At 58.6% G+C, this 57,671-nt stretch carries 51 protein-coding genes and 1 riboswitch (1 of these 52 running past the window's edge); of the genes, 24 read left to right on the top strand and 27 right to left on the bottom strand.

Translation table 11 applies throughout. From position 1 onward, the window contains the following. From CYR52_RS17260 to gpmM, 3 genes are all read right to left on the bottom strand, one after another. Positions 1–284 carry the start of a divergent polysaccharide deacetylase family protein gene (locus CYR52_RS17260; protein WP_079205290.1) on the bottom strand. 808 nt of this gene lie to the left of the window's left edge, so 284 of the gene's 1,092 nt are visible here — the first part of the coding sequence; its start codon is at positions 282–284; the stop codon falls past the left edge of the window. A gap of 3 nt (positions 285–287) precedes the next feature. Beyond that, a complete protein-coding gene (envC, locus tag CYR52_RS17255) occupies positions 288–1,565 on the bottom strand; it encodes a murein hydrolase activator EnvC (RefSeq protein ID WP_079205292.1) in 1,278 nt (425 codons plus the stop codon). A 313-nt stretch (positions 1,566–1,878) separates the two neighbouring features. Then, on the bottom strand, positions 1,879–3,423 hold the full coding sequence (gpmM, locus tag CYR52_RS17250; protein ID WP_101829037.1) for a 2,3-bisphosphoglycerate-independent phosphoglycerate mutase: 1,545 nt from the start codon (positions 3,421–3,423) through the stop codon (positions 1,879–1,881). 283 nt (positions 3,424–3,706) lie between these two features. On the opposite strand from gpmM, the gene CYR52_RS17245 reads away from it, so the two are divergent. The 5 genes from CYR52_RS17245 to cysE all read left to right on the top strand — a co-directional run bounded on the left by CYR52_RS17245 (position 3,707) and on the right by cysE (position 6,857). Next, a complete protein-coding gene (locus CYR52_RS17245; RefSeq protein ID WP_072931555.1) occupies positions 3,707–4,138 on the top strand; it encodes a rhodanese-like domain-containing protein in 432 nt (143 codons plus the stop codon). A 28-nt stretch (positions 4,139–4,166) separates the two neighbouring features. Further along, entirely contained in the window at positions 4,167–4,415 is a 249-nt protein-coding gene (gene grxC, locus CYR52_RS17240) for a glutaredoxin 3 (protein ID WP_072931557.1), read from the top strand. A 59-nt stretch (positions 4,416–4,474) separates the two neighbouring features. After that, positions 4,475–4,945 carry a protein-export chaperone SecB gene (secB, locus tag CYR52_RS17235; RefSeq protein ID WP_072931559.1) on the top strand — a complete coding sequence of 157 codons (471 nt, stop codon included), beginning with the start codon at positions 4,475–4,477 and terminating at the stop codon, positions 4,943–4,945. Continuing rightward, on the top strand, positions 4,945–5,964 hold the full coding sequence (gene gpsA / locus CYR52_RS17230) for an NAD(P)H-dependent glycerol-3-phosphate dehydrogenase (RefSeq protein ID WP_072931561.1): 1,020 nt from the start codon (positions 4,945–4,947) through the stop codon (positions 5,962–5,964). The genes secB and gpsA overlap by 1 nt, the downstream gene beginning before the upstream one ends. A gap of 77 nt (positions 5,965–6,041) precedes the next feature. Next, positions 6,042–6,857, top strand: coding sequence for a serine O-acetyltransferase (gene cysE, locus CYR52_RS17225; protein WP_072931563.1), 816 nt, complete (start codon positions 6,042–6,044; stop codon positions 6,855–6,857). A 68-nt stretch (positions 6,858–6,925) separates the two neighbouring features. On the opposite strand, the gene trmL is transcribed toward cysE, so the two are convergent. Genes trmL through cpxR form a run of 3 tightly spaced genes read right to left on the bottom strand, consistent with a single transcriptional unit; the run spans position 6,926 to position 9,503 of the window. Then, positions 6,926–7,399 (bottom strand): tRNA (uridine(34)/cytosine(34)/5-carboxymethylaminomethyluridine(34)-2'-O)-methyltransferase TrmL, encoded by a 474-nt coding sequence (gene trmL / locus CYR52_RS17220; RefSeq protein ID WP_072931565.1) that lies wholly within the window; start codon positions 7,397–7,399, stop codon positions 6,926–6,928. Between the two features lie 38 nt (positions 7,400–7,437). Further along, on the bottom strand, positions 7,438–8,808 hold the full coding sequence (cpxA, locus tag CYR52_RS17215; RefSeq protein ID WP_072931567.1) for an envelope stress sensor histidine kinase CpxA: 1,371 nt from the start codon (positions 8,806–8,808) through the stop codon (positions 7,438–7,440). After that, entirely contained in the window at positions 8,805–9,503 is a 699-nt protein-coding gene (gene cpxR / locus CYR52_RS17210) for an envelope stress response regulator transcription factor CpxR (RefSeq protein ID WP_072931569.1), read from the bottom strand. The genes cpxA and cpxR overlap by 4 nt, the downstream gene beginning before the upstream one ends. Before the next feature lie 150 nt (positions 9,504–9,653). On the opposite strand from cpxR, the gene cpxP reads away from it, so the two are divergent. The 3 genes from cpxP to CYR52_RS17195 all read left to right on the top strand — a co-directional run bounded on the left by cpxP (position 9,654) and on the right by CYR52_RS17195 (position 12,904). Beyond that, positions 9,654–10,184, top strand: coding sequence for a cell-envelope stress modulator CpxP (gene cpxP, locus CYR52_RS17205; RefSeq protein ID WP_072931571.1), 531 nt, complete (start codon positions 9,654–9,656; stop codon positions 10,182–10,184). A 599-nt stretch (positions 10,185–10,783) separates the two neighbouring features. Further along, positions 10,784–11,746 (top strand): 6-phosphofructokinase, encoded by a 963-nt coding sequence (gene pfkA, locus CYR52_RS17200; protein ID WP_072931573.1) that lies wholly within the window; start codon positions 10,784–10,786, stop codon positions 11,744–11,746. 168 nt (positions 11,747–11,914) lie between these two features. After that, positions 11,915–12,904 (top strand): sulfate ABC transporter substrate-binding protein, encoded by a 990-nt coding sequence (locus tag CYR52_RS17195; protein ID WP_072931575.1) that lies wholly within the window; start codon positions 11,915–11,917, stop codon positions 12,902–12,904. Positions 12,905–13,007: 103 nt separating this feature from the next. Here CYR52_RS17195 and tpiA read toward each other — a convergent pair whose 3' ends face one another. Further along, on the bottom strand, positions 13,008–13,775 hold the full coding sequence (tpiA, locus tag CYR52_RS17190; RefSeq protein ID WP_072931577.1) for a triose-phosphate isomerase: 768 nt from the start codon (positions 13,773–13,775) through the stop codon (positions 13,008–13,010). Between the two features lie 127 nt (positions 13,776–13,902). After that, on the bottom strand, positions 13,903–14,508 hold the full coding sequence (locus CYR52_RS17185; RefSeq protein WP_165698481.1) for a DUF1454 family protein: 606 nt from the start codon (positions 14,506–14,508) through the stop codon (positions 13,903–13,905). Positions 14,509–14,645: 137 nt separating this feature from the next. Here CYR52_RS17185 and CYR52_RS17180 point away from each other — a divergent pair, with 137 nt between their 5' ends. Beyond that, entirely contained in the window at positions 14,646–15,068 is a 423-nt protein-coding gene (locus tag CYR52_RS17180) for a DUF805 domain-containing protein (RefSeq protein ID WP_101829035.1), read from the top strand. Between the two features lie 18 nt (positions 15,069–15,086). Here CYR52_RS17180 and fpr read toward each other — a convergent pair whose 3' ends face one another. Beyond that, positions 15,087–15,833, bottom strand: a complete 747-nt coding sequence (fpr, locus tag CYR52_RS17175; protein ID WP_101829034.1) for a ferredoxin--NADP(+) reductase — start codon at positions 15,831–15,833, stop codon at positions 15,087–15,089. Between the two features lie 292 nt (positions 15,834–16,125). Here fpr and emrD point away from each other — a divergent pair, with 292 nt between their 5' ends. Then, positions 16,126–17,310: a multidrug efflux MFS transporter EmrD gene (emrD, locus tag CYR52_RS17170; RefSeq protein ID WP_072931583.1), complete on the top strand. Its 1,185-nt coding sequence runs from the start codon at positions 16,126–16,128 to the stop codon at positions 17,308–17,310. 29 nt (positions 17,311–17,339) lie between these two features. Here the strand turns inward: emrD and glpX are convergent, their stop codons facing one another. From glpX to CYR52_RS17155, 3 genes are all read right to left on the bottom strand, one after another. Continuing rightward, positions 17,340–18,350: a class II fructose-bisphosphatase gene (gene glpX / locus CYR52_RS17165; RefSeq protein WP_101829033.1), complete on the bottom strand. Its 1,011-nt coding sequence runs from the start codon at positions 18,348–18,350 to the stop codon at positions 17,340–17,342. A 113-nt stretch (positions 18,351–18,463) separates the two neighbouring features. Beyond that, positions 18,464–19,978, bottom strand: a complete 1,515-nt coding sequence (glpK, locus tag CYR52_RS17160; protein ID WP_101829032.1) for a glycerol kinase GlpK — start codon at positions 19,976–19,978, stop codon at positions 18,464–18,466. Between the two features lie 39 nt (positions 19,979–20,017). Then, positions 20,018–20,869, bottom strand: a complete 852-nt coding sequence (locus CYR52_RS17155) for an MIP/aquaporin family protein (protein ID WP_072931589.1) — start codon at positions 20,867–20,869, stop codon at positions 20,018–20,020. 546 nt (positions 20,870–21,415) lie between these two features. On the opposite strand from CYR52_RS17155, the gene zapB reads away from it, so the two are divergent. Next, the gene (gene zapB, locus CYR52_RS17150) at positions 21,416–21,655 is read left to right on the top strand and encodes a septal ring assembly protein ZapB (protein ID WP_072931591.1); all 240 of its coding nucleotides are present in this window, start codon (positions 21,416–21,418) and stop codon (positions 21,653–21,655) included. A gap of 103 nt (positions 21,656–21,758) precedes the next feature. Here zapB and rraA read toward each other — a convergent pair whose 3' ends face one another. From rraA to priA, 7 genes are all read right to left on the bottom strand, one after another. Beyond that, positions 21,759–22,244, bottom strand: a complete 486-nt coding sequence (rraA, locus tag CYR52_RS17145; protein ID WP_072931593.1) for a ribonuclease E activity regulator RraA — start codon at positions 22,242–22,244, stop codon at positions 21,759–21,761. 100 nt (positions 22,245–22,344) lie between these two features. Beyond that, positions 22,345–23,268 carry a 1,4-dihydroxy-2-naphthoate polyprenyltransferase gene (locus CYR52_RS17140; RefSeq protein WP_072931595.1) on the bottom strand — a complete coding sequence of 308 codons (924 nt, stop codon included), beginning with the start codon at positions 23,266–23,268 and terminating at the stop codon, positions 22,345–22,347. A gap of 85 nt (positions 23,269–23,353) precedes the next feature. Continuing rightward, the gene (gene hslU / locus CYR52_RS17135) at positions 23,354–24,697 is read right to left on the bottom strand and encodes an HslU--HslV peptidase ATPase subunit (RefSeq protein ID WP_072931597.1); all 1,344 of its coding nucleotides are present in this window, start codon (positions 24,695–24,697) and stop codon (positions 23,354–23,356) included. Between the two features lie 24 nt (positions 24,698–24,721). Further along, positions 24,722–25,252 (bottom strand): ATP-dependent protease subunit HslV, encoded by a 531-nt coding sequence (gene hslV, locus CYR52_RS17130; RefSeq protein ID WP_072931598.1) that lies wholly within the window; start codon positions 25,250–25,252, stop codon positions 24,722–24,724. Positions 25,253–25,351: 99 nt separating this feature from the next. Next, positions 25,352–26,203: a cell division protein FtsN gene (gene ftsN / locus CYR52_RS17125; protein WP_101829031.1), complete on the bottom strand. Its 852-nt coding sequence runs from the start codon at positions 26,201–26,203 to the stop codon at positions 25,352–25,354. A gap of 65 nt (positions 26,204–26,268) precedes the next feature. Next, complete coding sequence (cytR, locus tag CYR52_RS17120) at positions 26,269–27,297, bottom strand: DNA-binding transcriptional regulator CytR (RefSeq protein ID WP_072931602.1); 1,029 nt, start codon at positions 27,295–27,297, stop codon at positions 26,269–26,271. A 288-nt stretch (positions 27,298–27,585) separates the two neighbouring features. Next, positions 27,586–29,784 carry a primosomal protein N' gene (priA, locus tag CYR52_RS17115; protein ID WP_101829030.1) on the bottom strand — a complete coding sequence of 733 codons (2,199 nt, stop codon included), beginning with the start codon at positions 29,782–29,784 and terminating at the stop codon, positions 27,586–27,588. Between the two features lie 207 nt (positions 29,785–29,991). Here priA and rpmE point away from each other — a divergent pair, with 207 nt between their 5' ends. Then, entirely contained in the window at positions 29,992–30,207 is a 216-nt protein-coding gene (gene rpmE, locus CYR52_RS17110) for a 50S ribosomal protein L31 (RefSeq protein WP_072931606.1), read from the top strand. Between the two features lie 126 nt (positions 30,208–30,333). Here rpmE and metJ read toward each other — a convergent pair whose 3' ends face one another. After that, a complete protein-coding gene (metJ, locus tag CYR52_RS17105; protein ID WP_072931608.1) occupies positions 30,334–30,651 on the bottom strand; it encodes a met regulon transcriptional regulator MetJ in 318 nt (105 codons plus the stop codon). 347 nt (positions 30,652–30,998) lie between these two features. Between metJ and metB the strand changes: the two genes are divergently transcribed. From metB to metF, 3 genes are all read left to right on the top strand, one after another. Beyond that, a complete protein-coding gene (gene metB, locus CYR52_RS17100) occupies positions 30,999–32,159 on the top strand; it encodes a cystathionine gamma-synthase (protein WP_101829029.1) in 1,161 nt (386 codons plus the stop codon). Between the two features lie 2 nt (positions 32,160–32,161). Then, entirely contained in the window at positions 32,162–34,597 is a 2,436-nt protein-coding gene (locus CYR52_RS17095) for a bifunctional aspartate kinase/homoserine dehydrogenase II (protein WP_072931612.1), read from the top strand. A gap of 249 nt (positions 34,598–34,846) precedes the next feature. Next, positions 34,847–35,755 (top strand): methylenetetrahydrofolate reductase, encoded by a 909-nt coding sequence (metF, locus tag CYR52_RS17090; protein WP_072931614.1) that lies wholly within the window; start codon positions 34,847–34,849, stop codon positions 35,753–35,755. 113 nt (positions 35,756–35,868) lie between these two features. Here metF and ppc read toward each other — a convergent pair whose 3' ends face one another. Both ppc and argE read right to left on the bottom strand, forming a co-directional pair. Then, complete coding sequence (gene ppc, locus CYR52_RS17085) at positions 35,869–38,505, bottom strand: phosphoenolpyruvate carboxylase (RefSeq protein ID WP_072931616.1); 2,637 nt, start codon at positions 38,503–38,505, stop codon at positions 35,869–35,871. Between the two features lie 226 nt (positions 38,506–38,731). Further along, positions 38,732–39,883, bottom strand: a complete 1,152-nt coding sequence (gene argE, locus CYR52_RS17080; protein ID WP_072931618.1) for an acetylornithine deacetylase — start codon at positions 39,881–39,883, stop codon at positions 38,732–38,734. Between the two features lie 214 nt (positions 39,884–40,097). Between argE and argC the strand changes: the two genes are divergently transcribed. The 4 genes from argC (at position 40,098) to argH (ending at position 44,683) form a co-directional block, all read left to right on the top strand. Then, a complete protein-coding gene (argC, locus tag CYR52_RS17075; RefSeq protein ID WP_072931620.1) occupies positions 40,098–41,102 on the top strand; it encodes an N-acetyl-gamma-glutamyl-phosphate reductase in 1,005 nt (334 codons plus the stop codon). A 72-nt stretch (positions 41,103–41,174) separates the two neighbouring features. Next, a complete protein-coding gene (argB, locus tag CYR52_RS17070; protein ID WP_072931653.1) occupies positions 41,175–41,948 on the top strand; it encodes an acetylglutamate kinase in 774 nt (257 codons plus the stop codon). A 47-nt stretch (positions 41,949–41,995) separates the two neighbouring features. After that, entirely contained in the window at positions 41,996–43,210 is a 1,215-nt protein-coding gene (locus CYR52_RS17065; RefSeq protein ID WP_101829028.1) for an argininosuccinate synthase, read from the top strand. A gap of 99 nt (positions 43,211–43,309) precedes the next feature. Further along, positions 43,310–44,683, top strand: a complete 1,374-nt coding sequence (argH, locus tag CYR52_RS17060; protein WP_072931624.1) for an argininosuccinate lyase — start codon at positions 43,310–43,312, stop codon at positions 44,681–44,683. A gap of 83 nt (positions 44,684–44,766) precedes the next feature. Here argH and CYR52_RS17055 read toward each other — a convergent pair whose 3' ends face one another. The 3 genes from CYR52_RS17055 to CYR52_RS17045 form a co-directional block, all read right to left on the bottom strand. Continuing rightward, positions 44,767–46,959, bottom strand: a complete 2,193-nt coding sequence (locus tag CYR52_RS17055) for a glycosyl hydrolase family 18 protein (RefSeq protein ID WP_101829027.1) — start codon at positions 46,957–46,959, stop codon at positions 44,767–44,769. A 259-nt stretch (positions 46,960–47,218) separates the two neighbouring features. Continuing rightward, complete coding sequence (locus CYR52_RS17050; protein WP_101829026.1) at positions 47,219–48,667, bottom strand: dihydrolipoyl dehydrogenase; 1,449 nt, start codon at positions 48,665–48,667, stop codon at positions 47,219–47,221. Positions 48,668–48,797: 130 nt separating this feature from the next. Further along, the gene (locus tag CYR52_RS17045; RefSeq protein WP_101829025.1) at positions 48,798–49,529 is read right to left on the bottom strand and encodes a glutathione peroxidase; all 732 of its coding nucleotides are present in this window, start codon (positions 49,527–49,529) and stop codon (positions 48,798–48,800) included. A gap of 149 nt (positions 49,530–49,678) precedes the next feature. Between CYR52_RS17045 and oxyR the strand changes: the two genes are divergently transcribed. After that, positions 49,679–50,596 carry a DNA-binding transcriptional regulator OxyR gene (gene oxyR / locus CYR52_RS17040; protein WP_072931630.1) on the top strand — a complete coding sequence of 306 codons (918 nt, stop codon included), beginning with the start codon at positions 49,679–49,681 and terminating at the stop codon, positions 50,594–50,596. On the opposite strand, the gene sthA is transcribed toward oxyR, so the two are convergent. Continuing rightward, a complete protein-coding gene (sthA, locus tag CYR52_RS17035) occupies positions 50,579–51,982 on the bottom strand; it encodes a Si-specific NAD(P)(+) transhydrogenase (RefSeq protein WP_072931632.1) in 1,404 nt (467 codons plus the stop codon). The genes oxyR and sthA overlap by 18 nt on opposite strands. 214 nt (positions 51,983–52,196) lie before the next feature. Between sthA and fabR the strand changes: the two genes are divergently transcribed. Together fabR and CYR52_RS17025 are read left to right on the top strand one after the other, a co-directional pair. Next, positions 52,197–52,829 (top strand): HTH-type transcriptional repressor FabR, encoded by a 633-nt coding sequence (gene fabR, locus CYR52_RS17030; RefSeq protein WP_072931633.1) that lies wholly within the window; start codon positions 52,197–52,199, stop codon positions 52,827–52,829. 80 nt (positions 52,830–52,909) lie between these two features. Beyond that, positions 52,910–53,278: a YijD family membrane protein gene (locus CYR52_RS17025; RefSeq protein WP_072931635.1), complete on the top strand. Its 369-nt coding sequence runs from the start codon at positions 52,910–52,912 to the stop codon at positions 53,276–53,278. 55 nt (positions 53,279–53,333) lie between these two features. On the opposite strand, the gene trmA is transcribed toward CYR52_RS17025, so the two are convergent. Further along, complete coding sequence (gene trmA / locus CYR52_RS17020) at positions 53,334–54,440, bottom strand: tRNA (uridine(54)-C5)-methyltransferase TrmA (RefSeq protein ID WP_101829023.1); 1,107 nt, start codon at positions 54,438–54,440, stop codon at positions 53,334–53,336. Between the two features lie 130 nt (positions 54,441–54,570). Then, positions 54,571–54,773: riboswitch (cobalamin riboswitch) on the top strand. A gap of 73 nt (positions 54,774–54,846) precedes the next feature. Between trmA and btuB the strand changes: the two genes are divergently transcribed. After that, positions 54,847–56,727 (top strand): TonB-dependent vitamin B12 receptor BtuB, encoded by a 1,881-nt coding sequence (gene btuB / locus CYR52_RS17015; protein ID WP_101829022.1) that lies wholly within the window; start codon positions 54,847–54,849, stop codon positions 56,725–56,727. Further along, positions 56,672–57,535 (top strand): glutamate racemase, encoded by an 864-nt coding sequence (gene murI / locus CYR52_RS17010; RefSeq protein ID WP_101829021.1) that lies wholly within the window; start codon positions 56,672–56,674, stop codon positions 57,533–57,535. The genes btuB and murI overlap by 56 nt, the downstream gene beginning before the upstream one ends. Positions 57,536–57,671: the final 136 nt, after the last annotated feature.

The raw sequence follows: 57,671 nt of genomic DNA, 5'->3' as shown, positions 1-57,671 counted from the left end.
CGCTCCAGCGGCTGTTTGCTCAGCGGTGCCATCGGCATATGGATCAGGATTTCACGCCCCTGATTATGTGCTTTGACGGCCATTTCATGGGAGTGCGGGGCGTTAGGCAGAATCGCCACCGTGACCGGCAGCGGCATCTGCAACACCTGGTTTTCATTATGCAGCCGGTAGCCCACATCATCGATGACGATGGAGAGCTTACCGGCCTGTGCGGAGAATGCCAGCAGCAGGGTACTGAACGCTGCGGCGAGGTGAGAGTGCTTCTTCCATACTCGTTGTAACACGACTTATCTTCCCAACCACGGCTGTGGGTTAACGGCCTGTCCCTGGCGACGAATTTCAAAATAGAGTGAAGGCTGGCCCTGTCCTCCACTGGTCCCGACCAGTGCAACCGGCTGCCCGGCTTTTACCTGCTGGCCCACATTGACCAGCGCGCTCTGGTTATAGCCATAAAGGCTCATGTCACCTTTACCATGCTCGACCACCACCACCAGCCCATAGCCCTGCAGCCAGTCGGCCAGCAGGACGCGGCCGTCCGCAATCGCTTTGACTTCGCTGCCTTCTGCGGCGGTGATGACCATGCCTTTCCAGCGCAACTCCCCCTGCAACGGCTCGCCGAAACGGTGGATCGTCCGGCCGCGTACCGGCCAGATCGCCTGGCCACCCGGCCGCCCCAGCCCGCCGGTGCGTGACATCAGCGAGCGTTCGCTTTCGGTCGGTTTGTAGCTCGACCCGCGTTTCTTCGCCTGCTGCTCTTTGGCGCGTACTTTTTCCGCCTCGCGCGCCTCACGCTCGGCACGGGCACGCGCTTCACGTTCCGCTTTGGCGATCTGGTCACGCAGGCGCGTTTCGTTCTGCCGCAGCTCCACCAGCCGCGCCTGATCTTTTTCCAGCGAGGCTTCCAGGCTGGTCAGGGTTTTCTGGCGGTTTACCCGGGCCTGTTCGAGCGTCTTTTGTTGCGCCTGCTGCTGGGTGAGCAACTGCGCCTGTTGCTCCTGCTTGGCTTTCAGCGTTTTACGCTGGGCGGCCAAATCCGTACGGGTTTCGGCCAGCGTATTGATGGTTTTCTGCCGCGCCTCGTTCAGGTAGCCGAAATAGGCCAGAATCCGTTCGCTGCGCTGGCTCTCTTCCCCGCTCAGCACCAGTTGCAGGCCGCTGTGCTGCCCAAGGCGGAACGCGGCATCCAACTGTTTAGCCAGAATGGTTTGTTGGGCGGACTGCTGCTTCTGCAATTTCTGGATCGACGCCGTCAGCGCGCCTGTCTCTTTCTCCAGCGACGCCAGCCCGCTCTGGGTATCACGCAGTTCGCGGCTGGCCTGGGCGATGATCTTCTCCTGCGCTTTCAGCTGGTCAAGCAAGGCGCTGCGCTGCGCTTTCTGTAACTGGACGCTTTTCTCTTTTTCGGCGATGTCCTGTTGCAGGGATTTCAGCTGCTGTTTGTTGTCCTCCGCGTGGGCGGGCGGGCTGAGCAGCGCACCGGCCCACAGCGTGGCCGCCAGCAGGCAACCGGCCGGGCGGGCCAGCAGGGTAAGGGCATCGGGCGGGCAGGAAATCGTGCTCTGCATCAGGCAAAGGCGCGGGAGAATAGGCTGGCTGGAGCGGGGAGATTTACGCAAACTGTCGTCCATTGTGTGAAAACTGATTCGTCCTGGCAGGGCAAATCCCGGAGGTTATCCTAGCACTGATCGCGCGCCGGATGCACAGCCAAAAGGCAGGCACCCGCCGCAGGCTGCCCCTTTAGTATTTCTTTTTTAGCCGGAATTGCCACTGCTGAAGTGTTAACGTTTTTGCTGTTTCCAGCAGGAAGGCCGGGGAAACGGCGCCGCGTCATGCTGCGGCGCAGAGGGCGTGGCCGGCTGTGCACCGGCCTGTGGCAGGTCAGAGAGGCGTAAACAGCGGTTTGCCGGTCATCTCCGGCGGAATCGGCAGGTTCATCAGGCTGAGCAGTGTCGGGGCGATGTCAGAGAGTTTGCCGCCCTCAATGGCCCTGGCCGGCCCGCCGACATAAATCAGCGGCACCGGCAGGCTGGTGTGTGCCGTATGGGCCTGCCCGGTGGTGAGGTCCTGCATCTGCTCGGCGTTGCCGTGATCGGCGGTGATCAGTAACTGGCCGCCTGCCGCTTTCACGGCACCGGCCACCTGGGCGATGCAGCCATCCAGGGCTTCCACCGCTTTCACCGCCGCCTCGTACACGCCGGTATGGCCGACCATATCACCGTTCGGGTAGTTACAGATGATCAGGTCATAACGGCCGCTGCCGATGGCGGAAAGCAGTTTATCCGTGAGTTCCGGCGCGCTCATCTCCGGTTGCAGGTCATACGTCGCGACGTTCGGCGAGTTGACCAGAATGCGATCCTCCCCGGTGAACGGGGTTTCTACGCCGCCGTTAAAGAAGAACGTCACGTGGGCATATTTCTCAGTCTCCGAAATACGGAGCTGGGTTTTGCCCTGCTTCATCAACCATTCACCCAGTGTATTGTCAAGCGACGCAGGCGGGTAGGCGCAGGCCGCCGTGATGTCTGCCGCGTATTCGGTCAGCATGACGAATTCGCCGAACGCTACCCCCTTTTCACGCACGAAGCCGTCAAAATCCGGCTCCACAAAAGCGCGGGTAATCTGGCGCGCGCGGTCAGCCCGGAAATTCATAAAGATCAGGGTGTCACCCTGTTCCATCGTGACGGCTTCCTCACCCTCCGCCCGGATGACGGTAGGCTGTACGAACTCGTCATTCTCATCACGCGCGTAGGCGGCATCCAGCGCCGCCGTGGCCGTGGCCGCGCTGAAGCTGCCGTTGGCCGCGGTCAGCAGGTCATACGCCCGCTGCACGCGATCCCAGCGGTTGTCGCGGTCCATCGCATAATAACGGCCGACCACGGACGCAATGCGGCCGCAACCCAGGGTGCGGAACGTTTCAGCGGCACGGGCCAGCGAGGCGTGTGCGCTGCGCGGCGGGGTGTCACGGCCGTCCAGGAAGGCGTGCAGGTAGACCGCTTTTGCGCCACGCCGGGCCGCCAGTTCGATCATCGCCAGAATATGGTCTTCATGGCTGTGGACGCCGCCGGCCGACAGCAGGCCCATGATATGCACCGCTTTCCCGGCCTGCGCCGCTTTGTCGACTGCCGCTGTCAGCGTGGGGTTATGGTAGAAATCGCCGTCGCTTATCGCCTTGTCCAGCCGGGTCAGATCCTGGTAGACAATGCGCCCGGCGCCGAGGTTGACGTGGCCGACTTCGGAGTTGCCCATCTGCCCGTCCGGCAGGCCGACGTCCAGCCCGGACGCGCCGATAAGCGTATGCGGGCAGCTCTGCCACAGGCTATCCATTACCGGGGTATGGGCGTTGAGGATGGCGTTATCCGGGGCGCTGCCGCGGTGGCCGTAGCCGTCCAGAATGACCAGCACAGTAGGTTTCTTATTGCTCGACATGGCGTGTTTACTCACCTGAAAAGAGGAAAATCGCAGGGCATAACGGCGTGGTGCCCGGCCCTGAGGAGCAGCGGATTTTATCGTACTGAAAAAACGCCATAGCGCAGGAAGATCAAAGATGCGTCGCAATAAGAGTTAACTTTTGCCGGGCAACAATGCTAATTTTCGTGCTGCGCCGCAGTTTCTTCACTCATGCCGGCTTACCGGCTGTATTTGAGGCAACGCGCAGGTATACTCTGAAGCCTTATTTTTATCCCCTAACTGACGGGAGTTGCTACACCCCATGCAAGACATTATGGAATTCGTTAGAGATCATCTCGTACTGAGCCTGGCCTGGGTTGCATTACTGATTGCAGTGATCGTAACGACCTTCAAGAGCCGTTTTTCCAAGGTTCGTGAAATTACCCGTGGTGAAGCCACACGCCTGATTAATAAAGAAGATGCCGTGGTGGTGGATACCCGCCCGCGTGATGATTTCCGCAAAGGCCATATCGCGAATTCAATCAACGTCATTGCCGCCGATATCAAAAACAACAACATTGGCGAGCTGGCGAAACACAAAGCGCAACCGGTTATCGTGGTATGCGCCAACGGCACCAGCGCCCGTGCCTCCGCGGAAGCACTGAGCGCCGCCGGGTTTGAGCACGTGTCTGTCATGAAAGAAGGCATTGCGGGCTGGAGCGGCGACAACCTGCCGCTGGCACGCGGCAAATAATCCCATTTACGGAAACCGGAGGCTAGTCATGGCTAAGATCGAGATGTACACCAAAGCAACCTGTCCTTTTTGCCATCGCGCAAAGGCGCTGCTGAATGCGAAAGGTGCCGCGTTTTCTGAAGTCGCGATTGATGCGCACCCGGAAAAGCGTGAAGAGATGATCACCCGCAGTGGCCGCACGACGGTTCCCCAGATTTTCATCGACGGCCGGCACATCGGCGGTTGTGATGATTTACATGCGCTTGAGGCGCGCGGTGGCCTGGACCCATTACTCTAAGGCCGGGCGCGGTTCGCCGCGGGTGCAATAAGGACGTTTAACTAAAAGGTATGACTAACATGTCAGAGCAAAACAACACAGAAATGGGTTTCCAGATCCAACGTATCTACACTAAAGATATCTCTTTCGAAGCGCCGAACGCTCCGCAGGTTTTCCAGCAGGAGTGGCAGCCGGAAGTTAAACTGGATCTTGATACCGCCTCCAGCCAACTGGCTGACGACGTGTATGAAGTGGTATTGCGTGTCACCGTGACCGCCTCCCTGGGCGAAGAAACCGCATTCCTGTGTGAAGTACAACAGGGCGGGATTTTCTCTATCGCCGGTATCGAAGGGACGCAACTGGCGCATTGCCTGGGTGCATACTGCCCGAACATCCTGTTCCCGTATGCGCGTGAGTGCATCACCAGCCTGGTGTCACGCGGTACTTTCCCGCAACTGAACCTGGCCCCTGTCAATTTTGATGCGCTGTTCATGAACTACCTGCAACAGCAGTCTGAAGGCGAAGGTGCTGCTCCACATCAGGATGCCTGATGGATAGTGTCAATGCGTCAATGACAGTGATCGGTGCCGGCTCGTACGGCACCGCTCTGGCCATTACCCTCGCGCGTAATGGCCACCACGTCGTGTTGTGGGGCCACAACCCACACCATATCAATGCCATGCAGCAAGCCCGCTGCAACCAGGCTTTTCTGCCCGATGTGCCTTTCCCTGATTCCCTGTTGCTGGAAACCGACCTTGCCCGTGCGCTGGCGGCCAGCCGCGATGTGCTGGTGGTGGTGCCGAGCCATGTGTTCGGGGATGTCTTGCGCCAGCTGAAACCGCATTTGCGTGCGGATGCCAGAATTGTCTGGGCGACGAAAGGGCTGGAAGCAGAAACCGGCCGCCTGTTGCAGGATGTGGCGCGTGAGGCACTGGGTGATGCCATGCCGCTCGCGGTGCTCTCCGGCCCGACGTTTGCCAAAGAGCTGGCGGCCGGTTTGCCGACGGCTATCGCGCTCGCCTCCACTGACGCGCAATTCGCGGATGACCTGCAAGTGCTGTTGCACTGCGGCAAAAGCTTCCGCGTTTACAGCAACCCCGATTTTATCGGTGTGCAGCTGGGCGGTGCGGTGAAGAACGTGATCGCGATTGGTGCCGGCATGTCAGACGGCATCGGGTTTGGGGCCAACGCCCGTACCGCGCTGATTACCCGCGGTCTGGCAGAGATGAGCCGCCTTGGCTCGGCGCTGGGCGCGGACCCGACCACCTTTATGGGGATGGCCGGCCTGGGCGATCTGGTGCTGACCTGCACAGATAACCAATCCCGTAACCGGCGTTTCGGTATTATGCTGGGGCAGGGGAAAACGGTTCAGCAGGCGCAGGATGAGATAGGCCAGGTGGTAGAAGGCTATCGCAATACCAAAGAGGTATTGGCGCTGGCGCAACGCCATCAGGTTGAAATGCCGATTACTGAACAGATATATCAGGTGTTGTATTGCAATAAAGATGCACGGGAAGCCGCCACAACGTTACTGGGTCGCACCAGAAAAGACGAAAAACAGAGCGCCTGACCGGTGATTTTATCCAGCCACGCGGCCGCTAAAGCCGGTCGCGTGGCTTCTTTACGTAAGGCAGAGGGGAAAAGGCAATGTCGTCTGAAGAGTTAGAACAGGTCTGGAATTACATCAAATCAGAAGCACGGGCGCTGGCTGATTGTGAACCGATGCTGGCCAGTTTCTTCCATGCAACATTGCTTAAACATGAAAACCTCGGCGGCGCCCTCAGTTACATTCTGGCCAACAAGCTGGGCAGCCCGATTATGCCGGCCATCGCCATCCGTGAAGTGGTGGAAGAGGCGTACCGCTCTGATGCGCAGATGACCCTCTCCGCCGCCAGGGACATTCTGGCCGTCCGGCTGCGCGACCCGGCGGTAGACAAGTACTCCACGCCGCTGCTTTACCTGAAAGGTTTCCATGCGCTTCAGGCGTACCGCATCGGCAACTGGCTGTGGAAGCAGAACCGCCAGGCGCTGGCGGTGTATTTCCAGAACCAGATCTCCGTTACCTTTGGCGTGGACATCCACCCGGCGGCCAGAATCGGCTGCGGCATCATGCTCGACCACGCAACCGGCATTGTGATCGGGGAAACGGCGGTGGTGGAAAACGATGTCTCGATTCTGCAATCCGTGACCCTGGGCGGGACCGGGAAAACCAGCGGCGACCGTCACCCGAAAATCCGGGAAGGCGTCATGATTGGCGCGGGCGCAAAAATTCTCGGCAATATTGAAGTCGGGCGCGGCGCGAAAATTGGTGCCGGTTCCGTGGTGCTGCATTCCGTACCGGCGCACACCACGGCGGCCGGGGTGCCGGCGCGTATTGTGGGCCGCCCGGAGAGTGAGAAACCGTCACTCGATATGGATCAACACTTTAACGGCGACGGTTTCGTCTATGGTGACGGGATTTAACCGTCACCCGTTCCGGCAGAAACAAAAAAAGCAGGCCCGGCCTGCTTTTTTTATTGTCACTGCACTAATCAGGATTTCACCAGCGCCCCGGCATAATCAAGCTGGCGCCACGCCTCATACACCACCACGGACACCGCATTCGACAGGTTCATGCTGCGGCTGTTGGGCTGCATCGGAATGCGGATTTTCTGCCCGGCGGGCAGGGCATCCAGAATGTCGGCAGGCAAACCGCGGCTTTCCGGCCCGAACAACAGATAATCCCCAGCCTGGTAACTCACTGCGCTGTGAGCAGGCGTGCCTTTGGTGGTCAACGCAAACAGCCGCTCAGGCTGCTCCTGTTCCAGAAACCGGGCGTAGTCGGCGTGTTTTTGGATCGACGCGTATTCATGGTAATCCAGCCCGGCGCGACGCAGGCGTTTGTCGTCCCAGGGAAAGCCCAGCGGCTCAATCAGGTGTAAACGAAAACCGGTATTAGCACATAAGCGGATGATATTGCCGGTATTTGGTGGGATTTCAGGTTCAAATAAAACGATATTCAGCATACGCCCCCCAGAATTGAGGGGCGCAGAATACCAGAAACTTAACGCAGGTGCAGCGGCAGCCAGATAATCAGGCGCAAGCCGCCGAGCGGGCTGTCATCGGCCCGTACCCAGCCGCGATGCTGGGAAACGGCGGTTTCGACAATCGCCAGGCCCAGCCCTGTGCCGCCGGATTCGCGATCGCGCGCTTCATCAGTGCGGTAGAACGGCCGGAAAATCTGCTCCCGATCGGCCGGTGACACGCCGGGGCCGTCATCATCCACCGTAATGGTGATGCCTTCCTCGTCACAGGCAAAGGCCACGGCAATGTGATGATGGGAATAACGCAGCGCATTGCGCACGATATTCTCCAGCGCGCTGTCCAGGGCGGAAGGGTTGCCAATCAGCGTCCACGGGCCCGGCGGAGAGGTGATCTCCAGCTTTTTGCCCATTTGCTCCGCCTCAAATTGCGCATTTTCCAGCACGTCCGCCCACAGGGTATTGGCCTTCAGCGGTTCGCGCGCCAGCTCGTTTTTATGCTGGCTGCGGGACAGCACCAGCAGATCGTTGATCATGCTGTCCAGCCGGTGCGCCTCGGTTTCAATACGCTCCAGCTCTTTACCCTCGCCATGACGCCGGCGCATCAGGGCCGTAGCCAGTTGCAGGCGCGTCAGCGGGGTGCGCAGTTCGTGGGAGATGTCAGAAATCAGCCGTTGCTGGGCAGTCACCATTCTTTCCAGTGCGCTCACCATCTGGTTGAAACTCGCCCCGGTCGCCAGGAATTCCTGCGGCCCGGCTTCCAGTTCCGGATGCTGCTTCAGGTTGCCGCGCGCCACATCATCTGCGGCATTTTTCAGCTTGCGCGCCGGTTTCGCCAGGCTCCACGCCAGCCACAACAGCAGCGGTGAGCTGATTAACATGGTGACGATCAGCAACAGCAGCGGCCGGTCAAACATCAGGTTGATAAAGTCAGACTGCGGGCTGTTGGCAGGGCGGATTAAGTAGAGCTGGTAGTTGTCTTCACCATCACGGATCGAGAACGGGCCGACCATTTCCACCCGGCCATATTTTTTCTTTTTCGGCCGATCGGCGTTATCCGACTGGCCGATAAAGTTACGGACGATCTGCATCTCGTTGCGCTGCGCGCCAATCACCCGCCCTTCACTGGTGACCAGCAACAGGCGCTGGCCCGGCGGCGCCCATTTGTCGATGGCGCGGAACAGACGCCGCCACCACATCAGGTCATTGGCCGGATCGCTGGCCAGCTCGGCTTCCACATGCTGTTCCAGCATCAGCCCCTGCCGCTGCTCACTTTCGAGCAACGGGGTCAGCTGGCGGGAGTCCAGTTTAGGTACCATCAACACTAACATCAGCACCAGCGCCAGGGTAAACCAGAAAATGGCGAAGATTCGTGCTGTTAAACTGTTGATCATGTTGCGGATACCATCAGATAGCCACGGCCGCGCAGGGTTTTGAACCACGGGTGCCCGTCTTTGCGTTCAGGCAGTTTGCGGCGCAGGTTGGAGATGTGCATATCAATTGCGCGGTCAAACGGCGTCAGGCGTTTGCCCAGCACTTCCTGGCTGAGATGCTCACGTGACACGACCTGGCCCAGGTGCTGCGCCAGCAGATAGAGCAACGTGAATTCCGTGCCGGTCAGATCCAGCACCTGATTTTCAAAGCTGGCTTCCTGTCGCCCTGGGTTCAGTTGGAGGCAATCCACCTGTAAGGTCGGCGCGCCGCTTTCCCCATTCTGCTGCTGCTCGCTCCAGTGTGAACGGCGCAGGATGGCGCGGATGCGGGCAACCAGCTCCCGGTCATTAAACGGCTTCGGCAGGTAGTCATCTGCGCCCAGTTCCAGCCCCAGCACGCGGTCCAGCTCGCTGCCGCGGGCGGTCAGCATAATCACCGGCGTCTGGTGGTGCTGGCGCAGCTCTTTCAGGGTATCAATGCCGTTTTTCTTCGGCATCATGATGTCCAGCAACAGCAGGTCAATACTGCTGTCCAGCTGTTCCAGGGCCTGTTCACCGTCATGGGCGACCACGACGTCAAACCCTTCCATATCCAGCAGTTCTTTCAAAAGCGACGTGAGTTCACGGTCGTCATCGACTAAAAGGATTTTATTCATTGTCTTTACCTCTAGACGCAAAATACGTCATCAATTGTTGGCATTCCATGACTTTACGAAGTTTTACATGCACTGACGCATGTTTGCAGCTGCTGCCCTACACTGGTTCACATTGAATAACGAATCGTGAACGGCACCAGGAGTTTTTAGATGCAAAAGGTAACTGCGTTAGTGTTGGCCACCTTGTTGCCGCTCTCTGCGGGTATGGCACAGGCTGCTGAGACAACGACCAGTGAACCTGCCTGGCACCATAACGAATCCATGCTGAAGCATGGCTACGCGAACAATGAATTAATGTTTGATGGCGTCAGCCTCACGGAAGAACAACGCCAGCAAATGCGTGACTTGATGCACCAGGCACGTCGTGACATGCCCCGTATCAATGTAGCTGAAATGGAAACCATGCATAGGCTGATCACGGCGAAGAACTTTGATCAGGCTGCGGTTGAGGCCCAGGCCGAAAAGATGGCCCGTGAGCAAGTGGCCCGCCAGGTTGAAATGGCCCGGGTGCGTAACCTGATGTACAACCTGTTGACCGATGACCAGAAAACCGTGCTGGCACAGAAACACCAGCAACGTATGGACCAATTGCAGAGGATGCAACAAGTGCAACAGCAAAACGCGCAGCGCATGAACGAGTTGCAACCGACTTCTGCCCAGAAGCTGAGTACCAAAGAGTAGTACCCTGTTTTTCCTTGCCATAGACACCATCCCTGTCTTCCCCACCGAAAGGTGGGGTTTTTTTTGCACTTTTTTGCAGGCAGATTCTTTCTGACTTATCACGGTAGCCTGACTGTTTTACGCTGTATCATGCTTCCGCCGGCCTGCGGCCGGTTCACCCTTCCGGTGATAAGCGTGCAAACATGGCCTCTTTTCATCCCTCTGACGGGGTTAGGAATAGTGCTATTCTTATAGCATCAATGTGCGGCAGAAAAAGGTATGATACCTCCCGCAGCGTGTTGGTATTCCGTGCCGGCTCAGACGCGCACGCACGCTTCATTACCCAGGACACCTGCCTGTCGTTAACGCAGGAACGGCAAGGACATAAGAACATCAGGCCAGTTTTCACCAGGAAACGTTTTTGGATGCCGATTATTGAACAGCCTTGCAACAAGCAGTGGATTACCCGGCGATAGAGTGACCTGAATCAATTCAGCCAGGGCTTTTTGTTATACTATCGCTGACCCAAAGACCGGTTCATTTTCTATACTGCGCGGCGTACGTATAATCGGCGGAATAAGCATTTTTAAGAAATTGCATCTACAAGTTCAGAGGTAGTCATGATCAAAAAAATTGGTGTACTGACGAGTGGCGGTGACGCCCCAGGTATGAATGCTGCAATCCGCGGTGTTGTGCGTGCCGCATTGACCGAAGGGCTGGAAGTTTTCGGTGTCTATGACGGCTACCTCGGCTTGTACGAAGATCGCATGGAAAAACTGGACCGCTACAGCGTGTCCGATATGATCAACCGCGGCGGTACCTTCCTGGGTTCTGCCCGTTTCCCTGAATTCCGTGATGAAGCGGTTCGCGCCAAAGCCATTGAAAACATGAAAAAACGCGGCATCGACGCGTTAGTGGTTATCGGCGGTGACGGCTCCTACATGGGGGCAAAACGCCTGACCGAAATGGGCTTCCCGTGCATCGGCCTGCCGGGCACCATCGACAATGATGTGGCCGGTACCGACTACACCATCGGCTATTTCACCGCGCTGGAAACGGTCGTCGAAGCGATTGACCGCCTGCGCGATACCTCCTCTTCTCACCAGCGTATCTCGATTGTTGAAGTGATGGGGCGTTACTGTGGTGACCTGACCCTGGCCGCGGCCATTGCCGGTGGCTGTGAGTTCATCGTCCTGCCGGAAGTTGAGTTTACCCGTGACGATCTGGTCGAAGAGATTAAAGCCGGTATCGCCAAAGGGAAAAAACACGCGATTGTGGCGATCACCGAACACATCTGTGACATCGACGAGCTGGCGCGCCACATTGAGAGCGAAACCAAGCGCGAAACCCGCGCCACGGTGCTGGGCCACATCCAGCGCGGCGGTGCGCCGGTCGCCTACGACCGCATCCTGGCGTCCCGCATGGGCGCATACTCCATCGAGTTGCTGCTCCAGGGTTACGGCGGCCGTTGTGTCGGTATTCAGAACGAGAAGCTGGTTCACCATGACATCATTGATGCCATCGAAAACATGAAGCGGCCGTTCAAGTCTGACTGGCTGGATACCGCGAAAAAGCTCTACTGATCCCCTGTCTTCAAAAAACCTCCCGCCGGGAGGTTTTTTTTCGCCTTCAAATGCTTATTCCAAAAAAACATAGTCGCTATCTTTTTATTCTTTAATCCTTGCTGGGGTTTCTGGCAGGCTGAAAGCCATAAACCACTTTGCAATGATCGACACCGGGAGAGCATAACGATGCGTAAATGGGGAGTAGGACTGGCACTAATGCTGGCCGCAACAGGCACTTTGGCAAAAGATATCCAATTGCTTAACGTTTCTTACGACCCAACGCGGGAGCTCTACCAGGAGTATAACCAGGCGTTTACCAAATACTGGCAAGCGAAAACCGGCGATCATGTCACGATTCGCCAGTCACATGGCGGCTCCGGCAAGCAGGCGACCTCTGTGATCAACGGTATTGATGCAGACGTCGTCACGCTGGCGCTGGCCTATGATGTGGACGCTATCGCTGAACGCGGCCGGATTGATAAAGCCTGGATCAAACGCCTGCCGGATAACTCCGCGCCGTACACCTCCACCATCGTTTTCCTGGTGCGTAAAGGCAACCCGAAACAGATCCACGACTGGCCGGATTTGGTGAAGCCCGGCGTGTCGGTGATTACCCCGAACCCGAAAACCTCCGGCGGCGCACGCTGGAACTACCTGGCTGCCTGGGGCTACGCACTGCACCACAACAATAACGACCAGGCCAAAGCACAGGATTTCGTGAAGGCGTTGTATAAAAACGTGGAAGTGCTGGATTCCGGTGCCCGCGGTGCCACCAATACCTTTGTGGAACGTGGTATGGGTGACGTGCTGATCGCCTGGGAGAACGAAGCCCAGCTGGCAGTGAAAGAAGTGGGTAAAGATAAGTTTGATATCGTGACGCCGAGCGAGTCCATTCTGGCGGAGCCAACGGTGTCTGTGGTGGACCGTATTGTAGACCGCCGCAACACCCGCGAAGTGGCGGAAGGCTACCTGAAATATCTCTATAGCCCGGAAGGCCAGACGATTGCCGCGCAGAACTACTACCGCCCGCGTGACCCGGCAGTTGCGGCAAAATTTGCCAACGAATTCCCGAAACTGAAGCTGTTTACTGTGGATGACGTCGCCGGCAGTTGGGCTGACGCGCAGAAAACGCACTTCGCCACCGGTGCCATCTTTGACCAGATCACCCGCCGCTAATGTTTTAAGGGCGATATCAGTTTTTCAGGACGAGAAACCCTGCGTCCAGCGCAATAAAAAACCCCGCCAGGCGGGGTTTTTTTATGGGCCAACGGCAGGGAAATTATGCGCGTTTGGCTTCTGCTGCCGCTTTCACGATCACGGCAAACGCGTCAGCTTTCAGGGACGCACCGCCCACCAGCGCGCCGTCGATGTCCGGCTGGGTGAAGAGTTCAGCCGCGTTACCGGCGTTCACGGAACCGCCGTACTGGATGATCACTTTCTCAGCGACGTCAGCATCCTGTTTGGCAATGTGGTCACGAATGAATTTGTGCACTGCCTGTGCCTGTGCCGGGGTCGCAGATTTGCCGGTACCAATCGCCCAGACCGGTTCATAGGCAATCACGGTGTTTTCGAAGGCTTTCGCGCCCAGGGTGTTCAGCACGGCGTCGAGTTGTTTGGCGCACACGGCTTCCGTCTGGCCGGCTTCGTTTTCCGCTTCGGTTTCACCGATGCACAGCACCGGGATCAGACCGGTGTCTTTCAGCACGCCAAATTTCTTGGCGATGAACTCATCACTTTCTTTGTGATAGGTGCGGCGCTCAGAGTGGCCGATGATGATGTATTGCGCGCCGATGTCTTTCAGCATTTCGGCAGAAGTTTCGCCGGTAAATGCACCTGACAGGTTAACGCCTACGTCCTGGGCACCCAGGGCAATGCGGCTGCCGGCCAGCTGGTGGCGGGCCTGATCCAGATAGAGTGCCGGAGGTGCGATGGCTACGCCGCAACCGTTGACTGCGCTCAATTCGTTACGCAGGCCTGCGATCAGTTCGTTAACCATATGGGTACTGCCATTAAGCTTCCAGTTACCCATTACTAAGGGATGACGCATGTTAAATCCTCCAAGCTGAGAGACGAGATTCGACTAAAATGACTGCCTTACAGGCAATTTACCTGCGGACCAGTATAGAGAGGATTGCTGCAAAAGGCTTTGCTTTTCGTCATGGTTAACCCTGCTCTTACGGCTCCGAAAGGGCCAGTTTCACCGGTTCTACGGCAAACGTCAGCCCCTTTTCCCCGTTATCAGACACCACATAGCGGATGGCACCAACCTGGTGCTGATAAAATTGCGCGCCTTTGCCGGCTTCCAGCAGTTCCGCCACCCTGGCGGTACTCTGCTCGACATTCAGCGCCGGTTCGAACTCACGCATCAACGCCGCCATATAACTGATGGCGGTGGCGCGCGCGGCTTTTTCCTCGTTACCCTGAATCGGCAGGTAGGTCACCTGCATGGTTTTGATTTTGCCGGTGCCTTTCTCCAGCGCGGTTGACGCATAGAGATTTTCATTGATCTTGCTGGCGGCGCGCGTCAGGACGGCATGGGGTTCGGTGTCCGGAATCGAGCGAAACTCGTTAATCGGCAGGGAGGGGTTCTGGCCGTTATAGGTTTCACGGAATTTCACCACCGTCATGTCAAACGTGGGGGCACCATTCAACAGATAAGGCGCTTTGGGCATCTCATTGCCCAGGGCGCTATGCCCGGCATCGGGCGGATCGGCCACCGCACGGGGCAGGGCACTGACGGCCAGCAGGGCGGCCAATATTGGAATCAGGGATCTTTTCATCATGTCGTATATATCGCGGGAATCTGTGTCCGATTAAAACGGCATTCAGGGGTAAAAGTCAAAAAAGCCGCACTGCGCTGCCGGGGCGAGCGGGCGTGAGGTACACTGGCGCTCAGTGCGGATAAGGAGAAGCGTGAATGACATTGCAGGCATGGGGATTTTCTTTTCGCGGCCGTCTGGGGCGGCGGGATTTCTGGGTATGGCTGGTGGTGTGGTTAGTGGTGATGGGCGCGGCGTTCCTGGCCGCTGACCGGCGCTGGGTGGAGATTCAGTCGGCCGCGTTCCTGATTGTTTTCCTGCTGTGGCCCACCTCGGCGGTGCTGGTGAAACGCCTGCATGATCGCAACCGCGCCGGTGGGTGGGCATTTTTATTGATTCTGGCCTGGGTACTGGCAGCCGGAAACTGGCAGATGCTGCCGTCAACGGCGTCCTGGGCGCTGGGCCGCCTGCTTCCGTCAGTGATTTTTGCCATGATGCTGGTGGAGTGCGGCTTTATGCCGGGCACGCCGGACAAAAACCGCTTCGGCCCGCCGGCTGAACCGGTGCGTTACCGGTTATAGCCTGGCGGACGGGGCCGGTTACCAGTAATGCTCGCTGGTAATGTGGCCCGGTTTGCGGCGCAGGTGTTTGCGCATCTCGCGGCTCTCTTTCAGCACCTGCTGCGTGTCGCGCACCATCTGCGGGTTGCCGCACAGCATGACGTGGCTGGTTTCCGCCTCCATCGGCAGGCCGACCGCCGCTTCCAGTTCCCCGCTCTCAATCAGCGCCGGGACACGCCCGGTCAGGGAGCCGGGGACGGTTTCGCGGCTCACTACCGTCTGGATTTTCAGCTTGCCGTTCAGTTGTTGCTGAAGCTGTTGCATTAGCGGCAGGTAGCTGAGATCGCGCGCATAACGGGCGGCGTGTACCAGCACGATGTGGTCAAAACGTTCCAGATCTTTGCCCTCCTGCAAAATAGAGAGGTAAGGGCCAATGGCGGTGCCGGTGGCCAGCATCCACAGCGTCCGGCATTCCGGTACTTCATCCAGCACAAAAAAGCCGGCGGCCTCTTTCGTGACCATCAGTTCATCACCGGGCTGTAACGCATGAAGCCGTGGGCTGAGCTTGCCCTCCGGCACCGTCACCAGATAAAACTCCAGATTCTTATCGCTGGGCGCATTGACATACGAGTAGGCGCGCTGAACGCGCTCGCCCTCTATCTCCAGCGCCAGCTTGGCGAATTGCCCGGCCGTGAAAGGATCGACCGGCGCATTGACCTGGATGCTTAAGAGGCCGTCTGTCCAGTGTTCCACCTGCGTGACCTTTCCTGTTACCCACTCTGCCATAGTGTCAGTGCTCCTGTTGATTATCGGGTGGCCGCGTTGCGGCACGCTGCATCCTGTGACCCCGATGGTAGGTGATCTTTCTGTGAACAATTATCGATTAAATGGGATTGGCGTGCTGAAAGGCCGGCTGGCGTACAGCGCGCTTTACAGCGCTGGAGCGGCCGCCTGCCAGCCCGCCTGAAACCAGATCGCTGCAAAGTTTTAACAATAGCCGCGGTTTTGGTAGCGTACAGCCCACTTTCCCGGCCGCGGGCGCGCCGGCCTCTGAGCTTGATTTACTACCCTGAAAACCATGAAAAAAATTGAAAACCTTCACCTGATGGCCATGCTGATCCTGCTGGTGGCCGTCGGGCAGATGGCGCAGACCATTTATGTGCCGACCATTGCTGAGATAGCGCAGGACTTTGCCGTTAAACCCGGCGCAGTGCAGCGGGTAATGGCCGCCTACCTGATGATGTATGGCCTCTCCCAACTGGTGTATGGCCCGGTGTCAGACCGGGTGGGGCGGCGGCCGGTGATCTTTACCGGGATGCTGATTTTCCTGCTGGGTGCCGCCGGGGCGCTGCTGGCTACCGGCCTGAACGGGCTGATTGTGGCCGGGGCGGTGCAAGGTATGGGCACCGGCGTTGCCGGGGTGATGGCGCGTACCATGCCGCGTGACCTCTACGCCGGCAGTGCGCTGCGTCAGGCGAACAGCCTGCTGAATATGGGCATTCTGGTCAGCCCGCTGCTGGCACCTCTTATCGGCGGTGCACTGGCGGGCTGGTTTGGCTGGCGCGCCTGTTTCGCCTTTCTGCTGCTGTTGTGCAGCGGAGTCGCGTTAGCGATGTATCGTGGGCTGCCGGAAACCCGCCCGGCGGGGCAGGCACCGCGGGCGCTGTTCAGCGGCTTTAAACCGTTGCTGGCCGACGGCAACTTCAGCCGTTACCTGGTGATTCTGATGGGCGCGCTGGCAGGGATCGCGGTGTTTGAAGCGAGTTGCGGCGTGCTGATGGGCGGCGTGCTGGGGCTGAGCAGCCTGACGGTGAGTATCCTGTTTATCCTGCCGCTGCCGGCGGCTTTTTTCGGTGCCTGGTTTGCCGGTAAGGCGGGTGCCTCGTTTCACCAGCTGATGTGGTACGCGGTGCTGAGTTGCCTGCTGGCCGGGTTAATGATGTGGGTGCCGGGGTGGTTCGGCATCATGACCATCTGGACGCTGATTATCCCGGCGGCGCTGTTTTTCTTTGGCGCGGGGATGCTGTTTCCCCTCGCGACGACCGGTGCGATGGAGCCCTTCCCCTATCTGGCGGGGGCGGCCGGGGCGCTGGTCGGCGGGATGCAGAATATGGGGTCGGGACTGGTGGCCTGGCTCTCAGCGATGCTGCCGCAAACCGGCCAGTTCAGCCTGGGGCTGCTGATGTTCGCTACGGCGGTGCTGATGCTGCTCTGCTGGTGGCCGATGGCGGCCCGGCATCAGGAAGCGGGTGACACCGCCTGACACCGGGCGCAGATGCTCAGACGCGGTGGCTACAGGATGTAAGGGTGCAGCGCCGCGTCTTTGCGATCCAGGAAGTGCGTGGAGGTGATGCGGCGGATGGTGCGGGATTTACCGCGGATCAACAGGGTTTCTGTGGTCGCCATATTGCCCTGACGGCGGATGCCGTCCAGCAGATCCCCTTTGGTGATGCCTGTCGCGGAGAAGATCACATTGTCATTGCGCGCCATCTGTTCCAGCGTCAGCACCTGACCGGCCTCAATGCCCATCGCTTTGCAGCGTGCCAGCTCCTGCTCACCGATGCGGCGGTTCTCTTCATTCTCCCCTTTGACTTCATGGCGCGGCAACAGCCGGGCCTGCATGTCGCCGTCCAGTGCGCGGATCACCGCCGCCGAGATGACGCCCTCCGGCGCACCGCCGATGCCGTACATCACATCCACTTCGCTTTCCGGCATGCAGGTCAGGATAGACGCGGCCACGTCACCGTCAGGGATGGCAAAGACTTTCACCCCGAGCTGTTGCAGCTGCCTGATGGTGGCGTCGTGGCGCGGCTTGGCCAGAATGATCACCGTGAGGTCAGCCAGCGGTTTGTTGAGCCGGGCCGCGACGTTGCGCAGGTTCTGTTCCAGCGGCAGCGTCAGGTCAATACTGCCGTATGCACCGGGGCCGACCACCAGTTTTTCCATGTACATGTCCGGTGCGTGCAGGAAGGTGCCGTGGTCGCCCACGGCCAGCACCGCCAGGGCGTTGGATTGGCCCATCGCCGTCATGCGCGTGCCTTCAATCGGATCCACCGCGATGTCGACGGCGTCCCCTTTTCCGGTGCCGACTTTCTCCCCGATGTAGAGCATCGGCGCTTCATCAATCTCCCCTTCGCCAATCACAATCCGGCCATCGATATCTACGTTATTCAACATGATGCGCATGGCATGGACAGCCGCGCCGTCAGCGGCGTTTTTATCGCCCCGGCCCAGCCATTTATAGCCCGCCAGTGCGGCGGCTTCGGTTACACGGGAAAACTCGATGGCTAATTCACGTTTCATGGCAAACCTGTCTGCGGTAAGGAAGATGCGCAGAAGTGTAACACAGGGGAAAGCGGGGCAGGGAACCGGGCAGGAGAGCAGGCTCCCCGGTAAGGGGAGCCTGAAGGGGCAGGTTATTCTTCGTGATCTTCCCAGGAGCGGGCGCGGGCAACCGCTTTTTTCCAACCGGCATAACGGTAGTTACGCTCTGTGGTTTCAATGCTCGGGCGGAATTCACGCTCGACCACTGCTTTGGCGCGCACTTCGTCCAGATCTTTCCAGAAGCCCACCGCCAGGCCGGCCAGGTAGGCCGCCCCGAGCGCCGTCACTTCACGGACTTCCGGGCGCTCCACGCGGGTGCCGAGAATGTCAGACTGGAACTGCATCAGGAAGTTATTAGACACCGCGCCGCCATCCACGCGCAGCGTTTGCAGGCGGGTGCCGGCATCGTTTTGCATCGCTTCCAGCACGTCACGCGTCTGGTACGCCACCGATTCCAGTGTGGCGCGGATAATATGGTTGGCGTTTGCGCCACGGGTCAGGCCGAAAAGTGCGCCGCGGGCATACGGGTCCCAGTAGGGGGCACCGAGGCCGGTAAAGGCCGGCACCATATACACGCCGTTGGAGTCTTTGACCTTCAGGGCGAAATACTCGGAGTCCGCCGCGTCGCTGATCAGTTTCATCTCATCACGCAGCCACTGGATCGCCGCGCCGCCGATGAATACGGCCCCTTCCAGCGCATAGTTCACTTCGCCGCGCGGGCCGCAGGCGATGGTGGTCAACAGGCCGTGGGTCGAGGTCACGGCTTCGGTGCCGGTGTTCATCAGCATAAAGCAGCCGGTGCCGTAAGTGTTTTTCGCCATGCCGGGTTCTACGCAGAGCTGGCCGTACAGCGCCGCCTGCTGGTCGCCGGCGATACCCGCGATAGGAATACGCGTGCCGCCCTTCCCGCCGATGTTGGTCTGGCCGTAAATTTCTGACGAGGATTTCACCTCCGGCAGCATCTCCCGCGGGATGTCCAGGATCTCCAGCATCCGCTGATCCCATTCCAGTTTATGGATGTTGAACAGCATGGTGCGTGAGGCGTTGGTGTAGTCGGTGATGTGCACGCGGCCCTGCGTCATTTTCCACACCAGCCAGGTGTCCACGGTACCGAACAGCAGTTCGCCGCGCTTGGCGCGCTCACGGGCGCCCTCCACGTGGTCGAGGATCCATTTCACCTTGGTACCGGAGAAATAGGGGTTAATCACCAGCCCGGTTGTGTGCTGGATGTACTCTTCCAGCCCCTCTTTTTTCAGTTTCTCGCAGTAGTCCGCGGTGCGCGGGTCCTGCCAGACGATGGCGTTATAGATGGGTTTGCCGCTCTCTTTATCCCAGACAATCGCGGTTTCACGCTGGTTGGTAATCCCGAGCGCGGCGATCTGGTCAGAACGGATGTCAGCATGTGCCAGCACTTCCACCAGTGTTGAGCTTTGGGAGGCCCAGATGTCCATCGGGTCATGCTCAACCCAGCCCGCTTTCGGGTAGATCTGGGTAAATTCACGTTGGGAAACCGCCACAATGTTGGCATCGTGATCGAGAACTACCGCGCGGGAACTGGTTGTGCCCTGATCAAGCGCGACAATGTATTTTTTTTCTGGCGTCATCATAATCATCCTGCAAAAAGTTAACCGGGAACGCGTTATTGCTTACGCTTTGCGCTGTGTAGGCTGAGGGGCTGCTTTGGCTTTCTCGTCTGTCTCGCACACTTCGCACGGCAGATGGCGGCCAATCAGGGCGCGGTAGCCAAAGGCACCGAGGGACGCCCCCACCAGTGGGCCAAAGATCGGCACCAGGAAATAAGGGATGCTCAGCCCGCCGGTAAAGGCGACTTTGCCCCAGCCCGCCAGGAAGGCGAACAGTTTCGGGCCGAAGTCACGCGCCGGGTTCAGGGCGAAGCCGGTCAGCGGGCCCATAGACCCCCCGATCACCGCAATCAGCAAACCAATCAGCAGCGGGGCCAGTGGGCCGCGCGGCACACCGTTGCCGTCATCGGTCAGGGCCATAATCAGGCAGACCAGAATAGCGGTGATAACGGTTTCCACAATAAATGCCTGCAAAATCGAGATGTGCGGGTTAGGGTACGTCGAGAAAATGCCCGCCAGGTCAAGGCTTTCCACGCTGCCGCGGACCATATTGTGGCCTTGTTCATACACAAAGAACAGATTGTAATAGAGGCCGTAGACCAGGGCGGCGGCGCAGAAGGCCCCGGCGAACTGCGCCAGGATATACGGGGCGACTTTACGGCCGTCAAAGCAGGCAAACAGCCATAACGCGATGGTGATTGCCGGGTTGAGGTGGGCACCTGAAATAGCGGCGGTCATGTACACCGCCATGGCCACGCCCAGGCCCCAGATGACGCTGATTTCCCACTGTCCGAAGCTGGCACCCGCCAGTTTCATGGCCGCCACACAACCGGCGCCGAAGAAAATGATAAGACCAGTTCCCAGGAATTCGGCGATGCATTGGCCTTTCAGGGTAGTGCTGGTTAATTGGCTCATAGTGAAGTCCTACAGACGGTAAGGTTCATAAGTTATTGTTGGTCGCTGTGATGTAACAAAGGTTAATTCACTTAATTGCTCATTTTAGAAATGAGAACACAATGTGAATTTATCGTTAACGAGCAAAAACGAGAAATAGCGAACTTAAAATGTGTGTGGTCTGTCATAAAAATGAGCGAATACGCGTTATTTTCTCGCCAATTTACGCTAATCGCGCATCTGTAAACCGGTCATCTTACCGTTTCGTGTCAGGCGCCTGCGCGTGGTGGTTCACGCTTTTTTGCCGGGCCGGCAAATGAGGGGAATAAAATGGCGCACTCAGCCCGGTTAACGCCGGGATGTGGCTAGACAGCGGCAGACAGGCTACATACAATCGACTTTATTAAATACAACCGGATTTGTTCAAGCGGCGCGCCGAGCTGATTCAGCCGCAGCGTTTCGAAAAGGGCGCTTGTTTTCAAAACTAAGCCGTTTTGCTGCCTCTGCCTCCCCTGGAGCGGACGACACAACAAGCTGTACGCCTTACGCACATAAGAGGAATTAAGAATGTCATTTGAAGTTTTTGAGAGATTAGAAGCGAAAGTTCAGCAGGCGATTGACACCATCACCCTGTTGCAAATGGAAATTGAAGAACTGAAAGAGAAGAACAACACGCTCTCTCAGGAAGTTCAGAATGCCGGCAGCCACCACGAAATGCTGGTGCGTGAGAATGAGCAGCTGAAACAAGAGCAGCACGTATGGCAGGATCGTCTGCGTGCCCTGCTGGGAAAAATGGAAGAGGTCTGATTCCCTCGCACCCGGCGCACGCCGCAAGGGTGTAAAGTCAGAACGAAAAAGGCACTCCGCAGAGTGCCTTTTTGTTGCCCGGCGAACCTGCCCCGGACGCGGCTTATTCGATGTCGAGCGGATCTTCCGACAGGATAATCCCGGTGTTGTCTGCATAGAGATGATCGCCGGAGAAGAACGTCACCCCGCCGAAATTGACGCGGATATCACTTTCGCCAATGCCTTCACCGGCAGCCCCGGCCGGGATGGCGGCCATCGCCTGGATGCCGATGTCCATCTCTGCCAGATCGTCCACCTGACGTACCGCGCCGTAAACCACCAGCCCTTCCCACTCGTTCTGCGTGGCAATTCGCGCCAGCTCGGCATTGATTAACGCCCGGCGCACCGACCCCCCACCATCAACCAGCAGCACCCGGCCGCGGCCATTCTCTTCTAACAGATCATACAGCAGGCCGTTATCTTCGAAACATTTCACGGTAGTGATCTGTCCGCCAAATGAGGTACGCCCGCCAAAGTTGGAGAACAGAGGCTCAACGACGTTCACCTCTTCGTGATAAATATCGCACAGTTCGGAAGTATCGTATTTCATAGGATTAACGTCTGGTTGATGCAGGAATATCCAGTATATCCCTTTCTGGCGGATGTTGGCAAAATCATCAATTGTTAACTTTGCCTTCAGCCATAATGAATTAACTGATGCTCAGCACCACACCGAGCGCAAACAATACGTTGGTTAACAGCGCGGCTTTAACCATCTGCTCCAGCATCGGCCGCATCGCCGAGGCTTGCTGTTCCCGTACCACAAACCGCCCGTGGCGCAGCAACACCGGCAGCGCCAGCACAAACAGCCAGCCCCAGGGGCTGTGCAGGTACAACAGCGCAAACAGGGTAAAACAGAGCACCGCGCCCGCCAGCAGCATGGCGTGATAGTAGCGCCCTTTACGTGCGCCCAGCCGTACCGCCAGGGTATTTTTGCCGTTGGCGCTGTCGCTGTCGATGTCCCGCAGGTTGTTGATGTTGAGCACGGCCGCCGCCAGCAGGCCACAGGCGGTCGCGGGCAGGAACACTACGCCGTCGAGCCGGTGGGTTTGCAGGTAATAGGTGCCGGCAACGCTGATCCAGCCGAAAAACGTCAATACGGAAATGTCCCCCAGGCCGCGGTAGCCATAAGGTTTTGACCCCACGGTATAGGTGATGGCGGCGGCAATCGACAGCAGGCCAAGCAGCACAAAGCCCAGCACATCCTGCGGGGTGTCACAGGCCACGGCGATAAGCCCGATGCCGGACAGCAGCGTCAGCAGCACGGAAATGATCAGCGCCCGTTTCATCTGTGCGGCGCTGATCACGCCTTTCTGCATACCGCGCAATGGCCCGAGGCGGTCAGGCGTATCACTGCCTTTCAGCGCGTCGCCGTAATCATTCGCCAGATTGGACAGAATTTGCAGCAGGCCGGCGGTCAGCAGTGCCAGCAGGGCAATAACCGGGTGGAAACTGTGGTGCCAGGCGGCTATCGCCGAGCCTGCCACGATAGAGGCGAAAGCCAGCGGCAGGGTGCGCGGCCGCAGGCTTTCCAGCCAGGCACGGCCTGGCGAGGTATAACATTGTTCGCTCATGATTCGCTTTTGTCCGGGGGGAATGCCATAAAAAAACAGGGAGGCCGAAGCCTCCCTGCAAATAGTATGGGATTATGGACGCGAATTACAGGATAAAACGGCTCAAATCTTCATCGGCCACCAGCTGATCCAGGTGTTTCCCGACGTAGTCCGCATCAATTGCGAACGTTTCACCGCTTTTCTCGCTGGCGTCATAAGAGATGTCTTCCATCAGACGCTCAAGCACGGTGTGCAGGCGGCGGGCACCGATGTTTTCGGTGGTTTCGTTCACCTGCCAGGCTGCTTCTGCGATACGGCGGATGCCGTCTTCGGTAAAGGAGACCGTCACGCCTTCTGTCGCCATCAGCGCTTTATACTGCTCAGTCAGCGAGGCACTTGGCTCTGTCAGGATGCGTTCGAAATCGCTGGTCGACAGCGCCTGAAGTTCCACACGGATTGGCAGGCGGCCCTGCAATTCCGGGATCAGGTCAGCCGGGCTCGCCGTCTGGAAGGCACCGGACGCGATGAACAGGATGTGGTCAGTTTTCACCATGCCGTGCTTGGTAGAAACGGTGCAGCCTTCCACCAGCGGCAGCAGGTCACGCTGTACGCCTTCGCGGGAGACATCCGGGCCGGAGCCCTGGCCGCCGCGCTTACAGATTTTGTCGATCTCATCGATAAACACAATACCGTGCTGCTCAACGGCTTCGATCGCCTGCTCTTTCAGCTCTTCCGGGTTAACCAGTTTCGCCGCTTCCTCTTCGATCAACAGCTTAAACGCTTCTTTGATCTTGATTTTGCGCGGTTTCTGCTTCTGCCCTGCCAGGTTCTGGAACATGGACTGCAGCTGGTTGGTCATCTCTTCCATGCCCGGAGGCGCCATGATTTCAACGCCCATCGGGGCCGCCGCCAGATCGATTTCGATCTCTTTGTCGTCAAGCTGGCCTTCACGCAGTTTCTTGCGGAATGCCTGACGCGCAGCGGACGGCTCCTGGTTTTCATCCGGCACGCCCCAGTTGTTTTTCGCCGGCGGTACCAGCACATCCAGGATGCGGTCTTCTGCCATTTCTTCCGCGCGGTGGCGGTTTTTGTCGATCGATTGCAGGCGCACCATTTTCACGGCGGCATCCGTCAGATCGCGGATGATGGAATCGACTTCTTTACCCACATAGCCCACTTCGGTGAACTTGGTGGCTTCTACCTTGATGAACGGCGCGTTCGCCAGTTTCGCCAGGCGGCGGGCAATTTCGGTTTTACCCACACCGGTGGGGCCGATCATCAGAATGTTTTTTGGGGTCACTTCATGGCGCAGCGCTTCATCGAGCTGCATCCGGCGCCAGCGGTTACGCAGGGCAATGGCAACGGCACGCTTCGCTTTGTCCTGGCCGATGATGTAGCTGTCCAGCTCGCTGACAATCTCGCGCGGGGTCATTTCAGACCGTTGGGTCATAGTAGACGGCATAGTATTCGGTCCTTACGCTTTAGAAGGCAGTTCTTCAATAGTATGGAATTGGTTGGTGTAGATGCAGATATCGCCTGCAATACCCAGGGATTTTTCCACGATGTCACGGGCGCCCAGCTCAGTGTTTTCCAGCAGGGCGCGCGCCGCTGATTGGGCGTAAGGGCCGCCGGAACCAATGGCAATCAAATCATTTTCAGGCTGGATAACGTCACCGTTACCGGTGATGATCAGCGACGCGTTCTCGTCAGCCACCGCCAGCAGCGCTTCCAGGCGGCGCAGCATCCGGTCGGTACGCCAGTCTTTCGCCAGCTCCACGGCCGCTTTGACCAGATGGCCCTGGTGCATTTCAAGTTTGCGCTCAAACAGTTCAAACAGGGTGAAGGCGTCGGCCGTGCCGCCGGCAAAACCGGCAATCACTTTGTCATTGTAGAGACGGCGTACTTTACGCACGTTGCCCTTCATAACGGTATTTCCCAGGGTTGCCTGGCCATCGCCACCAATTACGACCTGGCCATTACGGCGCACACTTACAATTGTTGTCACGAGCAAACCCTCGTTGCAGTCAGAAAAGGCCCCCGGACCGGGGCATCAACACCGGGCCGGGGCATATTGAGAATAGAGATGGGGGAGGATTGTGGCTTTTCAACCCCCGGCTGCAAGGGGAATGCAGCCGGACATACCGACGCCGCGCAGGCGCTGTAAAGACTTATCTGCCGCGGCGCGGGAGCTGTAAGGCCCAAGCACCACGCGGTTCCAGCCGCCATTGGCGGTGATGCGGCTTTCGATGCCCTCAAAGGCCAGCTGCGCACGGATAGACTCCGCCTGGTCGCCGGTGCGGAAGGAGCCGCACTGCACCATCCAGCGCTGGGGCTTCTCTTTCTCTTTTTCTTTCGGTTTCTCCGCCTTCGGCTGCACTGCCGTGACCGGCGCGGCAGGCTGCGATGGCGTGGTTTGGGGCCGCGGCACGGTTTTCGGCGGCTGCGGCTGTACCGGCTGCTCGCGCGGCAGGCTGCTGGTCACCGGCGGCATCCGGGTGGTGGCCGGCGTATGCGTGCTCTGTGACGGATCGTTATACGGCACCTCAGAGAGCTGCGTCGGCTGCTGGCGCATGTCGGCCTGCATCTGCTCCAGCAACTGGCGCTGCTCCGGCGTCAGTTCCGTCTGCGATTTCACTTCACCGCCGGCGGTCGGTTCCGTCGGGGTCTGCACGCCTATCTGCCGGTTTTCCAGCTCTTTGATGTAACGCCAGCGCTCCTCCGGCTTCGGCGGCAACCCATTGCCCGGATGGGCAGGGTGCGCCGGCAGCAGCGGTTCCGCATCCTCTGACTTATTGTGCGTGATGAAATAGAGGCCACCGATAAATGTCACCAGAACCGCGACAGCCAGTGCCACCATCGTTTTGGAGATACCCGGAGAACTGCTTTTTTTCTTCCGGCCGGGGGCTTTCCGCCGCGCTCCTGCGCGCCCACGGCTTACATAGTCTCTCTGTGCCACTATCGTTTCGCTGTGTCGTGATGAAGAATGAAGTCGGTCATGTTACTGAACCCTAAAAAGTTTGACTAGCGCTTAGGCGCTGCGGTGCTGCCACGTACCACCAATTCACTCTCGAGCAGCCGTGAGCCGCTTTGTACCGCATGACCCTGCAACTGTTCAAGTAATAGCAGCATCGCCTGGCGGCCAAGCTGGAACCGCGGCTGGGCGACGGTGGTCATCGGCGGGTCACTGTACTGGCAGAGTTTGATGTCATCAAAGCCGACCAGCGACACATCATAAGGCACGCGCAGGCCCAGCTTTTTCGCCTGGGAGAGCGCGCCCATCGCCATGATGTCGTTGTGGCAGAAGATGGCGGTCGGCGGTTTCGGCAACGACATCAGCGTGCCCAGCGCCTGCGCCCCGGCTTCGTAGCTGAAGTCCCCGCGCACAATATAGTGGCTCTCCACCGGCAGGTTATTGCGGCGCAGCGCCTGAATATAGCCCTGCAGCCGGTAATGGCACAGCGGCATTTTTTCCGGCCCGGCAATGCAGGCGATGCGCTGGTGCCCGAGGCGGTGCAGGTAATGTACCGCTTCGAAGGCCGCGGTCAGGTTGTCAATGTGCACGGTCGGCAGCTCCAGCTCCGGCGCGAACTCATTGGCCATGACCATCGGCGGCAGGTTGCGCTGCTCCTCTTTGCTGGCATCGAACGGCAGGTTGGAGCCGAGCAGCAGCATCCCGTCAATCTGCTTGGTGATAATCAGGTTGATAAAGGTACGCTCTTCCTGCTGTTGCTGGGCGCAGTCACCAATCAGCACCAGGTAGCCGTTTTCCGCGGCGGTGCGCTCAACGCCCTGGATCACATCAGCAAAGAACGGGTCGCTGATGTCCGGGACGATCACCAGAATGGTACGGGATTCGCTGCGTTTGATGTTGCGGGAGAGGGCATGGGGAGAATAGCCGACAGCCAGCACCGCCTGTTCAACCTTTTGCCGGGTTGGGGCGGAGACTTTTTCGGGGTTCATGAGGGCGCGCGACACAGTGGCGGTGGATACCCCGGCCATCTCGGCAACGTCCTTCATGGTCGCCATCGGTATTTCTTTTTTTAATTCCAACGCGTCTCTCCTTGCACAGGCGGCAGGCCGGTGCCACTACCTGGAAAATCATGATGCTGAGCCACTGACGGCAGGCAACGTGTCATTTTGTCATACATGCCTGGTTCCCTGAGGCTGACAGCGTATCTGTTTTGGGTGCATACCTAACCACATTCTAAACAGATTGTGGTTAGGATTTGTTACCTAATTTGCATGAAAAGTGTGAGCAGTGAAGACTTTTTCGATGTGCTGCGCAACTCCGGCACCCGAGGGTGGCTTTTTTCCGGCGCGGGATTATCGTTCTGCCGGTCAGCCGTCGATCGGGTCAACATCCACTGTCCACTTGACCTTGCGTGACAGCGGCAGGGCAGCAATCAGGGGCTGGGACTCTGTCATCAGGCGCTGGAGCAGGCGGCGCGCCGGGTGCTGCAACAGCAACTGCCAGCGGAAACGCCCGCCGCGTTTGGGTTGCAGCGCCGGCACCGGGCCGAGGATCCAGAGCGACTCCTCGCGCAGCGGGCTGGCCTCAAACAGAGTGCGTAATTGCTGGAGGAACTGGGCCGCCAGCTGGTTATCCTGATCTTCCGCGCGGATCAGAATGTGGCTGGTAAAGGGCGGCAGAAACACGCTTTTGCGCTCGGCCAGCGTCTGGCGGGCAAAGGCGTCATACCCTTCCCGCAGCAAAATCTGCAACAGCGGGTGTTCCGGGTGGTGGGTCTGCAAAATCACCTCACCCTGTTTGCCCGCCCGCCCGGCGCGGCCGGAAACCTGGGTGTAGAGCTGGGCGAAGCGTTCTGCCGAGTGGAAATCGCCGGAAAAGAGCGCGCCGTCCACGTCCAGCAGGGAAACTAGTGTGACATCCGGGAAGTGGTGGCCCTTCGCCAGCATCTGCGTGCCGATCAGGATGCGCGCGCCACCGCGGTGAACATCGGCCAGGTGTTGCTCCAGCGCGCCTTTACGGCTGGTGGTGTCGCGGTCGATGCGGGTGATCGGCGTGTCCGGGAACAGCGGGGCCAGCTCATGTTCCAGCTGCTCCGTACCAACGCCCACCGGCATCAGCTGCGTGGAGCCGCATTGCGGGCACTGGTACGGCACGCGCCGCTGGCTGTCACAGTGGTGGCAGCGCAACTGCCGCAGGTGCTGGTGCAGGGTGTAGTAGTGGTCGCAGCGCTGGCATTCGGCGATCCAGCCGCACTCATGGCAAAGCAGGGCCGGGGCGTAACCGCGCCGGTTGAGGAACAGCATCACCTGGTTGTCTGCCGCCAGATGTTCACGCATCCGTTTCAGGAGCGGCTGGGAAAGGCCCGCTTTCAGCGGCAGCCCTTTCAGGTCCAGCAGGTGCTGGGCAGCCGGGCGGGCGTTACCGGCGCGGCGCGCCAGCGTGAGCTGGCGGTATTTGCCGGTCTGGACATTGTGCAGCGTCTCCAGCGCCGGGGTGGCCGAGCCCATGACGATCGGCACATCTTCCGCATGGGCGCGGTACACCGCCAGGTCGCGCGCATGGTAACGCCAGCCTTCCTGCTGTTTATAGGAGCTGTCATGCTCTTCATCGATGATGATGACGCCGAGCCGCGCAAACGGGGTAAACAGCGAGGAGCGCGTGCCGATGACGATCGCCGCCTCACCGTTACGCGCCCGCAGCCACACGGCCAGCCGCTCGCTGTCATTCAGGCCGGAGTGCAGCACCTCCACCGGGGCATTGAAACGCTCGCGGAAGCGGGCGATGGTTTGCGGCGTCAGGCCGATTTCCGGCACCATCACCAGTGCCTGCTTACCGGCGGCGAGGATATTCTCCAGAACGCTGAGGTAGACTTCGGTTTTACCGGAGCCGGTCACGCCTGCCAGCAGCCAGGGGGCGAAATGGTCATCCTCACTGCGGATCGCGCCCACCGCGGTGGCCTGCTCGGTGTTGAGCCGCAACCGCTCCCCGAGCACCTCAAAGCCCGGCCGCCAGTCCGCCACCCCGGCCGCCTGCGCGCGCAGGTCAGCCAGGCCTTTGGCACGCAGCGCCTGAAGTGCCGGTTCGGTCAGTTCGAGGTCAGCCACTGCGTCGCGCCAGACCGGCCCCTGTAACAGCGTGGCCAGCGCCTGCTGCTGCTTGCGCGCCCGTTTCAGGCTGTCGGGCGGCGTCACCCGCCCCTGTTCGGTGGCGAACCACTGCCAGCGCGGCGGCAGCTCAGCCATTTTGCCCTGGCGCAACAGCACCGGCAGCGCATGGAACAGCACCTCCCCCAGCGGGAAGTGGTAGTAACCGGCGGCCCAGTGCAGCATCCGCCACATCAGCGGGCTGAACAGGCTGTGGCTGTCGAGCACGCCGTCCACCGGTTTGAGCTGGTCACGCGGCAGTTCGCTCTGCTCACTGACCCCTACCGCCACGCCCACCACCTGACGCTTGCCGAACGGCACGGTGATGCGCGCGCCGGGCACCACCGGCGGCAGGCCGTCAGGCAGCAGATAGTCAAAAGTACGGTTGAGGGGCACGGGCAGGGCGGTATGAACGACAGGCATCAGGTGTCCGGACTGTTAAAAAATGTCGGAATAGTGTACACTGTGTGCCTCAAAATGTGTGGATGCGTTTGCATCGGCCTGCGGGTTTCTGTATGATTCGCCGCCTTTGATACATTTTGATGTTATCAAAACCTAACTTTATCCACTACGCGTGGTGTCTGGCAAAACAGGGCTGGATAGCGACGCGGCCTTAACTGAGGTTTTCCCATGAAACAAGGTATCCACCCGAAATACGATTTCGTTACCATCACTTGCACCTGCGGTAACGTGATCAAAACCCGTTCTACTATGGGTCACGATCTGAACCTGGACGTGTGCAGCGCATGTCACCCGTTCTATACTGGTAAGCAACGTGACGTGGCTACCGGTGGTCGTGTTGACCGCTTCAACAAGCGTTTCAGCGTACCGGGCGCTAAGAAGTAATTACTGCCCGCACGACGAAAAAGGCGCCTTCAGGCGCCTTTTTGCATTTCTGGTTCCGGCATTTCTGCTTTTTTCCAGGTCTGGAAAAATCACCGCAACACGGCGGGCACCGGCCCACCGCCCCGCTTAATATTCCCAGGTATCGGGATCCACACCCATTTCGCGCATCATTACTTTCGCTTCTTCCGGGATCTCATCACTGCGTTCTTTGCGCAGGTCAGCATCATTCGGCAGCGGCTGGCCGGTAAAGGCATGAAGGAACGCCTCACACAACAGTTCGCTGTTGGTGGCATGGCGCAGGTTGTTCACCTGGCGACGTGTCCGTTCATCCGTCAGAATTTTGAGCACTTTCAGCGGGATAGACACCGTGATTTTTTTAACTTGCTCGCTTTTTTTACCGTGTTCAGCGTATGGGCTGACATATTCGCCGTTCCACTCAGCCATGGGACACCTTAAATTTGTCGGAAAAATATAAAATTCTAAAAACCGGCTGATTATGCCCGATCTTCACTGTTCTCACTAAACCAATCTTGATAAAAATCTCCGTTACCGGAGCAACCTCACTGACACGCCGTTGTAACCGGTCAACAGTCTTTCTCTCAGCCGCGCAACGGGGCTGCAACCTGCCTGACATGTTACTCACATTTGAAAACGCTATAATTTTAGCGGGTATTGTGGCTCTGCTCAATCTATACGCAAAGAAGTTTAGATGTCCAGATGTATTGACGTCTATTATCGATGCGATTAATCTTTAGGCCCTAACCCCCAGCATCCCGTCAGGGAGAGACCACATGACGCATAAGCAAGCAACCATCGCCGTACGCAGCGGCCTGAATGATGATGAGCAGTATGGCTGTGTTGTTCCCCCCATCCATTTGTCCAGCACGTATAACTTCACCGATTTCAACGAACCTCGCGCCCATGACTATTCACGCCGCGGCAACCCGTCGCGTGATGTGGTGCAGCGCGCGCTGGCGGATCTGGAGGGCGGTGCCGGTGCGGTGATGACCAGCAGCGGGATGTCAGCGATTCATCTGGTCTGTACCGTGTTCCTAAAACCCGGCGATCTGCTGGTGGCCCCGCATGATTGCTATGGCGGCAGCTACCGCCTGTTCGACAGCCTGAGCAAACGCGGCGCATACCATGTGCGGTTTGTCGACCAGGGTGACGCCGCCGCGCTGGCCGATGCGTTGCAGGAAAAACCTAAGCTGGTCCTGATTGAAACGCCGAGCAACCCGCTGTTGCGCGTGGTGGACATCGCCGCCATTTGTGAGGCCTCACGGGCGGCCGGTGCGGTCACTGTGGTGGACAACACCTTCCTCAGCCCGGCGCTGCAACAGCCGCTGGCACTGGGGGCGGACCTGGTGGTGCACTCCTGTACCAAATACCTGAACGGGCACTCTGACGTGGTGGCCGGTGCGGTGATCGCCAAAGACCCGGCGCTGGCGACAGAGCTGGCCTGGTGGGCGAATAACATCGGTGTGACCGGGGCGGCGTTTGACAGCTACCTGCTGCTGCGCGGCCTGCGCACACTGTCGCCGCGCATCAAGCAACAGCAGAGCAATGCCCAGGCGATTGTTGCGTATTTAGCGCAGCAGCCGCAGGTGAAAAAGCTGTATCATCCTTCCCTGCCGGACAATGCCGGCCATGAGATCGCCTGCCGCCAGCAGGCCGGTTTCGGCGCGATGCTGAGTTTTGAGCTGGACGGCGATGAACCGACCCTGCGCCGCTTCCTGAAAGCGCTGAAGCTGTTCACGCTGGCGGAGTCGCTGGGCGGGGTAGAGAGCCTGATTTCCCATACCGCGACCATGACCCACGCGGGCATGGCACCGGAAGCGCGTAAGGCAGCCGGGATTTCCGACAGCCTGTTGCGGGTTTCCGTGGGTCTGGAAGACAGTGAAGATTTGATTGCCGATCTGGAACAGGCTTTCCAGGCGGCGGCAACGAGGTAAGCATGAATGCAATTGCGGTAGCAGCGCCGGCGGGGAGCCGGCAGTTGCACAAATTTGGCGGCAGCAGTCTGGCCGATGTGAAGTGTTATCTGCGTGTCGCCGGGATCATGGCGGAGTACGGCAAGCCGGGCGACATGATGGTGGTGTCGGCGGCAGGCAGCACCACCAACCAGCTGATCAGCTGGCTGAAGCTGAGCCAGAGCGACCGCCTGTCGGCGCATCAGGTGCAGCAGACGTTGCGCCGTTACCAGAGCGAGCTGATCGCCGGGCTGTTACCGCCGGAACTGGCTGAGCCGCTGATTACCCAATTCATTCACGATCTGGAACGCCTGGCAGCGCTGCTGGATGCCCCGCTGACGGATGCGGTGTATGCCGAAGTGGTCGGCCACGGTGAGATCTGGTCTGCGCGCCTGATGGCGGCAGTGCTCAATAAACTCGACTATCAGGCTGCCTGGCTCGATGCGCGCGATTTCCTGCGTGCCGAGCGTGCGGCCCAGCCGCAAGTGGACGAAGGCCGCTCCTACCCGCTGTTGCAACAATTGCTGGCGCAGCACCCGCATAAATATCTGGTCGTCACCGGCTTTATCTCCCGCAACGATGCCGGGGAAACGGTGCTGCTCGGCCGTAACGGCAGTGACTACTCTGCCACCCAGATTGGCGCGCTGGCCGGTGTCAGCCGCGTCACCATCTGGAGCGACGTGGCCGGGGTTTACAGCGCTGACCCGCGCAAGGTGAAAGATGCCTGCCTGCTGCCGCTGCTGCGGCTGGATGAGGCCAGCGAGCTGGCCCGCCTGGCGGCACCGGTGCTGCACGCCCGCACATTGCAGCCGGTTTCCGGCAGCGATATCGATCTGCAATTGCGTTGCAGTTACCAGCCGGAACAGGGCTCAACGCGTATTGAGCGCGTGCTGGCCTCCGGTACCGGTGCGAAAATCGTCACCAGCCACGATGATATCTGCCTGATTGAGTTTACTATTCCGCCGCAGCATGACTTTGTGCTGGCACAGAAAGAGGTGGACCGGGTACTGAAGCGCGCCCAGATCCGGCCGCTGGCGACCGGTGTGCACCCTGACCGCAACCTGCTGCAACTCTGCTATACCGCTGAAGTCGCCGGCAGTGCCCTGCAGGCGCTGGAAGATGCCGGGCTGCCGGGCCAGCTTCACCTGCGTGAAAAGCTGGCGCTGGTGGCACTGGTGGGTGCCGGGGTATGCAAAAACCCACTGCACAGCCACCGCTTCTATCAGGAGCTGAAAGACCAGCCGGTAGAGTTCATCTGGCAGGCGGAAGACGGCATCAGCCTGGTGGCGGTGCTGCGTGTCGGCCCGACGGAACACCTGATCCAGGGCCTGCACCAGTCGCTGTTCCGCGCCGAGAAACGCATCGGCCTGATGCTGTTCGGCAAAGGCAATATTGGGTCGCGCTGGCTGGAGCTGTTCGCCCGCGAACAGAAAAACCTCTCGGCGCGCAGCGGCTTTGAGTTCGTGCTGGCCGGGGTGGTGGACAGCCGCCGCAGCCTGCTGAGCTATGACGGGCTGGACGCCAGCCGGGCGCTGGCTTTCTTTGACGACGAAGCCCGCGAACAGGATGAGGAGTCGCTGTTCCTGTGGATGCGCGCCCACCCGTTTGACGATTTGGTGGTGCTGGACGTGACCGCCAGCGAAAGCCTGGCGGAACAGTACCTGGATTTCGCCAGCTACGGTTTCCACGTCATCAGCGCCAACAAACTGGCCGGTGCCTCCGCCGGCGACAACTATCGCCAGATCCGTGACGCCTTCGCCAAAACCGGCAGCCACTGGCTCTATAACGCCACCGTCGGCGCGGGGTTGCCGGTCAACCACACGGTGCGTGACCTGCGTGACAGCGGCGATACCATCCTGGCGATCAGCGGCATCTTCTCCGGCACGCTCTCCTGGCTGTTCCTGCAATTTGACGGCACGGTGCCGTTCACCGAGCTGGTCGACCAGGCCTGGCAACAGGGGCTGACGGAGCCTGACCCGCGCGTGGATCTGGCAGGCCAGGATGTGATGCGCAAGCTGGTTATCCTGGCGCGTGAAGCGGGCTATGACATTGAGCCGAATCAGGTGCGGGTCGAGTCACTGGTGCCGGCCCACTGCATCCAGGGCAGCGTCGATCAATTCTTTGAAGACGGCGATGCGCTGAATGAGCAGATGGTGCAGCGCCTGGAAGCCGCCAACGAAATGGGGCTGGTGCTGCGTTATGTGGCGCGTTTCGATGCCAACGGCAAGGCGCGGGTCGGCGTGGAAGCGGTGCGCCCGGAGCATCCGCTGGCCGCGTTACTGCCGTGCGATAACGTCTTCGCCATTGAGAGCCGCTGGTACCGTGATAACCCGCTGGTGATCCGCGGGCCGGGCGCGGGGCGCGACGTCACCGCCGGGGCGATTCAGTCCGATCTTAACCGCCTGGCCCGCCTTCTCTAATCCTTTCAATGCCTTCTGCCGCCCCGGCAGAAGGCGTTTCCCGCCTGTTGCATTTCCTGCTTGAATTTTCTTCACTCTGGGTGAAGATTACTCACCGTTGGCAAAGAATATTCAGTTGACTCTTTGACCAATCTCCGTCATTTTCTATCCATACGTTTAGACGTCTAGACGCTTATCATGCTAAGCAAACCGGATGTCACAAGAAGAACAACGTTCGATAACTTGATGCAGTGACTGATGAGGTAGGGTATGAGTTTTTTCCACGCAAACCAGCGGGACGCGCTGAACCAGAGTCTGGCCGAACTGCATGGTCAGTTTAATGTCTCCTTTGAGTTCTTCCCGCCGCGTACCAGCGAAATGGAAGATACCCTGTGGCGCTCCATTGACCGCCTCAGCAGCCTGAAACCGAAATTTGTCTCCGTGACTTACGGTGCCAACTCCGGCGAACGTGACCGCACCCACAGCATCATTAAAGGCATCAAAGAGCGCACCGGGCTGGAAGCCGCCCCGCACCTGACCTGCATCGACGCCACGCGTGACGAACTGCGCCAGATTGCCCTCGATTACTGGCACAGCGGCATCCGCCATATCGTCGCGTTGCGCGGCGACCTGCCGCCGGAAAGCGGCAAGCCGGAGATGTACGCCACCGATTTGGTCGCGTTGCTGAAAGAGGTGGGTGACTTTGATATTTCAGTCGCTGCCTACCCGGAAGTGCACCCGGAAGCCAAAAGCGCGCAGTCTGACCTGATCAACCTGAAGCGTAAAATCGATGCCGGGGCCAACCGCGCCATCACCCAGTTCTTCTTTGATGTGGAGAGCTACCTGCGCTTCCGTGACCGCTGCGTAACCGCCGGGATTGACGTGGAAATCGTGCCGGGCATTCTGCCGGTTTCCAACTTCAAACAGTTGCAGCGTTTTGCCGCCCTGACCAACGTGCGGGTGCCGCAGTGGATGACCCACATGTTTGAAGGGCTGGATGACGACGCCGAAACGCGCAAGCTGGTCGGGGCGAATATTGCGATGGACATGGTGAAAATCCTGAGCCGGGAAGGGGTGAAAGATTTCCACTTCTACACCCTGAACCGGGCAGAGATGAGCTACGCCATCTGCCATACGCTGGGCGTGCGCCCCGGTGCCGTGGCCCCGGTTCACGCCTGATTTTCCCGCCCTCTGCCTGGCCGCCGGTGCGGCCTTTTTTAAGCCTTTTCCGCACTCACAACGATCACCATAAAAAAGGGCACCCGTGGGTGCCCTTGTGCTTGTCGTTGACGTCAGCCGGTGTTGCGCATCCCGGCGGCGACCCCGGCGATGGTGACCATCAGCGCCTGTTCCACCTGCGGGTCCGGCTCTTCCTGCTGGCGCGAACGGTGCAGCAATTCAGCCTGCAATACGTTCAGCGGGTCGGTGTAGACGTTACGCAGCGCAATGGATTCGGCAATCCACGGCAGATCGGCCATCAGGTGATCATCATTGGCGATCCGCAATACCACGTTAATGTCGCTGGCCAGCTGATCGCGCAGTTGTTTGCCCAGCGGCCACAGCGATTTATCCACCAGCCGCTGATCGTAATACTCGGCCAGCCACAGGTCGGCCTTGGCATACACCATCTCCAGCATCCCGATGCGGGTGGAGAAGAACGGCCAGTCGCGGCACATGGTTTCCAGCTCGTCCTGGTTCCCTTCTTCCACTGCTTTTTGCAGCGCGGCACCGGCACCCAGCCAGGCGGGCAGCATCAGGCGGTTCTGCGTCCAGGCGAAGATCCAGGGAATGGCGCGCAGCGACTCGACGCCGCCGTTGGGGCGACGTTTGGCCGGGCGGGAGCCCAGCGGCAGTTTGCCCAGCTCCAGCTCCGGCGTGGCAGCACGGAAGTAGGGCACGAAGTCCGGGTTTTCACGCACGTAGCCGCGGTACATGGTGCAGGAGACGTCAGAGAGCAGATCCATAATGCGGCGCCATTCCGGTTTCGGTTCCGGCGGCGGCAACAGGTTGGCTTCGAGGATCGCGCCGGTATAGAGCGCCAGGCTGCTGATGGTGACTTCCGGCAGGCCGAATTTGAAGCGGATCATCTCGCCCTGTTCGGTGACGCGCAGGCCGCCTTTCAGGCTGCCCGGCGGTTGTGACAGCAGCGCCGCATGGGCCGGTGCGCCCCCGCGGCCGATGGAGCCGCCGCGGCCGTGGAACAGCGTCAGCGCCACGCCGGATTTCTCGCAGGTTTTGATCAGCGCGTCCTGCGCACGGTACTGCGCCCAGGAAGCGGCCATCACACCCGCATCTTTCGCCGAGTCGGAATAGCCGATCATCACCATCTGCTTGCCCTGGATATAGCCGCGGTACCAGTCGATGTTCAGCAACTGGGTCATTACGCTGTCGGCGTTGTTCAGGTCATCCAGCGTTTCAAACAGCGGGGCAACCGGCATCGGGAACGGGCAGCCCGCCTCTTTCAGCAGCAGGTGCACCGCCAGCACGTCAGACGGCGTGCGCGCCATCGAGATCACGTAGGCGGCAATCGAGCCTTCCGGCGCTTCTGCGGCCACTTTGCAGGTGTCGAGCACCTCGCGGGTCTCTTCACTCGGTTCCCAGTTGCGCGGCACCAGCGGGCGCTTGGAGTTAAGCTCGCGGATCAGGAACGCCTGTTTGTCCGATTCTGACCAGCTTTCATAATCGCCCAGCCCCAGATAGCGGGTGATTTCAGCAATCGCCTCGGTGTGGCGGCTGCTCTCCTGGCGCAGGTCGATGCGCACCAGCGGCACGCCGAAACAGCGGATGCGGCGCAGGGTGTCGAGCAGCTGACCATTGGCGATGATGCCCATGCCGCAGGCCTGCAATGACTCATAACAGGCGTAGAGCGGCTCCCAGAGCTGCTCGTTCTGCACCAGCAGGTCATCCGGGCGCACGGCGTGCTCGCCTTTCAGTTTTGCTTCCAGCCAGGCCTGGGTTTTGGTCAGCTGGCTGCGTACCCCTTTGATGATTTCGCGGTACGGCTCCAGCACCTCATCGCCCCCGGCACGGGCGCGCAGTTCCGGCGTACAGTCGGACATCGACAGCTCAGAGACCAGCACCGCGATGTCACGCAGGAACAGATCAGTGGCTTTCCAACGGCTCAGCAGCAGGGCGCGGCGGGTGATTTCGGCAGTGACGTTCGGGTTGCCGTCGCGGTCGCCGCCCATCCAGGAGGTGAAGCGGATAGGCGTGGCGTCTACCGGCAGGCGGTAATCAATGGAATTTTCCAGTTGCTCATTAAGCTCACGCAGGAACGCGGGCACCCCTTCCCACAGGCTGTTTTCCACCACTGCAAAGCCCCATTTGGCTTCGTCAATCGGGGAGGGGCGATGCTTGCGGATCTCGTCGGTGTGCCAGGACTGGGCAATCAGCTGGCGCAGGCGGCGCATGATTTTATTGCGCTCGTAGTCGGCCAGATCGTTATGGTCGAGCTGGCTGAGGCAGGTGTTCACCTCCACCATTTTGTGGATCAGGGTGCGGCGGGTGATTTCCGTCGGGTGCGCGGTCAGTACCAGTTCAATCGAGAGATTATCCACCGAGTCACGCAGCTGGTCGTCTGTGACCTTGTTCTCTTTCAGGCGGGCGATCAGGTGCGCCAGCGCTTCCGGGTTGCTGGCCGCTTCGCCGTTCGGCGAGATGCTGTGGTACTGCTCGGCGGTATTGGTCAGGTTGAGGAACTGGCTGAACGCCCGAGCCACCGGCAACAGCTCCTCATTTGACAGGTTTTGCAGTGTGGAAAGCAGTTGCTGGCGGTGCGCCTCGTTACCGGCGCGGGAGGATTTGGATAACTTACGGATGGTTTCAACACGATCCAAAATGTGCTCGCCCAGTGTCTCCTTAATGGTTTCACCGAGCAGCTTGCCGAGCATACTGACATTACTTCGCATTGCAGAATATTGTTCGTTCATAGACCCTGACCTGTTTCTCTTGTGATTTTATGTTTTGTAAATAACTTTCACCCGAAAGGCATCGCTGCCCTGTTAATGCATCGTCTTACCGGCCTTACGGCCCTTCACTCTATATGTACCGCAAAAACGGCGATTTTCTTACTGCTAAAACCGCCTGAGCACTGAAATTTAATTACAGGCTGCCGCGTATCAGCCCGGCTAATCTGCCAACGCGGGATCTGCCGCCTCAGGCGTGGCAGAAATGATGCACCACCTGGGTGATCAGGGCGCGCGTCGGCTGGATAAACGCCATGTCCAGATATTCGTCCGGCTGGTGGGCCTGCTCAATCGAGCCGGGGCCAAGCACCAGCGTCGGGCAGAGCTGCTGAATAAACGGCGCTTCCGTACAGTAATTCACGATCTCGGTTTTGGTGCCGAGCAGTTTCTCCACCACCTGCACCAGATGATGATCCGCCGGGCACTCATAGCCGGGCACCGGCGGGTGCAGCTCCGTCACGGTCACGCGCCCCGGCCAGCGCTCGCTCACCGGGGCCAGCGCCAGGTTCAGCATCTCATTCAGGTCAGTCAGCGTCAGCCCCGGCAGCGGGCGGATATCCATATGCAATTCACAACAGGCGCAGATGCGGTTGGAGGCATCGCCGCCGTGGATGGCACCGAAGTTCATGGTCGGGTAAGGGATGACGAAACCGTCATGGTGGAAACGCTCTTTCAGGGAGTTGCGCAGGCCCATCAGTTGGGTGATCGACTCATGCATCAGCTCAATCGCGTTCACGCCGCGTGACGGGTCGCTGGAGTGGCCCGACTGGCCCTCGATGCGGATGGCATTCGACATATGGCCTTTATGCGCCCGCACCGGCTTTAGCGAGGTCGGCTCGCCGATGATGGCGCAGTCCGGCCGCAGCGTGGTGGAGCGCGCAAAATAGCTCGCCCCGGCCATGGACGTCTCTTCATCGGCGGTCGCCAGAATATAGAGCGGCTTATTCAGTTTGCTGAGGTCAATGTCACGCAGCGCATCAAGGATAAAGGCAAAGAAACCTTTCATGTCCGCCGTGCCCAGCCCATAGAGCCGGTTTTCATGCTCCGTCAGCGTAAAGGGGTCGCGCGTCCAGCGGCCGTCATCAAAGGGCACGGTGTCGGTATGCCCGGCCAGCAAGAGGCCGCCGCTGCCGCTGCCGATGCTGGCCAACATGTTGAATTTATTGCGGGTGCCCGGCACCGGCTGCATCTCGACCTCAAAGCCGAGATCGCGGAACCAGCCGGCGAGCAGAGTGATTAATCCTTCATTACTCTGGTCGAGTGCGCTGTCGGTGGCGCTGATGGATGGCGTGGCGATCAGCGCCCGGTATAGCTCAATAAAAGGAGGTAATTTCATCTTCACTGTTGACAGCCCTTAGTTAGGATAGTATCAATATTCATGCATTTATTTTGAATAAAAATACAGTAAGGCGGAGCAGAAAGGAACCGGCAGCGGCCCTGACGGAAAAATGAACTGCTCAGTCCCGTGGGTGAACGGCGAAGCATGCTGATGAGCCCGGTAACCTGTTACGCCTGACGCGTGCGTCAGTCATCCACTAAGAAGGTGAGCGGAACCCATGTTGAATACGCTGATAGTTGGAGCCAGCGGCTATGCCGGTGCGGAACTTGCGACCTACCTGAATCGCCACCCGCATATGAACATAACCGGTTTGATGGTTTCAGCGCAAAGTGCAGATGCAGGAAAACAGCTCGCCGAGCTGCATCCCCACCTGAAAGGGATTATCGATCTGCCGGTGCTGCCGCTGGAGAATGTGGCAGAGGCCGCCAAAGGCGTTGATGTGGTGTTCCTCGCGACGGCCCACGCCGTCAGCCACGATCTGGCCCCGCAATTCCTGGCGGCCGGGTGCGTGGTGTTTGACCTCTCCGGCGCGTTCCGGGTGCGTGACGCCGCCTTCTACACCGATTTCTACGGCTTTGAGCATCAGCACCCGGAATGGCTGGAGAAAGCCGTGTACGGGCTGGCCGAATGGCAGGCGGATGCCCTGGCCGACGCGCAACTGATCGCCGTGCCGGGCTGTTACCCGACGGCGGCCCAACTGGCGCTGAAGCCGCTGCTCGAGAACGGGTTGCTGAACCCTGCGCAGTGGCCGGTGATCAACGCCACCAGCGGTGTCAGCGGGGCCGGCCGGAAAGCCAGCCTGAAAAGCAGCGTGTGCGAAACCAGCCTTCAGCCTTACGGCATTTTTAACCATCGTCATCACCCTGAAATTGTCGCCCACCTGGGTACGCCGGTGATCTTCACCCCACATCTGGCGAATTTCCCGCGCGGCATTCTGGAAACCATCACCTGCCGCCTGAACGCAGGGGTGACGGCGCAGGATGTGGCGGAAGCGTTCCACAACGCCTACCACGACAAACCGCTGGTGCGGCTCTACCGTGAAGGTGTCCCGGCGCTGAAAGATGTGGTCGGCCTGCCGTTCTGTGACATCGGCTTTGCCGTGCAGGGCGAGCACCTGATTGTGGTCGCCACCGAGGACAACTTGCTGAAAGGGGCCTCAGCCCAGGCGGTGCAGTGCCTGAATTTGCGCTTCGGGTTCCCGGAAACCCAGTCGCTGCTGTAATTCTCCGGCGCGGCCGGAGGGCGGCGCCTAAACATTTGAGTCAAGATTTCAACAGGGTGAGGCGTGAACATGATGAATCCGTTAATTATCAAACTGGGTGGCGTGCTGCTCGACAGCGAAGAGGCGCTGGAGCGCCTGTTCGGCGCACTGGTGGCTTACCGCCAGGAACACCAGCGCCCGCTGATCATTGTGCATGGCGGCGGCTTCCTGGTGGACGAGCTGATGAGAAAGCTCTCCTTGCCGGTGGTGAAAAAGCACGGCTTGCGCGTCACGCCCGCTGACCAGATCGACATCATCACCGGGGCGCTGGCGGGCACCGCCAACAAAACCCTGCTGGCCTGGGCGATTAAAAACAACCTTAACGCCGTGGGCCTGAGCCTGGCTGACGGCAACACCGTGAACGTGGCGCAGTTTGATGAAGAGCTGGGCCACGTCGGCAAAGCCTCCCCCGGTTCCGCCGATTTGCTGAACACCCTGCTGGGTGCCGGTTACCTGCCGATCATCAGCTCCATCGGCATCACAGCCGGGGGCGCGCTGATGAACGTCAACGCAGACCAGGCCGCCACGGCGCTGGCAGAAACCCTGGGGGCAGACCTGATCCTGCTTTCTGACGTCAGCGGCATTCTGGACGGCAAAGGCCAGCGCATCGCGGAGATGACGGCTGAGAAAGCGGAACAACTGATCGCGCAGGGCATCATCACTGACGGCATGGTGGTGAAAGTCAACGCCGCGCTGGACGCCGCCCGCACCCTCGGCCGCCCGGTCGATATTGCCAGCTGGCGTAACGCAGAGAAATTACCTGCACTGTTTAACGGCGTGGCCATCGGCACACGCATCCTGGCGTAACGCCGGGTTTTTACTGAATTTACTGAATCTGTATCAAGGACATCATCATGCAAACTAAAGGCATCAAGAAAATCGTTCTGGCTTACTCCGGCGGTCTGGACACCTCAGCCATCATTCCGTGGCTGAAAGAGAACTATGACTGCGAAGTGGTGGCTTTCGTCGCTGATATCGGCCAGGAGCGCAGCGATCTGGAAGGGATTGAGCAGAAAGCGCTGCGTACCGGTGCGTCTGAGTGCCATGTGGTTGACCTGCGTGAAGAATTCATCAAAGACTACGTGTACCCGGTGCTGCAAACCGGTGCGCTGTACGAAGGCAGCTACCTGCTGGGTACCTCGATGGCGCGCCCGCTGATTGCGAAAGCACAGGTGGAACTGGCGCTGAAAGTGGGGGCGGATGCCCTGTGCCACGGCGCAACCGGCAAAGGCAACGATCAGGTGCGTTTCGAAACCACCTACACTGCCCTGGCCCCGGAGCTGAAAGTGGTGGCACCGTGGCGTGAGTGGGACCTGCGTTCCCGTGAGGCGCTGCTGGCTTACCTGAAAGAGCGTGATATCCCGACCACGGCGTCGCTGGAGAAGATCTACAGCCGTGATGAAAACGCCTGGCACATCTCCACCGAAGGTGGCGTGCTGGAAAGCCCGTGGAATGCCGCGAACAATGATTGCTGGGCCTGGACGGTTGACCCGGAAGAGGCCCCCAACGAGGCCGAGCTGGTGACGGTCACGGTGGAAAAAGGCCGGGTGGTTGCGGTCAACGGCGAGGCGCTCAGCCCGTACCAGTGCCTGGAAGCGCTGAACAAACTGGGTGTGAAACATGGCGTCGGCCGGATCGACATCGTGGAAAACCGTCTGGTAGGGATTAAATCCCGCGGCTGCTACGAAACCCCAGGGGGCACCATCATGATGGCGGCACTGCGTGGCGTAGAACAGCTGGTGCTGGACCGTGACAGCTTCAAATGGCGTGAGCAACTGGGCCACGAGATGTCCTACGTGGTGTATGACGGCCGCTGGTTCGCCCCGCTGCGCCAGTCCATCCAGGCGGCGGCAGAAGCGCTGGCCGAAGAGGTGAACGGTGAAGTGGTGGTGAAACTCTACAAAGGCACCGCCACCGCGATCCAGAAAAAATCTGCCAACAGCCTCTACTCAGAAGAGTTCGCGACCTTTGGTGAAGATGAAGTATATGACCACAGCCACGCCGGCGGCTTCATCCGCCTGTTCTCGCTCTCTTCCCGCATCCGTGCGCTGAACGCGAAAAAGCAGTAATCGCCACGGGCCGCCCGGCGGCCCGGACAGGCACCCATTCTTATCAGGGCGCGGCAGTGCGCCCTGTCAGCTACAGCATTTATCAGAAGGACGCACACTATGGCACTTTGGGGCGGGCGTTTTACCCAGGCAGCAGACCAACGTTTCAAACAACTCAATGACTCCCTGCGTTTCGATTACCGGCTGGCCGAACAGGATATCGTCGGCTCCGTCGCCTGGTCGAAGGCACTGGTCACGGTCAATGTGCTGACGCAGGACGAGCAGCAGCGACTGGAGGAAGCGCTGATGTTTCTGCTGGACGAGGTGCGCGCCGACCCGGAGGCCATTGTCGAAAGCGATGCGGAAGACATCCATAGCTGGGTGGAGCAGAAGCTGATCGATAAAGTGGGCGACCTCGGCAAGAAACTGCATACCGGCCGCAGCCGTAACGATCAGGTCGCGACTGACCTGAAACTGTGGTGCAAGGAGCAGGTCGCGGAATTGCTGTTGTCGCTGAAAAACCTGCAACAGGCGCTGGTGGCGACCGCCGAGGCCAACCAGGATGCGGTGATGCCGGGGTATACCCACCTGCAACGTGCGCAGCCGGTGACCTTTGCCCACTGGTGCATGGCCTATGTCGAGATGCTGGCGCGGGATGAAAGCCGCCTGCGTGACACCCTGACGCGGCTGGACGTCAGCCCGCTGGGCTGTGGCGCGCTGGCCGGTACCGCCTACCCGATTGACCGGGAGCAACTGGCGGGCTGGCTCGGTTTCGCCTCTGCGACCCGTAATAGCCTGGACAGCGTCTCCGACCGTGACCATGTGCTCGAGCTGCTGTCGAATGCGGCCATCAGCATGGTGCACCTGTCACGCTTTGCCGAAGACCTGATCTTCTTCAACACCGGCGAAGCGGGTTTTGTGGAGCTGTCTGACCGCGTGACCTCGGGTTCGTCGCTGATGCCGCAAAAGAAAAACCCCGATGCGCTGGAGCTGATCCGCGGCAAGAGCGGCCGGGTACAAGGCGCGCTGACCGGCATGATGATGACCATGAAAGGGCTGCCGCTGGCCTATAACAAGGACATCCAGGAAGATAAAGAAGGGCTGTTTGACGCGCTGGAAACCTGGTTCGACTGCCTGAACATGGCGGCGCTGGTACTGGACGGCATCAAAGTGAAACGCGCCCGTACGCAGGAAGCGGCGGAGCAGGGCTACGCCAATGCCACGGAGCTGGCGGATTATCTGGTGGCAAAAGGTATCCCGTTCCGCGAAGCGCACCACATTGTCGGCGCGGCGGTGGTGGAGGCCATCTCTCAGGGCGTCGCGCTGGAAGCGTTGCCGCTGGCGACGTTGCAGACGTTCAGCAGCGTGATCGGCGATGATGTCTACCCGATCCTGTCACTGCAATCCTGCCTGGATAAACGTGACGCCAAAGGCGGGGTGTCGCCGCATCAGGTGGCAAATGCCATCACTGAGGCGAAACAGCGGTTGGCCTAAGCTGCACCCGAAGAAAGCGTAAAAAAAAGGTCGCCTGGATGGCGACCTTTTCTTACGCAGGATTTTTTTTATAAAACAATAGATTATTTCAGGTTAAGCGTCACATCTCCCACATATTCCCAATATTGATTACTTTCTTTATAACGTGGGTAATAGCCATATGTTTGATCGCTATTAAGTGCGATCAGCTTATATAACGCCAGATGGGTACTGTCCGGATTTGACAGGTAAACGTCACCTATCTTGCCTTTGCCGCTATTTTCACCCCAACGATGGTATTTCATCAATTCCTGATTATTCGCAATGGCTTGCTCTTCAGTGTCGCCCAGATAAATCCAGTATCGGTTATTGGACTTCGTTGCAGGGTAGTACCAGTATTTCCCGTCGCTGCCGGTGCCCATCAGGTTGAAATAGGCTTTGCCCTGACCATAAAAATCATCAGAGAGGTAAATATCGCCTATGGCACCTTTACGGTCATTCTCACCCCAGCGATGGCAGCAATTTGTTTTTGCGTCATCATGCGTGAACGGGGCAAGAATCTTGCTGTAGGCATACATCGGTGCCTGCTGTTCAGTCATGCCGCTGTGTTCCGGGCTGACCTGTTTGGCGATGCCCGGCTGATCACGCGCCATCGACCAGATGCCGACCATGCCGAGATCCCGTTTCACCGCATCTTCCATCACCAGCTTTGCATCAGACTGATAGAACACTTCGCCCTGCACGTCGTTGTAACCGATCATCGGCGTGGTGCCCATCATGGCGTTGATCTCTTTGTCGGACTTGGCCGGCCAGATTTTCTTCAGCTGGTGGAACATGTTTTCGATGGCGGAGGTGGCGCAGGTGCCGTGGATATTCTGGCCTTCGGTACCGTCAGACTGGCAGATGGCATTGCCGTAGTCCATGGTCATCACGTTAACCCCGGCCAGGTCGACACCGGCATCACGCGCATCTTCCAGCACATACAGCCCTTCAGCCGTCAGGCCGGTCGGCAGGATCGGCAGGGTGTACCAGATGCCGACCTTGCGGCCTTCCTCTTGCCATTTCGCCTGTACCGCTTTTACGGCGCGGTTACGGCGCTGGATCGACTCGTGGTCCGCCACCCAGGTGCCTTCGATGTCAAAGTCCAGCACGTTCAGGTTCAGGTTATCCACGATGTCATGGTAGAGCTGGGTCAGGTCAGCGTCGTTTTTACAGGCGGCGGCCAGCGGGGCATTATTGGCACCCCCGATGGACACCATAATGTCGCCGCCCGCTTCACGCAGCGCCTTGATTTTGCTGTACTGGGTGTAATCCTGCAGGTTGTAGGCGGTACCCCAGGTCGGCAGGCACTGGTCACCGCTCTTCGCCACCACAAACGCCATGGTGAAGTGGTTAACGTTCTGCTCTTTTGCCAGTTTCGCCAGATCCGGAATGGAATTCAGGCTGAAGTCCACATACGGGGCATAGACGTGGGCCGGCCACGGATTTTTCGGCGTGCCGACGCGCTCTTTGGTGCCTGCCCAGTCGATGTACACGGCCCACGGGTTAATGTCTGTTGGGGAAGCGTGCTGCACTTTGGTCTGTGCCACATACGGCTGGCCCTGGAACTGTACCAGTTGCCCGGCCGGGTAAAGGGCAGAGGTGTTGAACTGCGGCGCGGCAGCCAGTTGTTCCGGCGTGTATTCCACGGTTGGGCCTAACGGTTTCCACGGACGGCCGTTATTGCCTTGTGGGTTCTGGTTGGCCGGGTCAGCAGGGTTATTCCCGATGGTGTAGAACAACGCTTCATAAGACTGGCCGTCAACCTTAACCACATCCCCTTTATTATAGGTTTTGGAGGCGTTCCAGGTTTCCACCGGCATATAACGCTGCCACGGGTTTCCTTGTGCCGGAATAAAGGAGTTCGCCGGAACAGCACCATTGGCTTTATAGGTATTTTCCTGATATTTCACGATATCGCCTTGCTGATAGGCTTTATCACTGCTGAATGCATCATGCACAACCGGGGTACCGCCGCCGTTAATCTCACAGGTGGTCGGGTTACCGTACTCGGCCATTTCGGCGCTGGTGGCCGTGCGCAGATAACGCCACGGGTTATTGGCTTCATCGGCAGCAGCCTCTTTCGGGCAGTTGTCGGCGCCTACCCACCAGGCGTTTTGATAGACGTTGCCGTCAAAAATCACCTGCATGGTGTCGCCACCCTCCTGGCCATTCCAGGCCTCTAATGCAAACGCGCTTGCAGCCCCAGCGGTCAAACCAACGGCAAGTAAAGCCCTGGAAATAAGCGTTAATTTCATCGTCATTCCTTTTGAATAATAAACGTTACGCGTGCTAATAAAGACGCGGCTGAATATTACCAAAGCGAATTACACGAAGGATTTAATAATTAATGAAGCAGCGATTAACTGTTTTTCAGTTCTTTATTTAAATAGATCAAGGTTATTTTCTATCTTATTAAATAACGAGGTTTCAACGAGGTTAAATAAAAGCAGAGGGAGTGCCGGGAAATAAAAACGGGCCTGTCCGGCCCGTTTTCCAGTAAAGAAATGTGACGATTTACTCGCCTGGGCAGCGCTGGCAGCGTTCTGCCTCTTCATTGCCGAGACGCAGTTTACTTTGCAGATCGCGCAGGGCCGTGCGCAACCCCTCTTCAATCACCGGATGGTAGAACGGCATCTCCAGCATCTGATTGACCGTCATTTTCTGCTGATGTGCCCACGCCAGCAAGTGTGCCAGATGCTCCACATCCGGGCCGATCATCTCTGCGCCGAGGAACCGCCCGGTGCCTTGTTCGCCATACACACGCATCACACCTTTATTACGCAGCATCACGCGTGAACGGCCCTGGTTCTCAAAGGAAACTTCACCGATTTCAAAGCAGCCACAGGCACCCAGCGCGCTGTTCAGCTCGCGGTAGGTGGCACCGACCATCGCAATCTGCGGATCGGAGAACACCACAGAGATCGCGCTGCGACGCAGGCCGGGGTTCACTTCCGGGAAAGCCCCGGCGTTATCCCCGGCGATACGGGCCTGATCGCTGGCTTCATGCAGCAGCGGCAACTGGTTGCTGGCGTCACCGGCAATAAAAATGTGCGGCACGCTGGTCTGCATGGTCAGGCGGTCGGCCGTCGGCACACCGCGCGCGTCCAGCACCAGGGAGGTGTTTTCCAGCCCGAGCTTATCCACATTCGGGCGGCGGCCGGTGGCTGCCAGCACGTAATCCACCATCAGATCCTGCGGGTTGCCCTGCTTGTCCAGGTAGCGGATGAAGACGCGGTCGCCTTCGCGCTGCATCATCTCGATTTTTGCATCCGCATCGAGGTAAAACTCATCGCTCAGGGTAGTCGCGGCATATTCACGCACACGCGGGTCAGTGAGCGGGCCGACACCGCCGCCGACGCCGAAGACTTTCACCTCAACACCCAGACGATGCAGCGCCTGGCCCAGCTCCAGGCCAATCACGCCGGGGCCGAATACCGCGACGCTCTCCGGCAGGTCATCCCAGCTGAAGACATCATCATTAATCACCAGCCGGTCGCCCAGGGCGTCCCAGGCCGCAGGCCAGGCAGGGCGTGAGCCGGTGGCAATCACGATGCGCTGCGCCACAATGCGGGTGTGGTCATCTACCATCAGCGTGTTGTCATCAATAAAGCGGGCATAGCCGGAGATTTTGTCACGCGCCGGGATATTCTCGACGCCCTCAAGCACAAAACCGACAAACCGGTCACGCTCGCGTTTGACGCGGTCCATGACTTCACGGCCGTTGATCAGGATTTCACCCTGGGGATGGATGCCGAAACCGTGGGCGCGTTCCGTCTGGTGCACGGCTTCTGCCGCCGCGATCAGCAGTTTTGAAGGCATACACCCTACGCGCGCGCAGGTCGTCCCAAACGGGCCGCCCTCGATCATCACCACATTCGGCGTGGAAAGTTTCGCGGCGCGGTAGGCGCCCAGGCCGGCGGTGCCGCCGCCGATGACGGCAACGTCGACGTTGAGTTGTTTCATGGTATGCCTCGGTTTTCTGCTGTGTAAAAAAGGGGACGGGAATAAAAAAGGCGGGCTAAAAGCCCGCCAAAATTCACGTTGGCTGTTTCTTATAGTTAATACGTAGGGATGGTTTATCTCTTACGTCAGGTTATACGGCCAGGAAGGTTTCCAGATCGTCGCTGCCACCAATGTGACGGCCGCCGATGAAGACCTGCGGAACCGTCGCGCGGCCGGATACAGCACGCAGGCTGACGGTGGTCGCGTCTTTGCCCAGTACGATTTCTTCGTACTGAATACCGCGCTCTTGCAGCATCTGTTTTGCTTTGGCGCAGAACGGGCAGCCCGGTTTGGTGAACACGGACACGGATTCCTGGATTTTGAACTTTGGCGCCAGGTATTTCAGCATGGTGTCAGCGTCAGACACTTCAAACGGGTCGCCCGGCTTGTTCGGCTCAACGAACATTTTTTCTACCACGCCGTTGCGTACCAGCATGGAGTAACGCCAGGAGCGCGGGCCAAAGCCCAGATCCGCTTTCTCTACCAGCATTTCCATACCTTTGGTGAACTCGCCGTTACCGTCCGGGATGAAAGTGATGTTTTCAGCGTGCTGATCGTTTTTCCACGCGTTCATCACGAACGTATCGTTCACGGAAACACACAGAATGCTGTCTACGCCATGCTGACGGAACACACCGGCCAGTTCGTTGTAACGCGGCAGGTGGCTGGAAGAACAGGTCGGGGTAAAGGCACCCGGCAGTGAAAAGACGATAACCGTTTTATTTTTGAACAGGTCGTCGGTTGTGACATCAACCCACTGGTCGCCCTGACGGGTATGAAACACAACCTGTGGGACTTGCTTACCTTCTTGGCTTGAAAACATCGATAACCTCTTAAAATAACGGATGAATTTCTTATTGCTGCATGTGTCTTGCTTCGTTGGGGTACATTATTCACGCAGGGGGTTGATAGATCTAATCGTTGATTGCTATCTTATTCATTGCCATGAGCTATCATGGGTCGGAGGAAAAAATGAACATTCGCGATTTAGAGTATTTGGTTTCGCTGGCGGAATTCCGCCATTTCCGGCGTGCGGCGGATGCCTGCCACGTCAGCCAGCCCACCCTGAGCGGCCAGATCCGCAAGCTGGAAGATGAGCTGGGGGTGATGCTGCTGGAGCGCACCAGCCGTAAGGTGTTGTTCACCCAGGCCGGGCTGTTGCTGGTGGAACAGGCGCGCACTGTACTGCGTGAGGTGAAAGTGCTCAAGGAGATGGCAAGCCAGCAGGGGGAGACCATGTCCGGCCCGTTGCATATTGGCCTGATCCCGACGCTTGGCTCATACCTGCTGCCGCATATTATCCCGATGCTGCACCAGACGTTCCCGAAACTGGAGATGTACCTGCACGAAGCGCAGACGCACCAGTTGCTGGCGCAGCTCGACAGCGGCAAGCTCGACTGCGTGATCCTGGCGCTGGTAAAAGAGTCAGAATCCTTTATCGAAGTGCCGCTGTTTGATGAGCCGCTGAAACTGGCCGTGTATACCGATCACCCCTGGGCGGGGCGCGACCGGGTGCCGATGGCGGAGTTGTCCGGTGAGAAGCTGCTGATGCTGGAAGATGGCCACTGCCTGCGCGACCAGGCGATGGGCTTCTGCTTCCAGGCCGGGGCGGACGAGGACACCCACTTCCGCGCGACCAGCCTGGAAACACTGCGCAACATGGTGGCGGCCGGCAGCGGCATCACACTGTTGCCTGCCCTGGCAGTGCCGAATGAGCGCCAGCGTGACGGCGTAAGCTATATGCAGTGCTGCAAACCAGAGCCGAAGCGGACCATTGCGCTGGTCTACCGCCCCGGCTCACCCCTGCGCAGCCGCTATGAGCAGCTGGCAGAGGCCATCAAAGAGCATATGCAGCCGATGTTTGACACCGCATTAAAACAGGCGGTTTAACCCGTTCAGTGCGGCAACGCGATAGGCTTCCGCCATCGTGGGGTAGTTGAAGGTGGTATTGACGAAATACTCGATGGTATTGCCTTCCCCTTTCTGTTCCATGATGGCCTGGCCGATGTGAATAATCTCCGCCGCACGCTCGCCAAAGCAGTGAATACCCAGAATCTCCTTGGTTTCGCGATGGAACAGCAGTTTCAGGCTGCCCACATTCATCCCGGCAATTTGCGCCCGCGCCAGGTGCTTGAACTGCGCCCGGCCGACTTCATACGGCACTTTCATCGCCGTGAGTTCCTGCTCGGTTTTGCCGACGGAGCTGATCTCCGGGATGGTGTAAATCCCGCTTGGGATATTCTCAATCAGGTGGACTTTGGCTTCACCCTGGATCATCGCCTGCGCGGCGATACGCCCCTGGTCATACGCCGCTGAGGCCAGGCTCGGGTAACCAATCACGTCACCCACGGCATAAATATGCGACAGTGCCGTCTGGTACATGCTGTTGACTTTCAGCAGGCCGCGGCTGTCTGCCTGCAGGCCGATGGTTTCCAGCCCCAGGTTGTCGGTGTTGCCGGTGCGGCCGTTGGCGTACAGCAGGCAGTCTGCTTTGACTTTCTTGCCCGATTTCAGGTGCACAATGACCCCGTCCTCGACCCCTTCAATCCGCTCGTACTCTTCGTTATGGCGGATCACCACGCCGTTGTTCCAGAAGTGGTAGGAGAGGGCGTCTGACATCTCCTGATCCAGGAACGCCAGCAGGCGGTCACGGGTGTTGATCAAGTCGACTTTCACCCCAAGACCGCGGAAGATCGACGCATATTCGCAGCCGATCACCCCGGCACCATAAATAATAACGTGGCGCGGCTCATGGCTCAGTTGCAGGATGGAGTCGCTGTCATAGATGCGTGGGTGGCCAAAATCGACCTCTGCCGGGTGGTACGGGCGCGAGCCGCAGGCGATCACAATCTGCCCGGCGGTCAGGTGGTCGGACGTGCCGTCCGGGTAGCGGACACTGATGGTATTGGCGTCAATAAAGCTGGCATCACCGGAGAAAAGCTGGCACTGGTTGCGCTCATAGAAGCTCTGGCGCATGCGGGTCTGCTGGTTTATCACCGAGTCGGCATGGCGCAAAATATCAGGGAAACTGGAGCTGAGTGAGCGGGAGGTGGTGTCACTGTAAAGCGGGTTCTGGTTGAATTCGATGATGCGGCTGACAGCGTGGCGGAGGGCTTTCGAGGGGATGGTGCCCCAGTGGGTACATCCGCCGCCCACGTTGTTGTAGCGTTCAATCACCGCAACCCGTGCGCCCTGTTTCACCAGGCCCATTGCGGCCCCTTCACCGCCAGGGCCGGAGCCGATGACGATCGCATCAAATTGGAAGTGCTGTTGCATGTATGAGGCACCTATTCTTATACAAATTTACAACGAGATTGTAACATCATAGGCCTGAATCCCCAATCCACCGTAGTCTTTTCGTGGGGCGCGCTGCCATTTTTTCACCGTCACTGACTGTTGCATGTTTGTAGAAGCGTAGGGTCTGAAAAGTTTGATATAGTGCGGTCATGGCAGGCGCATCGGTTGACAGGACACTCCTCTGGAAAAGGTTATGGGCGTAAGAGCACAACAAAAAGAACGCACCCGGCGCTCATTGATCGAGGCGGCATTCAGCCAGCTCAGCGCCGAGCGCAGTTTTGCCAGCCTGAGCCTGCGTGAGGTGTCCCGCGAAGCGGGCATTGCCCCCACCTCGTTCTACCGCCACTTCCGCGATGTGGATGAACTCGGGCTGACAATGGTGGATGAAAGCGGCCTGATGCTGCGCCAGCTGATGCGCCAGGCGCGCCAGCGCATCGCCAAAGGCGGCAGCGTGATCCGCACGTCAGTGTCCACCTTTATGGAATTTATCGGCAACAACCCCAACGCATTCCGCCTGCTGCTGCGTGAACGCTCCGGCACGTCTGCCGCGTTCCGTGCTGCCGTGGCGCGTGAGATTCAGCACTTTATTGCTGAACTGGCCGATTACCTGGAGCTGGAAAACCATATGCCGCGCAGCTTTACCGAAGCCCAGGCTGAAGCGATGGTCACCATTGTGTTCAGTGCCGGTGCGGAGGCGCTGGATGTGGACATTGAGCAGCGCCGCCGGCTGGAAGAGCGGCTGGTGCTGCAACTGCGGATGATTTCAAAAGGCGCGTATTACTGGTACCGCCGCGAGCAGGAGAGGGCGGCGTTGTCGCAGGAGTAATGCCACTGCCCGCCGGTTCCCGCCCGGTATGTTTCTTTCAACCCATGTTTCCTTCAAACCCACGACAGATAGGTAAAAAGATGACAGAACACCCTCGCCGCGAGAAAGGCACCCTGCTGCTTGCCCTGATTGCCGGATTATCGATTAATGGCTCTTTTGCCGCGCTGTTCAGCTCGGTGGTGCCGTTTTCCGTCTTCCCATTGATTTCTTTGGTGCTGGCGGTGTATTGCCTGCATCAGCGTTACCTGAACCGTGCGATGCCGCAAGGTATGCCGTCGCTGGCGGCCGCCTGCTTTATGCTGGGCCTGCTGCTCTATAGCGCGATTGTCCGGGCGGAGTACCCGCAAATTGGCTCCAACTTCCTGCCGGCGATTCTGGCAGTGGCGCTGGTATTCTGGATTGGCGTGAAACTCAAAGCCCGCGACACCATGGTAAAACCGGAAGCGTAAGCCCGGCGCAGCCCATAAAAAAAGCCCTCAACTGAGGGCTTTTTTGTGCCTGTCATCAGGCGTCGCGCTTCACCAGCAAGACGCCGCACTCCATATGGTGCGTATAGGGGAACTGGTCAAACAGCGCCAGCCGCGTGATGTCGTGCGTCTGGCTCAGGGTTTTCAGGTTCTCACACAGCGTCTCCGGGTTGCAGGAGATATAAAGAATGCGTGGGTAACCCTGCACCAGCGCGACGGTGTCGTCGTCCAGGCCGCTGCGCGGTGGGTCGACAAAAATGGTTTCGCACTGGTAGCTGCGTAAATCAATGCCTTTCAGGCGGTTAAATTCACGTACGCCATTCATTGCCTGGGTGAAATCTTCCGCCGCCATGCGGATGATCTGCACATTGTCGATCTGGTTGGCGGCAATATTGTATTGCGCCGCCGCCACAGACGGCTTGGCAATTTCCGTCGCCAATACGCGGTTAAAGTTACGCGCCAGCGCCAGTGAGAAGTTGCCGTTACCGCAGTAGAGCTCCAGCAGATCGCCGGTCGAGCCGTGGGTGGCATCCAGCGCCCACTCCAGCATCTTCACGTTCACCGCCGCATTCGGCTGGGTAAAGCTGTTTTCCACCTGGCGGTAGATCATCTCTTTTCCGGCCACCGGCAGGCACTCATCCACATAATCCTGATCCAGCATGATTTTGGTTTTCGTCGCGCGGCCGATCAGTTGCAGGTCAAACCCCTGCGCCCGCAGGCGATCGCGCAGCGCAGTGGCGGCCTGTTGCCACTCTTCATCCAGCTTGCGGTGGTAAAGCAGCGAGGCGATGATTTTGCCGCTCCGGGTGGAGAGGTAATCAATCTGGAACAGTTTGCGGCGCAGTACCGGCAGCGGTTTCAGTTCGTCAATCAGCGCGGTCATCAGGCGGTTGATCAATTCACTGGCCGCCGGGAACTGGTCGACCCGGATGCGCGCTTTGGTCTGCTGGTCAAAGATGATATGGAACAGATCTTCCTCATCATGCCAGACCCGGAATTCTGCCCGCATACGGTAATGCTGTTTCGGGGAGGGGAAGACGTCCGGCTCCGGCGCGGCAAACGGCGACATCAGCGTCTTGAGACGGGCGGTTTTTTCCGCCAGCTGGTCGTCATATTGGTCAATGGGCAGCGTGTCAGGCGTCATGGAATGTCTCGTCTGGATTGGGGAAAAAGAGTCGGTTTGCGGGGATTGTAGGGAAAGTCAGGGCTAAGTCCAGTTTTGTGACGTTAATTTCCCACCGGAACAGTGGAAGTCTAGACTTCCATATGGGTTGATCGTAGCATTGCGCTCCGGCCTCTATCAATGAGTTAAAAGGGAATCCGGTGTAAATCCGGAACTGACGCGCAGCGGTAAGGGGAAGTCACGGCGAACGCATAATTGCAGACACTGCTCCGCAAGGGGTGGGAAGTCTTCGCCCGGCGTGCTGATAGGGCACGGCTCCCAAGTCCGAAGACCTGCCGGGATAACCCGTCGCATTATTCATTTTCGCCGCGAACTGCGAAGATGACTGCCTGCGGCATCCTGCCAATTAAGTGTGGATGCGTTTCGCATGACAATGAAAAAATCCCTGCTGTGGACAGCGCTCTCTGCCACGGCCTTTTCCGGCTGGGCGCACGCCGCCGCTGCCGGTGATAACAATGATGATAGCGTGGTGGTAACGGCGAACCGTTTCCCTCAGCCTGTTTCCTCTGTGCTGGCCCCGGTCAGCGTCGTGACAAAAGAGGAGATTGATCGCTGGCAGGTAAAATCCGTTGCTGAAGTGATGAGCCGTTTACCGGGCGTGGACATGGCCCAGAACGGTGGGATGGGCCAAAGCAATTCTTTATTTATCCGCGGCACCAGTTCCAGCCATGTGTTATTGCTGATCGATGGTATCCGGCTGAATCAGGCAGGGATTTCCGGCAGCTCCGATCTCAGCCAGATTCCGATCTCCCTGGTTCAACGTATCGAATACATCCGTGGGCCACGCTCTGCGGTGTATGGCTCGGATGCGATTGGCGGCGTGATCAATATTATTACGACGCGCGAAAACGTCGGTACCACCCTGAGTGCCGGCGTCGGATCGTATGGCTATCAAACCTATGACGGTGCGACCCAGCAAAAACTCGGTGAAGATACCGTGGTCACGCTGGCGGGTAACTATACCTATACGCATGGTTATGATGTGGTCGCGGCAATGCCGGATAACTACGGCGACCCGCGCCAGCCCGATCGTGACGGCTTTATGAGTAAAAGCCTGTGGGCCGGGCTGGAGCATCATTTCAATGACCAGTTCAGCGGCTTTGCCCGTGCTTACGGCTATGATAACCGCAGCGCCTACGACGGCACGTACAGTTACAGCGACCCGGCGCACTCTGACGCCTTGCCGGACACCCGCCAGCTTTATAGCCGCACCTATGACACCGGCCTGCGATTCCGGCAGGGTATCTATGCGTCGCAGTTAATCGCCAGTTATAGCGAGGCCAAAGACTATAATTATGACCCCCGCTATGGGCGCTATTCAGATTCCGCCACGCTGGATGATTCCGAACAATATAATCTCCAGTGGGGAAATACCTTCCAGCTGGGGCAGGGGACAGTCAGTGCCGGGCTGGACTGGCAGAAACTTGCCACCGAGCCGGGAACCAACTACCTGGATGAAGGCTATACCCAGCGTAACACCGGCATGTACCTGACGGCGCAACAACAAATCAGTGAAGTTACGCTGGAAGGGGCGCTCCGGGGTGATGATAATTCACAGTTCGGCTGGCACTCTACCTGGCAAACCAGCGCCGCCTGGGAGTTCATGGAGGGCTATCGGCTGGTGGGCTCCTATGGCACCGCTTATAAAGCCCCGAACCTTGGCCAGCTCTATAGCGGTTACTACGGCAACCCGGATTTAAATCCGGAAGAGAGCAAGCAATGGGAAGGCGGGGTTGAAGGGTTGACCGGGCCGCTGAGCTGGCGCTTGACCGCTTACCGTAATGACATCGATCAGATGATTGCTTACGACACAGCGAGCAGCCGTTACTACAATATCGGCAAGGCCAGAATCAAAGGCGTTGAGTGGACAGGCTCCCTGACCACCGGCCCGCTGCAACATCAGCTTACACTGGAGTACCTCGACCCACGTGATGCGGATACTAACGAAATCCTGGTACGCCGTGCCAAGCAGCAGGTGAAATACCAGCTCGACTGGACGGTGGCAGACTTTGACTGGTCAGTGAATTATCACTACCTCGGCCAGCGCTATGATACCGACTACAACAGTAATGAAAGGAAGCAACTGGGCGGCGTCAGCCTGTGGGATCTTGCGGTCTCTTATCCGGTTACATCGCACCTGACCGTTCGTGGTAGAATTGCCAACCTGTTTGATAAAGATTATGAGACGGTTTATGGCTACGAAACACCAGGACGTGAATACTACCTCACTGGCAGCTATACCTTCTGACCCTTCATTAACTCCCCGGCCTACCGCGTTGGTCTTTGACTCCGGTGTCGGGGGGCTTTCGGTTTATCACGAGATCCGGCAGTTGTTGCCGGATCTCCACTATATCTACGCCTTTGACAATGTCGCTTTCCCTTATGGGGAGAAATCAGAAGAGTTCATCGTCGAACGCGTAGTGCAGATTGTCGAGGCCGTAGCGCGGCGCCATCCGCTGGCCATCATTATCATCGCCTGTAACACCGCCAGTACCGTTACCCTGCCGGCGCTGCGTGAGCGCTTTACCTGCCCGGTCGTCGGCGTGGTTCCGGCGATCAAACCAGCGGCCAAACTCACGCGTAACGGCATTGTGGGCCTGCTGGCTACCCGCGCCACCGTACAACGTCCTTATACGCATGATTTGGTGACCCGCTTTGCCACGGATTGCGAAATCCTGATGCTGGGCTCGTCAGAGCTGGTGGAGATAGCCGAGGCAAAGCTGCACGGTAAAGGTGTCTCGCTGGAGGCGTTGCAAAAGATTGTCCGTCCCTGGCTGAAACTGCCTGAGCCACCTGATACGGTTGTTCTGGGCTGTACGCACTTTCCATTAGTCGCTGACGAATTAATGCAGGTGCTGCCGGAAGGCACCCGGCTGGTGGATTCCGGGGCTGCCATCGCCCGCCGCACCGCCTGGCTGATTGCAAATCAGGAAAATGTGCCGCTTTCCACAGAAAAAAACATTGCATACTGTATGGGCATTTCAGCGGAAACCGAGGCCTTACGCCCTGTTTTAGCCGGTTATGGCTTTAAAACCATCGAAAAACTGCCGCTTTAGCATCAACTGGATTAAATTTTAGACGGTTGAATAATTTTTTGAATTTAGGGGTTGCAGGCTGTCAGGAACTCCCTATAATGCGCCTCCACTGACCGGGAACAACGACCAACACGTCGCCGGGTCAGGAAGAGATAAG

The organism is Chimaeribacter arupi (assembly GCF_002858805.1).
GTDB classification, from domain to species: domain Bacteria; phylum Pseudomonadota; class Gammaproteobacteria; order Enterobacterales; family Enterobacteriaceae; genus Chimaeribacter; species Chimaeribacter arupi.
Note: the sequence above shows the minus strand (reverse complement) of the source record. Positions and strands in the feature narration are given on the sequence as shown.

Bases quoted from the DNA above. Each gene is read 5' to 3' on its own strand.
- envC (WP_079205292.1), bottom strand. From the start codon at position 1,565: ATGCAGAGCACGATTTCCTGCCCGCCCGATGCCCTTACCCTGCTGGCC.
- gpmM (WP_101829037.1), bottom strand. From the start codon at position 3,423: ATGTCGAGCAATAAGAAACCTACTGTGCTGGTCATTCTGGACGGCTAC.
- CYR52_RS17245 (WP_072931555.1), top strand. From the start codon at position 3,707: ATGCAAGACATTATGGAATTCGTTAGAGATCATCTCGTACTGAGCCTG.
- grxC (WP_072931557.1), top strand. From the start codon at position 4,167: ATGGCTAAGATCGAGATGTACACCAAAGCAACCTGTCCTTTTTGCCAT.
- secB (WP_072931559.1), top strand. From the start codon at position 4,475: ATGTCAGAGCAAAACAACACAGAAATGGGTTTCCAGATCCAACGTATC.
- gpsA (WP_072931561.1), top strand. From the start codon at position 4,945: ATGGATAGTGTCAATGCGTCAATGACAGTGATCGGTGCCGGCTCGTAC.
- cysE (WP_072931563.1), top strand. From the start codon at position 6,042: ATGTCGTCTGAAGAGTTAGAACAGGTCTGGAATTACATCAAATCAGAA.
- trmL (WP_072931565.1), bottom strand. From the start codon at position 7,399: ATGCTGAATATCGTTTTATTTGAACCTGAAATCCCACCAAATACCGGC.
- cpxA (WP_072931567.1), bottom strand. From the start codon at position 8,808: ATGATCAACAGTTTAACAGCACGAATCTTCGCCATTTTCTGGTTTACC.
- cpxR (WP_072931569.1), bottom strand. From the start codon at position 9,503: ATGAATAAAATCCTTTTAGTCGATGACGACCGTGAACTCACGTCGCTT.
- cpxP (WP_072931571.1), top strand. From the start codon at position 9,654: ATGCAAAAGGTAACTGCGTTAGTGTTGGCCACCTTGTTGCCGCTCTCT.
- pfkA (WP_072931573.1), top strand. From the start codon at position 10,784: ATGATCAAAAAAATTGGTGTACTGACGAGTGGCGGTGACGCCCCAGGT.
- CYR52_RS17195 (WP_072931575.1), top strand. From the start codon at position 11,915: ATGCGTAAATGGGGAGTAGGACTGGCACTAATGCTGGCCGCAACAGGC.
- tpiA (WP_072931577.1), bottom strand. From the start codon at position 13,775: ATGCGTCATCCCTTAGTAATGGGTAACTGGAAGCTTAATGGCAGTACC.
- CYR52_RS17185 (WP_165698481.1), bottom strand. From the start codon at position 14,508: ATGAAAAGATCCCTGATTCCAATATTGGCCGCCCTGCTGGCCGTCAGT.
- CYR52_RS17180 (WP_101829035.1), top strand. From the start codon at position 14,646: ATGACATTGCAGGCATGGGGATTTTCTTTTCGCGGCCGTCTGGGGCGG.
- fpr (WP_101829034.1), bottom strand. From the start codon at position 15,833: ATGGCAGAGTGGGTAACAGGAAAGGTCACGCAGGTGGAACACTGGACA.
- emrD (WP_072931583.1), top strand. From the start codon at position 16,126: ATGAAAAAAATTGAAAACCTTCACCTGATGGCCATGCTGATCCTGCTG.
- glpX (WP_101829033.1), bottom strand. From the start codon at position 18,350: ATGAAACGTGAATTAGCCATCGAGTTTTCCCGTGTAACCGAAGCCGCC.
- glpK (WP_101829032.1), bottom strand. From the start codon at position 19,978: ATGATGACGCCAGAAAAAAAATACATTGTCGCGCTTGATCAGGGCACA.
- CYR52_RS17155 (WP_072931589.1), bottom strand. From the start codon at position 20,869: ATGAGCCAATTAACCAGCACTACCCTGAAAGGCCAATGCATCGCCGAA.
- zapB (WP_072931591.1), top strand. From the start codon at position 21,416: ATGTCATTTGAAGTTTTTGAGAGATTAGAAGCGAAAGTTCAGCAGGCG.
- rraA (WP_072931593.1), bottom strand. From the start codon at position 22,244: ATGAAATACGATACTTCCGAACTGTGCGATATTTATCACGAAGAGGTG.
- CYR52_RS17140 (WP_072931595.1), bottom strand. From the start codon at position 23,268: ATGAGCGAACAATGTTATACCTCGCCAGGCCGTGCCTGGCTGGAAAGC.
- hslU (WP_072931597.1), bottom strand. From the start codon at position 24,697: ATGACCCAACGGTCTGAAATGACCCCGCGCGAGATTGTCAGCGAGCTG.
- priA (WP_101829030.1), bottom strand. From the start codon at position 29,784: ATGCCTGTCGTTCATACCGCCCTGCCCGTGCCCCTCAACCGTACTTTT.
- rpmE (WP_072931606.1), top strand. From the start codon at position 29,992: ATGAAACAAGGTATCCACCCGAAATACGATTTCGTTACCATCACTTGC.
- metJ (WP_072931608.1), bottom strand. From the start codon at position 30,651: ATGGCTGAGTGGAACGGCGAATATGTCAGCCCATACGCTGAACACGGT.
- metB (WP_101829029.1), top strand. From the start codon at position 30,999: ATGACGCATAAGCAAGCAACCATCGCCGTACGCAGCGGCCTGAATGAT.
- CYR52_RS17095 (WP_072931612.1), top strand. From the start codon at position 32,162: ATGAATGCAATTGCGGTAGCAGCGCCGGCGGGGAGCCGGCAGTTGCAC.
- metF (WP_072931614.1), top strand. From the start codon at position 34,847: ATGAGTTTTTTCCACGCAAACCAGCGGGACGCGCTGAACCAGAGTCTG.
- ppc (WP_072931616.1), bottom strand. From the start codon at position 38,505: ATGAACGAACAATATTCTGCAATGCGAAGTAATGTCAGTATGCTCGGC.
- argC (WP_072931620.1), top strand. From the start codon at position 40,098: ATGTTGAATACGCTGATAGTTGGAGCCAGCGGCTATGCCGGTGCGGAA.
- argB (WP_072931653.1), top strand. From the start codon at position 41,175: ATGAATCCGTTAATTATCAAACTGGGTGGCGTGCTGCTCGACAGCGAA.
- CYR52_RS17065 (WP_101829028.1), top strand. From the start codon at position 41,996: ATGCAAACTAAAGGCATCAAGAAAATCGTTCTGGCTTACTCCGGCGGT.
- argH (WP_072931624.1), top strand. From the start codon at position 43,310: ATGGCACTTTGGGGCGGGCGTTTTACCCAGGCAGCAGACCAACGTTTC.
- CYR52_RS17055 (WP_101829027.1), bottom strand. From the start codon at position 46,959: ATGAAATTAACGCTTATTTCCAGGGCTTTACTTGCCGTTGGTTTGACC.
- CYR52_RS17050 (WP_101829026.1), bottom strand. From the start codon at position 48,667: ATGAAACAACTCAACGTCGACGTTGCCGTCATCGGCGGCGGCACCGCC.
- CYR52_RS17045 (WP_101829025.1), bottom strand. From the start codon at position 49,529: ATGTTTTCAAGCCAAGAAGGTAAGCAAGTCCCACAGGTTGTGTTTCAT.
- oxyR (WP_072931630.1), top strand. From the start codon at position 49,679: ATGAACATTCGCGATTTAGAGTATTTGGTTTCGCTGGCGGAATTCCGC.
- sthA (WP_072931632.1), bottom strand. From the start codon at position 51,982: ATGCAACAGCACTTCCAATTTGATGCGATCGTCATCGGCTCCGGCCCT.
- fabR (WP_072931633.1), top strand. From the start codon at position 52,197: ATGGGCGTAAGAGCACAACAAAAAGAACGCACCCGGCGCTCATTGATC.
- CYR52_RS17025 (WP_072931635.1), top strand. From the start codon at position 52,910: ATGACAGAACACCCTCGCCGCGAGAAAGGCACCCTGCTGCTTGCCCTG.
- trmA (WP_101829023.1), bottom strand. From the start codon at position 54,440: ATGACGCCTGACACGCTGCCCATTGACCAATATGACGACCAGCTGGCG.
- btuB (WP_101829022.1), top strand. From the start codon at position 54,847: ATGACAATGAAAAAATCCCTGCTGTGGACAGCGCTCTCTGCCACGGCC.
- murI (WP_101829021.1), top strand. From the start codon at position 56,672: ATGGCTACGAAACACCAGGACGTGAATACTACCTCACTGGCAGCTATA.